Origin of the sequence: Mesorhizobium sp. B2-7-2, assembly GCF_006440775.1 — a bacterium.
Classification (GTDB): Bacteria; Pseudomonadota; Alphaproteobacteria; order Rhizobiales; family Rhizobiaceae; genus Mesorhizobium.
The window spans coordinates 170,114-224,620 of the sequence record NZ_VFTZ01000010.1 but is presented as its reverse complement, the minus strand read 5'-3'; the positions used below and the strand labels follow the sequence as shown (position 1 = coordinate 224,620).

Genomic DNA, 54,507 nt, shown 5'->3' with positions numbered 1-54,507 from the left:
TTGATCTCCATGCCGGCCAGATCCAGGGTTTCTTCGACATCCCGACCGACAATCTGTTCTCGGTGCCGGTGATGGCCCGCGATGTGAAGGCCAAGTACAAGCAGCTCGGCAATGTCGTCGTCGTGTCGCCCGACATTGGCGGCGTGGTGCGGGCGCGCGCGCTGGCCAAGCGCTTCGACGCGCAACTCGCCATCGTCGACAAGCGCCGCGAGCGTCCCGGCGAATCGGAAGTCATGAACATCATCGGCGCCGTCGCCGGCAAGGACTGCCTCCTGATCGACGACATCGTCGATTCCGGCGGCACGCTTTGCAACGCGGCCGACGCGCTGCTGGCCAATGGCGCGACCTCCGTCACCGCCTACATCACCCATGGCGTGCTCTCCGGCGGCGCCGTTGCCCGTATCGCCGGCTCGAAGCTGCAGGAACTGGTGATCACCGATTCCATTCAGCCGACGCAGGGCGTGCTCGACGCCCCGAACATCCGTGTCATTTCGATCGCCGACCTGTTGGGCGAAGCGATCTCGCGCACCGCGACCGAGGAATCGGTATCGAGCCTTTTCGATTAGGCGAAGGCGGCCCGAGCGGACGTCGACCGAAGGCTCCTGCGCTTATCAAGGCGATCAGCAGGCTCGCCAACCAGCTAGCTCTTTCCATCTGTGTCTCGTTGACGTTGACGCAGCCGCTTGACGTATGTCGAATCAACAAGCTTCTCTGGAGAAAGGCCCAAAGCGCAATTCGCCAGCGAAGCGTAGGTGCCATCGGTTAGCTTTAGGTTGTTCGGTATCGCGCCGTGGTTCTGACGACTATTCTCTTGGATCGCGGCGAAAAATGCTTTGAAGAAATCAGAGAGCGAAGGGCGAGAGGCTTTAGTTCCGGCTTCTGTCAGGGGATCGGTAGCTAGGGCGCTCGCATTCTCCGCATCAACTGCCAGCTCTCGTGCAAAATCCCCAAGAGTTGGCCAGTATTTCAGGTCGAATCGGCCGCTTAAATTAGCAAACTCTGCGCGCACCCAAGATTGAAAGAGGTGATTTTCCCTTGCCGCAGCCTCTATCACGCCACACACATCGTAATGCGTATCGGTATAAAATTGAGAGTGATTGTGAAGCGTGCTTCTCTCATCAAGGAGGTTGGCCAAATCTGTGGCCTTGATTGCAATTTCTCGGTTTATTGCCTCAAGTCGCCCCTTCTTTTTCCGTGTTGCAACTAGTTTTTCTGGGCTCCAAAAAGCAGCCGCACTCAAAAGCGCGCCAAAGAACGAATCTAGTGCATGAGATCGATTGTGCAGTTTATCATATAACTCATCGTAGGCATCGATCAGTTCCTCCCGCCGCGAAAGAAGACGCCCCGCAACCGCATTTTCACTGGGCAAAATTTGGCGCTCTGTATTATATTTCAATCCTGCGCGAAGGATTTCCTCACATATTTCGACCGGCTTTGTAGCACGCATCGCGTTCCTCATGATTGGCTGAATATCAATTGAGGATACCTTGCACCGATAGCCGTCGCGGCACCTCAGCGAAAAATTGTTTCTGTTTTTGAGGTACCCAATGCAGAACCGTCGAGCCTGTTTCGACTAGTTGTGGCCAATCGCCGCGGGCGCATAGCGCAGCAGCGTGACCCCTTGCGCGAGGCGCTCCGTACCGAGCGGCCTCAACGCCAGCGACAGGCCGGACCGGAAATAGGGCTTGCCGCCGCCTAGCACGACCGGATGCATGTAAAGCCGGTATTCGTCGATCAGGCCAGCACGCGCAAGGTGCCCGGCAAGGTCGGCGCCGGAGACCGAGATCTCGCCATCTGTATCCGCCTTGAGGGTCCTTGCCACCGCCTCCGCATCGGCCTTCACCAGGCGGGCATTCGGCCCGACCTCCTGAAGCGTGGTCGAAAACACGACCTTCGGCGTCTCCCGCCACGCGCGGGCAAAATCCCGCTCGACGTCCTCAGCCGCGATATCGCGTTCCGGGCTGTCCCAGAAACGCATGGTTTCATACATCCTGCGCCCGCACAGCGCGATCGACGTCCGCCTCATCTCGTCGTTGAAATGCCGATGCAAGTCTTCCTCGGGAACCGGCAGGTCGGTGTCTCCGCTCGGCCCGGCTATGTAGCCGTCCAGCGACGTCAGCATGGCATAGACGATCGTCGCCACCAGCGTTCCTCCGATTTTGTCTCCTTACAAAGGGAAACATAACCAATTGCAATTTGCAACCAGTATTCGGCAAACGGCACCAGACTGAGAACCGACGCATCAACTCAATGCTGACGACGCTGTTTCACGCGGCGATCGGACCGCCCGTGCGGCGCGGGTTTTCACCGGCATCGCGCGCCCCGCGCATATAGCCGCGCGGCGACGCGCCGAGCATGCGCTTGAACATGGTGATGAAGGCCGGCACGCTGTCATAGCCGAGATCGAGCGCCACCCTGGTGATCGGCTCGCCGTCGGCGAGCCTTGGCAACGCCGCGAAAAGGCAGGCCTGCTGGCGCCAGGTCGACAGCGACAGCCCGGTCTGGCGATGGAAGGCGCGGGTGAACGAGCGCCGGCTCATGCCCGCGGCATCCGACCATTCGTCGATCGTCGCATGCGGCGAAGGGGCCGCCACGAAGCGCCGGCAAAGCGCCGCGAGCTTCGGATCGGACGGGAAAGGCAAGCCGAGCGGCCGTTCCGGCAGGTTCGGGATCTCGTGCAGCAGCAGTCCCATGACGAGCGCCGCCCGCCCTTCGAGCTCGCCGCCCTGCGGCAGCTTCTCCGATTCGACGATCAGGCTGTGCATCAGCTCGGTGATGCCGACGACGCGCAAGCTGTCCGGCAGGCCGGCAATGGCGCCCGGCATCACATAGACCGAGCGCATCGAGACGTCGCCCAACATCTCGACGGAATGCTCGATGCCGGCCGGTATCCACATCGCATGGTCGGGCGGCACCATCCAGCGCCCGCGCCTGGTCGTCACCAGGACCACGCCGACCAGCGCGTGCAGCAGTTGGCTGCGGCTGTGGCGGTGCTGCGGCACGTGATAGCCGTCCGGATATTCGGTCGGCAGCGCGACCGCCGGCCCGACGGCCTGTTCCAGCCATTGCCAGCGGCTTTCATGCAGCCGGCCGAGCTCGGCGGCGTCGCCCTTGAATATCTCCTTGCCATGCGGCATCGATGTGGCCCACTTGCGAAACTATTGGACCAAACCACGAAAGAAGTCGCTTGGCAACGGGCCTATAAGGCCGGCTGCGGTTCGCCGCCTAGAGCATGATCCCGAAAAGTGGGAACCGGTTTTCGGACAAGATCATGCTCCAACAAGACTACGGAGCATTGCCTTGACTGATACGACCGCCACCTCCGTCGCCGCACCGGCGCCGGCAAGCAACATCTCGGCGCAAGCGACGGCCTTCACCGTCATTCTTGCGGTGAGCTTCTGCCACTGCGTCAACGACATCATGCAGTCGCTGCTTTCGGCGATCTATCCGCTGCTCAAGGACAATTACGGTCTCGATTTCTGGCAGATCGGCCTTTTGACCTTCACCTTCCAGGTGACGGCCTCGCTGCTGCAGCCGGTGATCGGCATGATCACCGACAAGAAGCCGATGCCCTACTCCTTGCCTTGGGGCATGGCCTCGTCGCTGGTCGGCCTGGTTGTCCTCGCCCATGCCGGCCATTACTGGCTGCTGCTGATCGGCGCCTCTCTGATCGGCATCGGCTCGGCGATCTTCCATCCGGAATCCTCGCGTATCGCCCGTTTCGCCTCGGGCGGCCGGTTCGGCCTGGCGCAATCGCTGTTCCAGGTGGGCGGCAATTTCGGCCAGGCAATGGGCCCGTTGCTCGCCGCCTTCATCGTCGTGCCGTTCGGCCAGACCAGCATTTCCTGGTTCGCCGTCGGCTCGCTGATCGGCATCGTCGTTTTGTGGCGGGTCGGCGGCTGGTACAGCCGGCTGCGCGCCTCGCTGGCCACCCGCAAGCAGGCTGCCCATGTCTCGCCCTTCGCGCGCAAGAAGGTCATGTGGGCGCTGGCCGTGCTGACGTTGCTGGTGCTGACCAAGAACGCCTATATCGCCTCGCTCTCCAGCTACTACACCTTCTACGCCATGCATAAATTCGGCGTTTCGGTGCAGATGAGCCAGGTGATGCTGTTCCTCTTCCTCGGCGCCTCGGCGCTGGGCATCCTGCTCGGTGGCCCCTTCGGCGACCGCTACGGCCAGAAGGCGATGATCTGGTTCTCGATCGTCGGCGTGCTGCCCTTCACGCTGGCGCTGCCCTACGCCAATCTGGAATGGACGATGGTGCTCACCGTGCTGATCGGCCTGATCCTGTCGTCGGCCTTCTCCAACATCGTCGTCTTCGCGCAGGAGCTGGTCCCGGGCCGCGTCGGCATGATCGCCGGCATCTTCTTCGGCTTCGCCTTCGGCATGGGCGGCATCGCCGCCGCTGTGCTCGGCGTCGTCGCCGACATGAAGGGCATCGACTTCGTCTACCAGATCTGCTCGTACCTGCCCTTGCTTGGCCTGCTGACTGTCTTCCTGCCCAACATGAAGCAAGCGAAGGCCTGAGCCGATCGGGTCAGCGGCCAACCTGCCGATCAACAAAAGATCGCCGCCGGGTTCGGAACCCTGAAGGTTCCGGAGCCGGCGGCGGCATCCCATGGCGCGACGCTTGCTTTGCCCAACAAGCAGCTTCTTCCCTCGTCGCCCTCGCGACGAGATCAGCTCCTTCGCCTCAAACCCAGGCGTTGCAAAAGGGCGTGAAGAAAGCGACCCCGGCCATCGGCCGGGTTCGCCGCCGGCTGGCGTTGCCGCCTCGGCAGCGCTGCGAACAGCTCGGGAAGCTTTCGGAGCGTCGAACTCCAAAGCAGCGTGTCGAGCTGTGCGATGTCCGCCGAATTCAGCGCTTCAGGTTCGCTTCTGAGCGCCTGGGCAAGCACATCCCGGAAGTCTTCCGGCCTGTCCGCCAGCCGGACATTCCGCCAATGCTTGAATTGCTCGTAGCCGCGCAACGCGAAGGTTGTCGCCACGACCGGCTTGCGGTTGTACAGCGCTTCCGCGGTCTTGATGTTCGTGCCGCCGCCTTCGACGATCGGAAGCATCACGACGTCGGCAAGCTCGATCAGCGCGCTAAGGGTCGCGCCGTCCTGCGTGCCAAGCAACTCGACCCGGGCATTGTCCGCGCCACGGTGCCGCAGGAATCCGGGACCGTTGCGGATCTGATCGGCAACGCCGCCGACCACCACAATCCGCTCCGAGGCTGAGAGGAAACCAAGGTCCGGACCCGTCATCTGGAGAAAACCGCGGGCGTTGGGCGGATTGGCCCGATCCGACGAACAGTGCCGTGCGCAGGCCGGCGAACCGCGATGCCCAGCGATCGAGGCCGACGGGCGTTTCCCGCGGCCATACGCCGTTGGCGGCGACCACCACGCTTGGATTGAGCGTGCGAAAATAGGCTGCATCCTGCTCGCTGACCGCGACCACCAGGTCCGCATTTGCGGCAAGATCGGACTCGATGTCCGCCGCGCGTCGAGCGCTCCAGAGGTCGGTTCCCGCGCCCGCTATCGCGGCCTCTTGCGCCAGCAATTGCTGTTCGACGTTGTGCGAGCTGTAGACGATTGAAAAACGCGCCTCGGGCGAGCACGTTTCAACATACTCTCGCAAAGCCGGCCAGAGCCAGCATTGCTCCACCGCGATGACATCCGGCCTGAAATCGTCGAGAAACCTCGCGATTTCAAGACGATGGGACCTGCTCCGCGCGACGAATTCGGCGGTGGCAACATCGGAACGCCATTTGCGCCTGGCCATCTGCTTGCGAAACCGGCGCGGCATCTCGATGAAAAGATCGCCGGCCTCCATTTCCCGCCTGGCGCCGCGGTTGGGAGTAACGAGGACATGGCGTGTTTCCCACCCACAATCCCGCAGGACCTTGTGGATGGCGTTCGCCCGCAGTTGGCCGCCCTGGACCGGCTGCCGGATCGGATACGTTCCCAGCGAAACATATCTCATCGGATCGGCGTGATGCTGCAACCGCCGGCATCAAGCAGCGATCCTACGACGGCGCTCATTTTCTTGCCCCCTTCTCCAGAGGCGACAGTACCATTTTTCGATGCCAAGTCTGGAGATGATATCGGCGGCCGGGTGCTGGCTTCTCGTCGAAAGGAACGTCATCCTTGCAGCACCCGCCCGAGGCGGGTGCTTTCGCGTTTTGGCAGGCAGCCTCAGGCCTTGAAGAAGGCCAGCAGGTCGGCGTTGATGACATCCGCATGGGTCGTTGCCATGCCGTGCGGGAAACCCTTGTAGACCTTGAGCTCGCCCTTCTTGAGCAGCTTGATCGAGATGAGCGCGGAGTCGGCGATCGGGACGATCTGGTCGTCGTCGCCATGCATGACCAGCACCGGCACGTCGATTTTCTTCAGGTCCTCGGTGAAGTCTGTCTCGGAGAAGGCCTTGATGCAGTCGTAATGCGCCTTGGCGCCGCCCATCATGCCCTGGCGCCACCAATTGTCGATGACACCTTCGGAAGCCTGGGCGCCGGGACGGTTGAAGCCGTAGAACGGGCCGGCCGGCACGTCGTGGAAGAACTGGGCCCGGTTGGCCGCCAGCGCCGCGCGGAAACCGTCGAACACCTCGATCGGCAGGCCGCCGGGATTGGCCGGCGTCTTCAACATGATCGGCGGCACCGCACCGATCAGCACGGCCTTGGCGACACGGCCTCCGCCGCCATATTGCGCGACATAGCGCGCGACCTCGCCGCCGCCTGTCGAATGACCGACGTGGATGGCATCCTTGAGGTTGAGATGCTCCGCGAGCGCAGCCACATCCGCGGCATAGGTGTCCATCTCGTTGCCGGTATCGGTCTGGCTAGACCTGCCATGGCCGCGCCGGTCATGGGCGATGACGCGGTAGTCCTGTGCCAGGAAGAACAGCATCTGGGCGTCCCAGTCGTCGCTGCTCAGCGGCCAGCCATGGTGGAAGACGACCGGCTGGCCAGTCCCCCAGTCCTTGTAGAAGATCTGCGTTCCGTCCTTCGTGGTGATCGTGCCGCTGCCCGAACCCGACTTGGTCTGCGAGGTCATCTCAATCTCCTTATATTAGCGCGATAAACAATATCGCGATAACTATCTCGTAATGGAGATCGGGAGCCTTGTCCACGAAAATATGTATCGCGATACCATTTCCCGTGGTACATAAAGGATGCTCAGTCGGCAAAGGAATGCGCCGTGCCTCTCCCGTTGGACAATCAGCTCTGCTTTACCCTCTACGCCACCAGCATGGCGATCAACCGCACCTACAAGCCAATGCTGGACGAGATGGGGATCACCTATCCGCAATATCTCGTGCTTAATGCGCTGGGAGAGACGGACGGCATGTCGGTGGGCAGCATCGCGCATCGGCTGGCCCTCGAATCGAGCACCATCACGCCGCTGGTGAAACGCATGGAACAGGCTGGCCTTGTCACCCGCCAGCGCAGCCAGAACGACGAGCGCCAGGTGCAGGTCGATCTCACCGCCGCCGGACGTACGCTGCTCGTCCGGTGCAATTGCCTGAACGAGACCCTGATCGAGCGCTCAGGCATGAAGCTGGCTGAACTCGATGCCCTGAACCGGCAAATCCAATCGCTGCGCAATGCTTTAAGCCGCGGCCCGACGGTGGACACCGCCTAAGGCTAATTGAGATTCAAGGTCGGGCCGGCATCACCTGAATATCACCTTAGTGTCGCGCCGCGCCGCCTTTCTCCCTGGGCAGTATCAGCACCCTGTCGGCAAGATAGATCGCCTCTTCAAGGTCATGGGTCACCATAACCATGGTGACATTCTCCTCGCTCCAGATGCGCGCCAGCTCCTCCTGCATGGAGATCTTGGTCATGGCGTCGAGCGCCCCGAGCGGCTCGTCGAGCAGCAGGATTTCTGGCTGCACCGTCAGTGCCCTGGCGATGCCGACGCGCTGCGCCATGCCGCCGGAGAGCTGCCTGGGATATGCATCGCTGAATTCGGCAAGGCCCATGCGGGCGGCGGCTGACGGCGAGGCTCGACTGCCGACAAGCGGATCGCAACGGGAACTGTCCTTGGATGGCGCCGGCACGTTCGGCCAATGCTGGGAAACCCTCAGGGAGCCACCGCCAACTCGATCAGGCCGGCGGCAAGTTCCGCGGCCTCGCTGTCGCCCAGGGGACTGAGCGCGCGCCAGATATGGAAACTGATGGCAGCTTGCACGGCGGCATCCACGCGCATTCGCCGCTCACTATCGGGCCGTGCCGCCTCCATCAGGACCCGGCGAACGGCATCAAGGTACTGGCCCAGACCTTTCTCTATGATTTGCTTGAGAGCTGGTCGCAATTCTGCGTCACGCATCACGTTGGCGGTCATCGGTTCCGTCTCGCGATACCAGCCGTAAAGATCCGACAGAACCCGACGGATTCGCCTGGACGGACTTTCGATCGAGAGCCAGGCAGCCGGATCCGGCACTGGATGAAGCTCCCGCCAGTGGGATGAGCATGCGGCAAGCAGCGACTGCTCGTCGGGAAAGTGGTCGTAGACTGTCACTCGCTGCACGCCGGCGCGGCTGGCGATTTCACTGATTTGCGTCGCTGCCGGCCCGACAGTGCGGTGGAGTTCGATGGTCGCATCCAAAATCGATTGCCGCGTCTCCGCTGCCCGCTTCGCACGCTTCTTCTGCTCATATTTTCGCGTGGTCACAAATTTCGCCTTACATCGCGTTAGATGAAACTTGACAGCTCCCATGTAGTCATACATTATCAGCTTACAATGTGTAAGCCGAAATGGAAACGCGTCATGGAAACCGCCCGCAACGTGCTAGGTCCCGACGAGGGCCAACTCGTATATCTCTTTGCTCTTAGCGCCCGCTACATGATCGACGGCAATACGACCAACCGGGCATTCAGCCTCATCGAACATCGATTGCCTGCACGTGCGCTCGGCGCTCCATTGCACACCCACCGCAACGAAGACGAATATTCCTACATCCTCCAAGGGAGCATCGGATTGCAGCTTGGTGAGCAGATCCTGGTGGCCGGACCGGGAGACCTGGTTATGAAGCCGCGTGGCGTGCCGCATGCGTTCTGGAACGCCGGTGACGACGAGGCGCGTCTGCTCGAGCTGATATCCCCGGCCGGATTTGAAGGTTATTTTCGCGAATTGGCGCCGCTGCTGGCTGCCCAGCCCGTGGACGAGGCCGCAATCGGTGAGATCGTCGCCCGCTATGAACTCGATATCGACTTCTCCAGCATTCCGGCACTGGCCGAGCGGCACGGCTTGCGTCTGGGATAAGCCATCGCCGCGACGCATACCATTCAGTCGACCGGCGGCAGCTGCGGCGCTTCCAGCCCCTGGAACGGGTCGCGCCAGGCATCGATCGCCTCGAGCCGGCCATACCAGCGGCGAATAGAGGGGTAGTCGCCGAGCGGCAATCGGGCGGCATCGTTGAAAGGCAGGAATGTCGCCATGCGGAAATCGGCATAGGAGACGGAATTGCCGACCAGCCAATCGCGTCCGGCAAGCTCGGGCTCGAGGATCGCGGCGGCTGTGTGGAACTGTCTCAATCCCTCCTCGACCAGCGCTTGATCGATCGGACCGAGCCCATAGCGCTGCTTGGTCCCACGCTCGAAATGCACCATGTCGCAAGCGAAAGCGAACCGTCCCTTGCCCCAGCTGATCCAGCGGATCATGTCCGGCTCGTCCTCCCCGCTGCGCCAGAAATCCGAATGCGTCTCGCGCGAAAGCCGGCAGGCGATGGCGTCGGCCTCCCAAAGGCTCCATCCCGGCCCGATCAGGATCGGCAAGGTCAGAGTGGGGTTGAGCGCACGATAGCGTTCGGCCTGCCCCGGCGCCATGGGCGATGCGAACTCGAACGCGATCTCCGCCTTCAGATGGCGCGCCGTCGCGACCGCGAGGCGAGGATTGGGATTGCGGCTGAACAGAAGTCTCATATCGGTCCCCATGGGCCTGGCCACATGCCGCAGGACGGCTGAGAACTGCGCGTTCCTACATTTGCCGCAAATCGGATTTCCGGTTTATCCTTTCGGCACCGGAAAACCGCCTGCAAGCCTTCCGGCCCAACCGCTTGCACCCTTGGCCGCCTTCCGCTATAGAGCCGCCACCCGCGTAGACACCCTTGGAGGCAACGCGGAGGAAGGCCGGCCAGGCCTGCATGATCCCCAAGACGCTTTTGGATCGCCAAACGCATCGACAGATCGTGCAAGGCCGCGACGGCTTTCGACGTTTACGGACGGGTTTGCCGGCCGCGAACGCTCCACAACACGCGAAAGGAAATGCCATGAGCCACGATACTTATGAGCTGAAAGCCGAAGCGCGCGAACAGGTCGGTAAGGGGTCCGCCCGTGCAGTTCGTCGCGACGGTAAAGTGCCTGCAGTTATCTACGGCGACAAGCAGCCTCCCCTGGCGATTGCGCTCAACTATAAGGACATCTTCTACAAGATCCATGGCGGCGGGTTCCTGACCACGATCGCCACGATCGATGTCGACGGCAAGAAGATCCAGGTCCTGCCGAAGGATTTCCAGCTCGACCCGGTCAAGGATTTTCCTGTCCATGTCGACTTCCTGCGCATCGGCAAGGACACCGAAGTCAATGTCGACGTGCCTGTCCACTTCATCAATGAGGACAAGTCGCCAGGCATCAAGCGCGGCGGCGTGCTCAACATCGTTCGTCACGAAGTCGAGTTCCACTGCCCGGCCAACGCGATCCCGGAGTTCATCACCGTCGATCTCACCGGCACCGACATCGGTGATTCGATCCACATCTCGGCGGTCAAGCTGCCGGCCGGCGTCAAGCCGGTCATCTCCGATCGCGATTTCACCATCGCGACCGTTGCCGGCTCGTCGGCGATGAAGCCGGAGACGGAAGCGACCACGGAAGCTGTGGAAGAGACGGCGGCCCCGGAGGCCGAAGAGAAGTAATTCTCCGAGCCGGATGATTTCATCCGGCTCTAAACCAAAGAAATAGAGCATGATGTTTTCCGAAAGCCGCGTCACACTTTTCGGCATCGTGCTCTAAGTCTGGAGGCGGCGATGCTTGTCTTTGCAGGCCTCGGCAATCCGGGCGCGAAATACGAAAACAACCGGCACAATGTCGGCTTCATGGCGGCGGACGCGATTGCCCGCCGCCATTCCTTTTCGCCCTGGTCGAGAAAATTCCAGGGCCTGGTCTCAGAAGGCACGCTCGGCGGCGAAAAAATCCTGCTGATCAAGCCGCAGACCTTCATGAACCTCTCCGGACAGTCGGTCGGCGAAGCGCTCCGCTTCTACAAGCTCGAACCATCCGCCCTCACCGTCTTCTACGACGAGATCGACCTTGCCGCCGGCAAGCTCCGGGTCAAGGTGGGCGGCGGCTCCGGCGGCCATAACGGCATCCGCTCGCTCGACCAGCATATCGGGAACGCCTATCGCCGGGTGCGCATCGGCGTCGGCCATCCCGGCGTCAAGGAGATGGTGCACGGCCATGTGCTTGGCGATTTCGCCAAGGCCGACCGCGAGTGGCTCGATGTCCTGCTGGACGCAATCGCCGACGCTGCCGGCTTGCTCGCCAAGGGCGACGACAGCTCGTTCATGAACCGCGTCACGCTCACCTTGCGCGACAAGCTTGTGCCGACTGGCGACGACGACCGCCCGCCGCCCAAGGCGCCGAAGCAGCAAAGCCATGTCCGCCAGGCGCGGCCGCAGCAGCCGGCGGCAAAGCTTCCGGAAAGCGGCCCGATGGCTGCCATGCTGAAGAAGCTCTTTGGCAAGGACTAAAGCATGTCTCCCGAAAGTGGGAACCGGTTTCGGGGTAAAGACATGCGCAAAATCAAAAGCCTAAAGCGCAGGGAGCGAATCTAAAAGATCGCGACGCGCTTTAGGCCCTGTCACGATAAAGGCGTGGGGCTTGACGTTCGTCACCCCTATCGCCCATAGCCCTCACCAAAATCGAATTTCCGACAGGATTGGACGAACATGGGTTTCAAATGTGGCATCGTTGGCTTGCCCAACGTCGGCAAGTCGACGCTGTTCAACGCGCTGACCAGGACGGCCGCCGCGCAGGCCGCCAACTATCCTTTCTGCACCATCGAGCCGAACACCGGCGAGGTGGCGGTGCCCGATCCGCGCCTGCAGAAGATCGCGGCGATCGGCAAGTCGAAGGAGATCATCCCGACCCGCATCTCCTTCGTCGATATCGCCGGCCTGGTGCGCGGCGCCTCCAAGGGCGAAGGGCTGGGCAACCAGTTCCTCGCCAACATCCGCGAGGTTGACGCCATCGTGCATGTGCTGCGCTGCTTCGAGGATGACGACATCACCCATGTCGAAGGCCGCATCGACCCTGTCGCCGACGCCGAGACGGTCGAGACCGAGCTGATGCTCGCCGACCTCGAAAGCCTCGAGCGCCGCATCGCCCAGATCCGCAAGCGCGCCGCCGGCAAGGACAAGGAAGCCATGGCCGTCCTGCCCATGATGGAGGCCGCGCTCGAGCTGCTGCAGGCCGGCAAGCCGACGCGCTTCCTGCTCAACGGCATCGCGGCGGAGGACCTGCGCATCCTGCAGGGGCTGAACCTGCTCACCTCGCATCCCGTTCTCTATGTCTGCAACGTCGCCGAGGCGGACGCCGCCACCGGCAATGGGCACACCAGGGCGGTGGAGAAGATGGCGGCCGCGCAGGGCGCCGGCACGGTGGTGATCTCGGCGGCGATCGAGGCGGAAGTCGCCCAGCTTTCCGACGAGGAGGAAATGGAGTTCCTTGCCTCGATCGGCCTTGACGAGCCGGGCCTCAACAAGGTGATCCGCGCCGGCTACGAGCTCCTGCATCTGATCACCTATTTCACCGTCGGGCCGAAGGAGACGCGCGCCTGGACGATCCACAAGGGCGACAAGGCGCCGCAGGCGGCCGGCGTCATCCACACCGATTTCGAGCGCGGCTTCATCCGCGCCCAGACGATCGCCTACAACGACTTCGTCACGCTGGGCGGCGAGGCGGCCGCCAAGGAAGCCGGCAAGGCGCGCGACGAAGGCAAGGAATACGTCGTCCAGGACGGCGACATCATGCTGTTCAAGTTCAACACCTGATCTCCAGGAGACCCGGCGATGATAAAAACCTTCGTCGTGGACAATGATCGCCTGCGCCTCACGGAGGACCTTGCGGCGGACGGCGACAGGGTCGTCTGGGCCGATCTTTTCAACCCGACCAAGGAGGAAGAGGCGCGCATCGAGAGCTGGCTGGGCATTGCCATCCCGACCCGCGAGGAGATGGAAGAGATCGAGATTTCGAGCCGGCTCTATATCGAGGACGGCGGCTACTTCATGACCGCCGTGCTGCCGGCGCAGACCGAGGCCGACGATCCCTTGATGTCGCCGGTGACCTTCGCGCTCGCCGGCAAGAGGCTGATCACCATCCGCTATCACGAGCCCAAGGCCTTCAAGACCTTCCCGCAGCGCGCCGAGAAGGTGGCGACCGGCTGCACCAGCGGCGACACCATCCTGATCGGCCTCCTCGAGGCGATCGTCGATCGCCTGGCCGACATCCTCGAGCGCGCCGGCCGCGAGGTCGAAACGATCTCGCGCGACATTTTCGAAGCGCGCTCGACCAAGGCCTCGAAGCGCAACCGCGATTTCCAGGAGCTCCTGAAAGGTATCGGCCGCAAGGAGGACATCGCTTCCTCGGTCCGCGACAGCCTGATCTCGTTGCAGCGCCTGGCCGGCTTTCTCGCCCATGTCGCTGACCAGACCAAGATGAGCAAGGATGTGCGCGCCCGCATCAAGACGCTGTCGCGCGACGTGCTCTCGCTTGCCGACCATGCCACCTTCCTGTCGCAGAAGATCTCCTTCCTGCTCGATGCCACGCTCGGCATGATCTCGATCGAGCAGAACGCCATCATCAAGATCTTCTCGGTCGCCGCCGTCATCTTTCTGCCGCCGACGCTGGTCGCCTCGATCTACGGCATGAACTTCGACATCATCCCCGAGCTCAAATGGGAGTTCGGCTACCCCTTCGCCATCGCCCTGATGGTGGTCTCGGCGATACTGCCCTTCTGGTATTTCCGCCGCCGCGGCTGGCTCTGACGGACTTGGCCGGCGGCGGCTGGCTTACCAGAAATCACTTGACCAAATCGACTTGGGCCGGCATCCGGGTTTTCCGATCCTCGGGATCGCGTTCGTCAACCGGATTGCCGACATGACCGGAAAAACCTGGGCTTACGAGGATTTCGCCGAAGGCGCCTCGCTCGACCTCGGCAGCAAGGACGTAAGCGCCGCCGAGATCATCGAATTCGCCTCGGAGTTCGATCCGCAGCCGATGCATCTCGACGAGGAAGCCGGCAAGGCGAGCATCCTCGGCGGGCTTTCGGCTTCGGGCTGGCATACCTGCGCGATGTTCATGCGAATGCTGTGCGATGCCTTCCTGCTCGATTCGACCTCGCAGGGCTCGCCCGGCATCGAGCATGTGAAATGGAAGAAGCCGGTGCTGGCCGGCGACAGGCTTACCGGCACGCTCACCATACTTTCCAAGCGCCAGTCGAAATCGAGGCCGCAGCTCGGCTTGGTCACCATGCGCAGCGAGCTCGTCAATCAGCGCGGCGAAAGCGTCTTCGAACTCGAAAACACCGGCATGTTCCTAGCGCGTGATACCACAAGGGACCTGTCATGACCCTGGACGAGTATTTCCTGATCGGCGAGACCGTCACGCTCGGCTCGCATAAATTCGAAGCCGACGAGATCAAGGCGTTCGCCAACAAATACGATCCGCAGGTCTTCCACGTCGATGAAGAGGCTGCGAGGAAGAGCGTGCTTGGCGGGCTCTGCGCCTCAGGCTGGCACACTGCCGCCACCTGGATGAAATACAACCTCGAGAAGCGCATGGAGACCGAAGGCGTGCGCTGGACCGGCCCCGGCCCGCAGCCCGAATTCGGCCCCTCGCCCGGCTTCCGAAATTTGAAGTGGCTGAAGCCGGTCTACGCCGGCGAGACCGTGACTTTCACGCGCACCGCGCAGACGCACCGCCCGCTCGCCGGACGCCCAGGCTGGAACCTGCTGACGCTGCGTTCGGAAGGTTTCGATTCGACCGGCGACAAGGTGATCGAGTTCGACAGCGCCGTTTTGGTGAAGGTGGGATAGCGCCTCTCCTTCTCCACCCTTGTGGGAGAAGGTGTCGCCGAAGGCGACGGATGAGGGGTGCTCCAGGGAAAGCCAGCGCCTCACTCCGCTGGAACACCCCTCATCCGTCTCGGCGCTGCGCGCCGATCCACCTTCTCCCACAAGGGGAGAAGGGGAAGATCAATTCCCCTCGAACCCGATCAGCGTCCTCACCGGCACGCCTAGCGCTTCGAGCTTCTGGCGGCCGCCGAGGTCCGGCAGGTCGATGACGAAGCATGCCGCGACGATGTCGGCGCCGATCTGCCTGAGCAGCTTCACCGCCGCTTCCGCCGTGCCGCCGGTGGCGATCAGGTCGTCGACCACGATCACCTTCTCGCCCGGCGAGACGCCGTCCTTGTGCATCTCCATCTCGTCCAGGCCGTATTCGAGGCTGTAGGCGACGCGCACCGTCTCGTAGGGCAGCTTGCCCTTCTTGCGGATCGGCACGAAGCCGGCCGAAAGCTGGTGCGCCACGGCGCCGCCGAGGATGAAGCCCCGCGCCTCGATGCCGGCGATCTTGTCGATCTTCAATCCGGCATAGGGATGGACCAGCTCGTCAATGGCGCGGCGGAAGGCGCGCGCGTCGCCAAGCAGCGTGGTGATGTCGCGAAACAGGATGCCGGGCCTGGGGTAATCCGGAATGGTGCGGATGGCCGCAAGCAGCGTGTCTTCGAGGGAGGATTTCATGGGCGGTTGATCCGTTGCCGCACAGTTTTGCCGGCAAGCGGCCGAAAAGAAAAGGGCGCCATTCGGCGCCCTGGCATTTTTCTGGAAGCAAGCCGCCTCAGTGCGCGACGTCGGCCCACACCCTGCGCTTGGTCATGTAGACCAATGCGCCGAAGACCAGCAGGAAGATCATGACGCGGAAGCCTGTCTTCTTGCGATCCTCGAGATGCGGCTCGGCCGCGAACATCAGGAAGGCCGAGACGTCGCGCGCATACTGGTCGATGGTCTGCGGCGAGCCGTCGTCATAAGTCACCTGGCCGTCCGAGAGCGGCTTGGGCATCTTCAGCGACACGCCGGACAGGAAGTACGGGTTGTAGTGCGTGCCTTCAGGGATCACCATGCCGGCCGGCGGTGTCTGGTCGTAGCCGGTGAGCAGCGAGTGGATGTAGTCCGGACCGCCCTGCGCATACTGGGTGAAGATGTCGAAGATGAAGCGCGGGAAGCCACGCTCGACGCCGCGCGCCTTGGCAAGCAGCGACATGTCGGGCGGCGCGGCGCCGCCATTGGCGGCAGCGGCGGCCTCTGTGTTCGGGAACGGCGCCGGGAAGTGATCCGACGGCTTGCCGGGGCGATCGAACATGTCGCCGGCATCGTTCGGGCCGTCATGGATGGTGTATTCGGCGGCCAAGGTCTTGATCTGCGCCTCCGAATAGCCGAGCCCTTCCAGCGTGCGGAAGGCCACCAGGTTCATCGAATGGCAGGCCGAGCAGACTTCCTTGTAGACCTTCAGGCCGCGCTGCAGCTGCGCCTTGTCATAGGTGCCGAACGGACCGGCGAAGCTCCAGCTCATTTCCTTCGGTTCGTTGATCGGGAAATGCGTCGGAGCGGCCGCGTTGTGTTCCTCTTCGGCGGCGATGGCAGCGGTGCCCGCGACCACCAGGCCAAGCAGCGCCAGCGAGGTGAGAATCTTCTTCATACCCAAAATCCCCTCAGATTCTCAGCCCGTGGTTTCCGGCGCGGCGGCAGCGCGTGCCGGATGTCCGCTGCCGCCCTTTTTCTTTTCAAGCACGGCCTCGGTGATCGAGTTCGGCAGCCTGCGCGGCGTCTCGATCAGGCCGAGCACCGGCATGATGACCAGGAAGAAGGCGAAGTAGAACAGCGTCGCCATCTGCGCCATGAACACATAGCTGCCTTCCGCCGGCTGCGAGCCCAGCCACCCGAGCAGGATGGCGTCGGCTACGAACAGCCAGAAGAACAGCTTGTACCATGGACGATAGACCGCCGAGCGCACCTTGGAGGTGTCGAGCCACGGCACCAGGAACAGCATGGCGATGGCGCCGAACATGCACAGCACGCCGCCGAGCTTGGAGTTGATCGGGCCGATGTTGAAGGTGATGGCGCGCAGGATCGCGTAGAACGGCAGGAAGTACCATTCCGGAACGATGTGGGCCGGCGTCTTCAGCGGGTTGGCGACCGTGTAGTTGTCCGGGTGGCCAAGGAAGTTCGGCAGGTAGAAGACGAAATAGGCGAAGACGAACAGGAACACGATCATGCCGAACGCGTCCTTGATGGTGGCGTATGGCGTGAAGGCGACGGTGTCGGTCTTCGACTTGACCTCGATACCGGTCGGGTTCGACTGGCCCACGACATGCAGCGCCCAGATGTGCAGCACGACGACGCCGGCGATCATGAACGGCAACAGGTAATGCAGCGCAAAGAAGCGGTTCAGCGTCGGATTGTCGACGGCGAAGCCGCCGAGCAGCAGTTCCTGGATCCAGTTCCCCACCAGCGGAATGGCGCTGAAGAAGCCGGTGATGACGGTAGCGCCCCAGAAGCTCATCTGGCCCCAAGGCAGCACGTAGCCCATGAAGCCGGTTGCCATCATCAGAAGGTAGATGATGCAGCCGAGGATCCACAGGAGCTCGCGCGGCGCCTTATACGAGCCGTAGAACAGGCCGCGAAAGATATGGATGTAGACGGCGACGAAGAAGAACGAGGCGCCGTTGGAATGGAGATAGCGCAAGAGCCATCCCGAATTCACGTCGCGCATGATCTTCTCGACCGAATCGAAGGCGAGATTGGTGTCGGAGGTGTAGTGCATCGCCAGCACGATGCCGGTCAGGATCTGCGCGGCCAGCATGATCGACAGGATACCGCCGAACGTCCACATGTAGTTGAGGTTGCGCGGCACCGGATAGGCGACGAAGCTGTCATGGACCAGCCGCGGCAGCGGCATGCGGGCGTCGAACCAGCGCTCGATACCGGTCTTGGGCGTATAGGTCGAGTGTCCCTCGCTCATCGAAATGTCCCCTGCCTCAACCGATAAGAATCTTGGTATCGGAAATGAACTTGAATACCGGGATCGCCATGTTCTCCGGCGCCGGGCCTTTGCGGATGCGGCCGGCGGTGTCGTATTGCGAACCGTGGCACGGGCAGAACCAGCCGCCGAAATCGCCTTCCTGGCCGAGCGGGATGCAGCCGAGATGCGTGCAGACCTGCACCATCACCATCCAGGCTTCCTTGCCGGGCGTGGTGCGGTTGGCGTCGGTCGCCGGCGCGTCGGACGGCAGGTTGGCGTTGCGCGCGATCGGATCCTTGAGATCGGCGAGATTGACGGCCGCGCCGTCCTTCATTTCCTTTTCGGTGCGATTGCGCACCACCACGGGCTTGCCGCGCCACTTGACGACCAGCGAGCTGCCGGGCTGCAGCGACGAGACATCGACCTCCACCGAGGCCAGCGCCAGCGTCGAGGCGTCGGGGCGCATCTGGTCGATGAACGGCCACGCGACGGCCCCAGCGCCGACAACGGCGGCCATGCCGGTGGCTACGTAGAGAAAATCGCGACGGTTGGGATCGTGGATGTCGGTTGCGCTCACGGGTGCCTGATCCTTTCGCCTCTTCCTAACCGGAGGCCGAGCCTTGTCCCCGCTCAATCGCACCTGCCCGACAGCGCATGGCGAACAGGCTAGCGAATTCCTCCGGCATTTGGAGTTCGGTTTATGCGTGCGGCCCGTTTTTGTCCAGCGGGGTGAGACCACAAGGGCAGATTGTCGCGGGTGTCCATCACGGGGAGAAATTTGACCGGACAAGCCGGATGTAGCAATATATCTACATCTGCCGGACGGAGGTGCTGAAATGAGCGTTCCGACAAAGACGACGACCACCATGTCGAGCCGTGAATTCAACCAGGATACGGCGCGCGCCAAAAGAGCAGCCAGGAACGGGCCGGTCGTCATCACTGACCGCGGCAAGCCCTCGCATGTGCTGATGTCGATGGAAGAATATCGCCGCCTGGAAAGGAAGCCGAGAAGTCTTGCGGACGCGATCGCGGACGACCGCCCCGAAGCGGATTTCGACTGGGAACCGCCTCGCCTGGAAGGGCCGTTTTTCAAGGTTCCAGACCTCGACTGATGTTCCTTCTCGATACCAATATCGTTTCGAATCTGCGTCGTCGCGACAAAGCCGATCGCAACGTTCTGGCCTGGTCGGAGACCCACGACGTCGCCAGCTTTTTCATGTCGGTCATTTCGATCCTTGAGCTCGAAATCGGCACATTGCTCTTGTCGAGGAAGGATACTCGCCAAGCCGCCATGTACCGCGATTGGCTGGACCGGACTCTGATTCCACAGTTTGACGATCGGATATTGAGCATAGACACGGCCGTTGTCGTGCGTTGCGCGAACCTCCACGTTCCCGATCCGAAGCCGGAACGGGATGCCCTTATCGCCGCTACCGCGCTCGTCAAGAACTTGACGGTCGTGACCCGCAATACCAAGGATTTTGAAGGCACGGGCGTGAAGTTGTTCAATCCCTGGATACCGGCGAAGGAGTAGGGCCATGGCGCATGTCATTGAACGCTACAGCTGGGCCGACGCCCCCGACCTCTGGATGGGCGAGCTGCAATGCGGCCAGTTCGGCGCCAATTCCTGCCTGATCTTCAACTATCAGCCGACGGCCGGCGGCGGCCCACGCCTGCACAAGCATCCCTATGCGGAAATCTTCGTCATCCGCTCCGGCACCGGCCTGTTCACGATCGGCGACCAGGAGATCAGGGCCACGGCCGGCCAGATCCTGATCGTGCCGCCCGACACGCCGCACAAGTTCACCAATCTCGGACCCGGCCCGCTCGAAAGCACCGACATACACGAGAACGGCCATTTCATCACCGAATGGCTGGAATAGCTGGCTAGCCGGCGCCGAGCCTGACCAGCACCGCGCGCGGGATGTCGTATTCGCGGATCACGGCGTCATGCTTGCGCAAACCGCAAAGCTCGCGCTGGATGAAATAGGCGTGGACGGCCGCCGCCGCTTCCTTGAGCAGCCTGTTGCGATGCTCGCCCTCGCCGCTCTCGCGCAATCTGGCAAGGCTTTCCTCGACACGCCGGCCGGCGCGGCCGAGGGCTGCCGCCTTCTCGGCGAGGATTTCGTGGCCGAGCAGATCGAGCGCGCTTTCCTGCGCGCCTGACCGTCCGAAATTCATGGGCATGCGTACAGACATGATGCCGTTCTACTGCGCCGGCCGCGTCTCTTCCAGCGCGCTTTCCTCGTTGAAGAGGAAGCCGCCGGACTGGCGTTTCCAGAGCCGCGCATAGAGCCCGTCCAGCGCCACCAGCTCGTCATGCGTGCCCTGTTCGACGATGCGGCCGCCGTCCAGCACCACGAGCCGGTCGAGCGCCGCGATCGTCGACAGCCGGTGCGCGATGGCGATCACCGTCTTTTCCTCCATCAGTCTGGTCAGGTTCTCCTGGATCGCCGCCTCTATGTCGGAATCGAGCGCGGAGGTCGCCTCGTCGAGGATCAGGATCGGCGCATCCTTGAGGAAGACGCGCGCGATGGCGACGCGCTGCCGCTGGCCGCCGGACAGCTTCACGCCGCGCTCGCCGACAAAGGCCTCGTAGCCGGAGCGCTCGCGGTTGTCGCGCAAACCCAGGATGAAGTCATGCGCCTCGGCTTTCCTGGCCGCGGCGATCACCTGCGCATCGGTCGCGTCCGGCATGCCGAGCTTGATGTTGTCGCGCAGCGAGCGGTGGAAAAGTGCGGTATCCTGGCTGACCACGCCGATATTGCCGCGCAGCGAGTTCTGCGTCACATGCGCGATGTCCTGGCCGTCGATCAGGATGTGGCCGCCCTCCAGGTCATAGAGGCGCAGGATCAGGTTGGCCAAGGTCGTCTTGCCGGCGCCCGACGGGCCGACCAGCCCGACCTTCTCGCCCGGATGCACGACGAGGTCGATGCCGTCGAGCACGCCGGCCCCCTTGCCATAATGGAAGGTGACGTTCCTGACGTCGATGCGGCCGCCGGCGACGACCAACTCCTTGGCATCCGGCGCGTCGGTCAGGCCGAGCGGCTGCGAGATCAGCGCCTTGGAATTCTCCAGCACGCCGAGATTCCTCAGGATGCCGTTGAGCTGCATCATCAGCCTTCCAAGCAGCATGTTGAGCCTGAGCACCAGCGACAGCGTGAAGGCAACGGCGCCGACCGTGATCGAACCTTCGACCCACAGATAGATGGCGAATGCGGCGATCGCCGTGATCATGATGCCGGAGAGCATGGTCAGCGCCATGCGCACGCCGGTCAGCCGGCGCGTGAACGGCCGCAGCGCGTCGAGATAGATGCCGAAGCCGCTGCGGATATAGCGATCGTCGCCGTCGGCCGAAAACAGCTTCAACGTCTGCACGTTCGAGTAGGAATCGACGATGCGGCCGGTGATCATCGAACCGGCCTCGGCCGTCGCCTCGGCATGCTTGCGGATAGCCGGCAGATAGAGTTTCGCCAGCCAGCCGAACGCGGCGATCCAGATCACCACCAGCACCGCGAGCCGCAGATCCAGACCGGCGACCAACGCCAGCGTCGTCACAGTATAGACGATCATGAACCACACGACCTCGATGAAGCTTTCCATCAGGTCGCCGGTCGCCTGCCCCGCCTGCCAGACTTTTGTCGCGATGCGGCCGGCGAAATCGTTCTGGAAGAAGGCGTAGGACTGGCGCGAGACGTGCCGGTGCGCCTGCCAGCGCACCAGATTGTAGAATCCGGGCGTGATCGTCTGCTCGTCGACCAGCGCCGACAGGCCGACCACCAGAGTGCGGATGACCAGAACCACGCCGCCCATGAACAGGAGCTCCGGACCGGCGGCCGCCCACAGCGCGTGCCAGCTGCGCTCGCCGGGCAGCTGGTCGAGGATATCGACCAGCCTCCCGACGAAATAGAACAGGCCTGCCTCGACCAGCGGCGCGATACCGCCGATGATGAGCATGGCGAAGAAGGCGAGCTTTGCCTGCCCGACATAGTGCCAGAGGAAGCCGCCGACGCTGGCGGGCGGTCGCAGATTCGCGGGCTCGCGGAACGGATAGACCCAGCGCTCGAACCAGCGATAGACGCCCTTCATCATTCCGCGGCTTCACCTTTCGTCGCCAGATCGTCGGCGGCCTGCTTTTCCTCGAGCAGGAAACCGCCCGACTGGCGCCGCCAGAGCTGGGCGTAGAGCCCACCCTTGGCAATCAAGGTCTCATGCGAGCCGTCCTCGACGATGCGCCCCTTGTCCATCACCACCAGCCTGTCCATCGCCGCGATGGTCGACAGGCGGTGGGCGATGGCGATGACGGTCTTGCCCTGCATGAGCTTGTAGAGGTTCTCCTGAATGGCGGCTTCCACTTCCGAATCGAGCGCGGACGTAGCCTCGTCGAGAATGAGGATCGGAGCGTCCTTCAGCATAACGCGGGCAATTGCGATGCGTTGCCGCTGGCCGCCGGACAGCTTCACGCCGCGTTCGCCGACAAGCGCCTCATAGCCGCTCTGCCCATACGGATCGGTCAGTGCCGCGATCACATCGTCGATCTGAGCGGCTTTGGCGGCGCTGAACATGGCCTCGTCGCTGGCCGACTGACGCCCATATTTGAGGTTCTCGCGAACGGACCGATGCAAGAGCGACGTGTCCTGATTGACGAAGCCGATCGCCGCGCGAACGCTCTCTTGCGAGACGTTGCGGATGTCCTGTCCGTCGATCAGCACCTTGCCGTCCTGGACGTCGAACAGCCGCAGCACGAGATTGACCAGCGTCGACTTGCCGGCCCCGGAGCGACCGATCAGGCCGACCCGCTCGCCCGGCGCGATCTTCAGCGACAGATTGTCGATGACGCCGCCTTTGCCGTCCTTGCGCCAGTAGTTGAAATTCACCTGGTCGAACTCGATGCCGCCGGCGATCATGACGAGAGCCGGTGCGTCAGGCTGGTCCTGCATGGTGATGGGACGCGCGATCGTCGTCATCGAGTTGCTGGCGACGCCGATCTGCCGGAAGACGTTGGCGCCGACATCGAGAATCCTGCCGGAGATGTTGGCGATCTGCAGCGCGAACGGGATCGCCGTCGCCACGGCCGCGGTGGTCATCGTCCCGGCGTTCCAGCCGGCCAGCGCCAGCCAGCTTATGGCGATGAGCAGCGCCGCGTTGAGGACGAACAGGGCCGACCACATCAGCGTGAAAACGCGCATCAGCTGGTAAAACGTGCCGGCATGCTCGACCACCGCCTGCGAGACATATTTGTCTTCGTGCTCGCCGGTCGAGAACGTCTTGAGCGTCAGGATGTTGGTGTAGCTGTCGACCATGCGGCCGCTCACCTGCGACCACCGCTCCGACAGTTGGGACGAGCGCTGGGTGATCTTCGGCATCGCGGACCAGAAGATGAGGCAGTAGAACACCAGCCACACCGCCACCACAGCCAGCAGCAGCGTGTCGAGCCGCGCCAGCACGACGATGGCGACCGCGACGAAGACCAGCGCGTACCAGACGGCATCGACCGTTAGGTTGACGCTCATCTCCACCGAATCGCCGCTCTGCATGACCTTGGTTCCGATGCGGCCGGCGAAGTCGTTCTGGAAGAAAGACCAGTCCTGGCGCACGACATGCCAATGGCTCTGCCAGCGGATGAGGTCGATGAGGTTCGGCGCGATGGCGTGGTTGCGGATGAGGCCATCGACGACCATCGACAATGGACGCAGCAGCACGATGATCGCCATCATGACGAGCACTGGCGTATGCGCGGCGAAGAAGTCGCCTGGCTTGGTGCTGGAGAGCAGGCCGACGATCAGGCCGACGAAAATCGGCAGCATCGCGTCCACTATCGCCGCGACGGCAACGATGATCATGCGCAGCCGATAGGCGGCGCGAAACTGTCTTATGAAATACCAGTAGAACCGCCAAAGCCCCATTGGCGGCTGCCTGTCGTCGGCCAGCGCCACCGGCGAATACCGGCTTTCGAACCAGGTGAAGATGCGGTCGAACATTTTTCTCTCATCGCGCCGGAAATCAGTCGACAACCGATCTGGTCGCCAGCAGGCCTCTGGCCAGGTCGTGGTTACGCCCGGGATCGATTCCCCGCAATCGCCGTAACCTTGATGCCGGAGCGGCTTGACGGCTCACAAAACCGCCGGGCCGCTCCAAGTCTTTGTTTTGCGCAATCCCGGACGGAAGGCTACGCGAAGCCGCCGAGCCCGACCGCTACGCACTTTTCCTGGAATTGCTGCAATCGCGATCGCGTTACTCCGCTGCCATCTCGGATCGAAGCGACTTGGCATCGGGCTCAGCCGGCGCGTCATCGAGCAGGAAGCCGCCCGACTGCCGTTGCCAGAGCTGGGCGTAGAGCCCACCCCTGGCGACGAGCTCCTCATGCGAGCCTTCCTCGATGATGTGCCCCTTGTCCATCACGACGAGCCGGTCCATCGCCGCGATCGTCGACAGGCGGTGCGCGATGGCGATGACGGTCTTGCCCTGCATCAGCTTGTAGAGGTTCTCCTGGATGGCCGCCTCGGCTTCCGAATCGAGCGCCGACGTCGCCTCGTCGAGGATGAGGATCGGCGCGTCCTTCAGCATGACCCGGGCAATCGCGATGCGCTGCCGCTGGCCGCCGGACAGTTTGACGCCGCGGTCGCCGACATGGGCATCGAATCCCTTGCGGCCGTTGTGGTCCGAAAGCCCGCCGATGAAATCGAGCGCCTCCGCCCGCCGCGCCGCCTCGGTGAGCATCTCTTCGGTCGCGTCGGGCCGGCCATAGAGGATGTTCTCCTTCACCGAGCGATGCAGCAGCGAAGTATCCTGCGTCACCATGCCGATCTGCGCGCGCAGCGAATCCTGCGTTACCGCGGCGATCTCCTGGCCGTCGACGAGGATCCTGCCGCTCTCCAGGTCGTAGAAGCGCAACAAAAGGTTGACCAGCGTCGACTTGCCGGCGCCGGAGCGGCCGACAATGCCGACTTTCTCGCCGGGCTTTACCGTCAGCGTCAAGTTCTCGATGACGCCCTTCTGCTTGCCGTAGTGGAAGCGGATGTCGTCAAAGCGGATTTCACCCTGGCTGACGGCGATGTCCTTCGCGCCGGGCCGGTCTTCGACGAGACGCGGCAGTGAGATCGACTGGATGCCGTCCTGCACCGTGCCGATATTCTCGAACAGCCCGGACATCTCCCACATGATCCATTGCGACATGCCCCACATCCGCAGCACCAGGCCGATGACCACGGCGACCGCGCCGATCGTCACCGCCTGACCGAGCCAAAGCCACAGTGAGATCGCCGTCACCGAGAACAGCAACAGCGAATTCAGAATGTAGAGCAGGCCATAGAGCACCGTCACCAGCCGCATCGAGCGGTAGACGGTGCCGAGGAAGCTCGCCATGCCTTCCCTGGCGAAGGTCGCCTCGCGCCGCGCATGCGAAAACAGCTTCACCGTCTGGATGTTGGTGTAGCTGTCGACGACGCGGCCGGTCATGGTCGAACGCGCATTGGCCTGCTCCTCGCCGACCTTGCCGAGCCGCGGAATGAAAAAGCGCAGCAGACCGATATAGCCGGCCAGCCATACGGCGAGCGGCGCCGCCAGCCGCCAGTCGGCCGAACCGACGATGAACAGCATGCCAAGGAAGTAGACGACGACGTAGTTCAGCACGTCGATCAGCTTGATCACGCATTCGCGCACGGCGAGCGCGGTCTGCATCAGCTTGGTGGCGATGCGGCCGGCGAACTCGTCCTGATAGAAGGCCATCGACTGCTTGAGCAAATAGCGGTGCACCTGCCAGCGGATGCGCATGGGATAGTTGCCCATCAGCGTCTGCTGGTTGAGGAGCGAATGCAGCCAGACCGTTCCAGGCAGCGCGAACAGCACGACGAAAGCCATGCCGGCGAGCTTCCAGCTCTCGGTCTGCAGGAAGGTTTCGCGGTTTTGAGCCGACAGCCAGTCGACGATGCGGCCGAGGAACCCGAACATCCAGACTTCGGTAAAGGCGATCGCCGTCACCAGCACCGCGTCGAGGATGATGTAGGGCCAGGCGCCTCGCGTGTAATGCACGCAGAAGGCGACCAGCATCTTCGGCGGCTCGACCGGCTCCGCGGCGGGAAACGGATCGAGCCTGTTTTCAAACCAGCGGAACATTCCAGGCACTCGACTTATCTATGCGCTCACGCGGCGCGGGATTGATGGGCAAGGCTTTGCGGCCGCGCGGCATTGCGGGCCGGCGATACGGAATCATCCGCGTCGCCGGCCCTATCCCGCGCAATATAGGGTTTCGCCGGCATTTCGCCGACAGGCTCGTTTGACGTCCCTGACGGCCCGGAACTTCCGGACGAAAGGGCGGAACCTGCCCGGCTCCTGTCGCCCGGCCGGATCAAACGGATGATCCGGCGCACCAGCGTGGGCCGGCTGTGATCGGGCACCGCGCGCGAGAAATCGACGTCCGGCAGCATGCCGCGATGCGGCCTGCGCCGTTCCTCGGCATGCACCGCCGACGAATAGGTCTCGCCGATCAGCAGCGCCCAGGTCGCCGCCTTGCGTTCATGCAGGCTTCTTGACCCCGGTATCCTGTAGGGATCGAACATTGGTCCGTCCTCCATATGCAAATGCGTTAAAAAGGGTGATGCGTCCTCGACCATCGGCATTCGGCCGAAGGCGCGGATCGAATCGGCCGGGACACGACAAGCGTCGGTCCTGACACGACAAGCATCGGTCCCGACACGCTCAGCTGGGGCACGGCGCCCCTTTGGCAGTTTGAAAAACATCGCAAGATTCCTTCGAAGGCCGAAAACAGGGGTCGGCGGGAATCGGTGCGATGAGGACTTAAAGTGTCAGAAGAATCGTCGTACCGAAACCGCCGGTGGGCATACGGGTGCCCCGGAGAGGAGCTGGAAGTGCATGGTCATCATGTGGTTCCCCTCCTTCGGTTCGGGTTGACGATGGTCAGCATATACTCGACTTCGCAGAAAATGGCCACCCGCCAGTCCAGAAATCGCCGAAAGCCGCAGGCGCCTGTGGCCGATCTGCCACTTATTAGCAGGATACGGAAATGAACGATCGTCTCCGCATCGCGCTCTACCAGCCGGATATCGCCGGCAACACCGGGACAATCCTGCGCTTCGCCGCCTGCCTCGGTATCGGCGTCGATGTCATCGAGCCGGCTGGTTTCTCGCTCTCCGACCGGGCGCTGAAACGCGCCGGCATGGACTATCTCGAAATGGCGGCGCTTTCCCGCCATGCCGACTGGCACGCCTTCGAGGAGTGGCGAAAGACCGGCGCGCGCCGCCTCGTGCTGCTCACCACCAAAGCCACGGCCGCCTACACCGACTTTGCTTTCGCTGCCGGCGACATCCTTCTGTTCGGCCGCGAATCCGCCGGCGTGCCGGATCAGGTCCACCACGCGGCGGACGCGCGACTGACCATTCCGATGCGGCCCGGCGCGCGCAGCATCAATGTCGCGTTGTCCGTCGCCATGGTCGCGGGCGAAGCGCTGCGACAGCTCGGCTAGAACCCCGAACCCCTCTTCGTTGCCGCGCGCAGGCTCCACTCGCGGCGTCATTCTCACCCAGGCGCACATCGCCTTCTCCTGCAATTGCCCTATCGACGTTTCTTGGCTACAAGCTCAACTTAACTTGAGGTCAAGCGGAAAAGTTCGAGATGGCTCCGGTAAAGGAATTGACGGTCGGCCAGGTGGCCGTTCGCAGCGGCGTTGCGGTATCGGCGCTGCATTTCTACGAAGCGCGCGGCCTGATCCGCAGCCACCGCACCTCGGGCAACCAGCGGCGTTACAGCCGCGACGTGCTTCGGCGCGTGGCGATCATCCGCGTCGCCCAGGAGGTCGGCATCTCGCTCGCCGACATCGCCCGGGCGTTCCAATCGCTGCCGGAAGAGCGCACACCGAACCGCGAGGACTGGAACCTGCTTTCGACAGCCTGGCGCGACGAGCTCGACCAGAAGATCGCCCAGCTCAAGAAATTGCGCGACGGCCTGACCGATTGCATCGGCTGCGGCTGCATGTCGATCGACAAATGCCCGCTGAGGAACAGGGACGACCGTCTGGCCAGGGAAGGTACCGGCGCGAGGCGGCTAATTGCACCCTGAATAGGAGCAACGCGCTTATCGCGAACAGAGAGAGGAAGCAGCTATGCTAGGACACCTGATCCAAGCAGAGGAGGAGACCAAGGTCATCACTATCTACCGGATCGATTCTGGCGGCGTGCCAACCCTCTATACCTCCGTGAGCTTCGATGAGGCGCGGAAAATGGGGCTGGAAAAATTCGGCAAACTACTTGGCGAGAACCTAATTCTAGATTCTCCAAAATTGCGCGACCTATTTTTGCCGTGAAATTCCTCAATCCGCCGCCGGCAGCCGCCGCATGGTGAACTCAATCACGTCGCCCGGGCGTTCGAACCAGCTTTCGATCTCGGTCCAGTAGGCCTGTTTCGGAAAACGCTCGAACCACTCCTTGGCCTTGAGGCGCGCATCCGGGCGCGGCAGCACGAAGGTTTCGCGCAGGAAACCGTCGCGCGGCTGGTTTTCGCGCTCAGCCCGTGAGCGCTCCAGCCTCTTGCGTAAGCCATCCAGCGGCGGTCTTGCCGGGGTGCGCACGAAGGAACTCCCTTGCACCTTGGTCAGACAGGACTTGACCCTTCCTCTCAAGAGATTAGGGATCGCGCCCTGAAAAGACGAGTCATTTGTCAGGCAAGCGCGCCTGCGACTGGAGACCGAATTGGAAAGACCTGACCTTCCCGTGGGCCTGCCGGTCGACATCGAGCAGAAGAAGATGAAGGCACGTCTGTGGTTCGAGGCCTTGCGCGAGCGCATCTGCGCCACTTTCGAGCAGATCGAGCAGGAACTCACCGGCCCGCAAGCGTCATGGTCGCCCGGCCATTTCGAGAAGACCCCCTGGGAGCGCGACGAGGGCCGCGGCGGCGGCGGCACCATGTCGATGATGCGCGGCCGCGTCTTCGAGAAGGTCGGCGTCCACACCTCGACCGTCCATGGCGAATTCTCGCCCGAGTTCAGGAAGCAGATTCCCGGCGCCGAGGAAGACCCGCGCTTCTGGGCGAGCGGCATCTCGCTGATAGCACATCCCTGGAACCCCAACGTGCCGGCCGTGCACATGAATACCCGCATGGTCGTCACCACGCGCCAGTGGTTCGGTGGCGGCGCCGATCTGACGCCGGTGCTCGACCGCCGCCGCACCCAGGACGATCCCGACACGATCGCCTTCCATCGCGCCATGCAGTTCGCCTGCGAGAAGAACGCCGCCGTCGCCGACTATCCCAAATTCAAATCCTGGTGCGACGAGTATTTCTTCCTGCCGCACCGCAACGAGCCGCGCGGCATCGGCGGCATCTTCTTCGACTGGCTGCATTCTGACGAGGACAGGGGCGGCTGGGACGCCGATCTCAATTTCGTCCAGGACGTCGGCCGCTCCTTCCTCGTCGTCTATGCCCATCTGGTGCGGGGCAATTTCAACCAGAACTGGACTGACGGCGAGCGCGACGAACAGCTCATCCGGCGCGGCCGCTACGTCGAATTCAACTTGCTTCACGATCGCGGCACCATCTTCGGCCTCAAGACCGGCGGCAATGTCGCCTCGATCCTGTCCAGCCTGCCGCCCGAGGTAAAATGGCCGTAGCTATCTGGATGTTTGGATTTCCTATTAATATTTATTTACTTTGGTATTGAAGTCCAATATGCCATCTAAATTCAATCCAGATTTATAGTCAACTATTGGTGGCTTTGTTAGATCATACTTTTTATAGATTTTGTTTTCGAGAACAAAATTGTCCAGAGCAGGCACTTGCCCTTTGTCCCAGACTGCGAGTGAGTCAAATTTTCCGTTTTCGGAAGAGGTAAATCCCGTTATCTTTCCTATATCTGCATAACCTTCTTTGAAATCGTGCTTCGCCGCCTCCGATAGATATTCAATATGAGCTTCAGCTTCCTTTGTATCGGAAAATATCAAACTGCCATCGTTACGAATATCAAGAACTTTACCATCGGACGATTTTATCGTCCTTGCGATTGAATAAAGCTTGGCTTCAGCAATCTTTTTACCCGCTTCATCTAGCTGCGAATACACCGAGGCTCCCGATGGGTTTGAAGAACCAGGCAACCCACGGCAGGGCTCGGGAGGAACGGCTTTTGGGTCGACGTTCCAAAAAGGCGGACCAAAAAAACGCACACCAACCCACATAAGATATGCCTTTTCAGGAGATACTCCGGCGGCGATCATGCCGCGACGGAATACCTCATGCGTATCGTAGTAATTTCTGATCTTCGAGCAGCAATAATAGTCGTGTATGATAGATGCATCCAGATAGGTTCCCGTGAATGGGTCTCCCACGATGGTCCACAGCTCCCATGGTATGCTGGCACCGTCGACCAATTCTCCCCTTGGGACACGCCACTTGAGGTTGTTTGGATCGGTAAAAACAAAATCTTGATCCAATAGGAAATTCATCACCTTTTCCCCCCCAACCTCGACTTGCACAAACCTTCCTACGGGATCACCCTCGAATTTGCCGTTGTATTCATCGGCGTAAGCCTCGCTTAAAAGCATCGTAGTTACAAAAAGAATGGAAAGCCGACGCATGTATCCCTCCCCAAGAAGCCCAATTTTACAGTTGAAACGTACTCCTCTGCTGGTGGGCACGTCCACCGGATTATGGTACTAACGAACACTTCACCGCACATAACAATCGGGTGAACAGGAGACAGGCCGCATTGTCGTCCCATTCGCCGAATCTTGGCGCGCAATGTGGCGGGCCGCGTTTCTTTTTCGTCTAATATCATTTTGAAAAAATTGAGCTATTTAAGGTCGTCGGGTCGGGAAGCGCCGGCGGCCGAAATGGAGATCACTTGTCTCCCGTCGGCCGCGACCCGACGCGACTTGACGGCCCTGAACGAGACGGGTGCCTCCCAAACGGTGCCCGCATTTCCAGGAGAGCCTGCCATGCGCAAGCTTATCGTGACGGCGGCGACCGCTGCCTTTCTCGCCTCCGGTGGCGCCGCGTTCGCCGCGGTCAAGCACACCACCGGTACGGTCAAGAGCTTTGACGGAACGGCCATGAGCCTTGTTCTGGACGACGGATCGACCTTCACCTTGTCCAAGGCCTTCAAGGATCCCGGCATCCAGGCCGGCGAGAAGGTTCGCGTCTCCTGGGACATGAGCGGCAAGAACAAGATTGCCGAGGCCGTCAAGATCATGAAGTGACGGCCTGCCAAGGCAGATCGAGTTCTCAGGCGGCAAGGAAGGCGGGGCAGCACTGCTCCGCCTTCCTTTTTGAAGAGAAAAGCAGTTGCCCGCGGGCTTCGATGCAACCGAAACCGGTCGCATGTGTTATGGTTTTCCAGCAGAACGAGGAAAGGAAAGTCCCATGAAGGAATTCCAATGCGGGTCGCTTGTCCCCGGCTGTGACTGGCATACGCGCGCCGAAGAAGAAGCCGAGGTGATGCGCCGTGCCGTCGAGCACATGCGCGAGACGCATGGCGAAACCGTCATCCGCGAGACGATGATCGAGGCGATACGCTCCCGCATCCAGAAGGTTCGCGACGCAGCCTGAGGGACTCCTCACCTTCGAACAGTCGACCGGCAGCGAAATCAGGATTGCTCAGGGCCTGAGCATGTTCCATCGCGAGTTGCGAACCAATTTGCCTGAGTCGATCCGGAAGGTCCGGACCGGCCTGGCATTTCAAACAGATACTTATATTCGAGTCGTCTCATTTAAGTTTGCGGTAACGGAATTCGTGCCACCGTCGGACAAATGATCCGGCTGCAGGGGCTGGCCGAGAAACTCGCCGCCACCCAAGGCGCTGACCGGATCCGTGGGGCGAGGTGTTTCGCGCATGCGCGAACGATCCGGCAAGAGGGGCACATCACGCGAGGCGGCGCTGCTGCTATGCGCATGTCTCGGCGCGACCCCCGCGACCGCCCAGGAAATGATGACCACCTCGCTGATCGGCATGCATCAGGGGTCGCCGCTGAGCGACCGTGCCAGAGGGCTCGGCGCCGGCGGTTATGAGCTGCAAAATGGAAGCTGGGTCTCGTTCAACCAATGGTACCACACGAACTGGGTGGACATGCATGTCGACCTGCTCACCCAGGTTACCGAAAACACCGGCATCCTTTGGGGGTTCGGGACCGGCGAACAAGGCAACAAATACAGTATCGGGCCCAGCCTGAAGCTCGGTTTCCTCACCCAGGCGCATCCGAATCCGAACAGCACCCTGTCCCTGTCCGTAACGTCGGTCATCGGCGGAAACCTCACCGAGAAATCTTGCTTGGCCGACTACGGGGATCTGGGCTCCTACAGCGTCAATTGCCGGCTCGCGGCCGGTGAGATGGCGCCGCAGGAAACCCTGAAATACCTGGTTAGCGCCAAGCCCGAGAGCATGCATCTGTGGCTGAATTATCGTCTCACTTTCTGATCGCCGGGAGGCCGCGAATGAAAAATCCATCTCGACCCGAAACGCGCGATCGCCCGTCCTGGTTCTTGTTTGGCTGGAGTTGGAACATGTCTGCTGGTCACCTGAAATTCGGCCTCGTTGCCGCCATCGCCATCCTTTCGGCGCCCGTTGCCTCGGCGCAGGAGGGCCTCGGCGCGGACGAGACGGCGGCGCTCTGCCATGGCGGCGGCTCCATCTGCGTGAGCGCAAGGATACCGGCCGTAAGGGCGACGACCCAAACGGTACAGAACTGGATGAGCCGCGACGTCGGCGCCGCATGGGCCGCCGGCTACAAGGGCGCGGGCGTCACCATCACGATGGTCGACGACTTCAGCAGCACCTCGCGCTTTTCCGGCAATTTCGGGATCGGCGTGCAGACCCAGCGACACGGCGAATGGACGCGCGAGGAGGCAAGCATGATTGCTCCCGCCGCGACCATCCGCTCCAAGGATTTCTCGACGGGCACGGCCGTTTCGCTGGCGAGCGGCCGTAACGTGCTGAACCTGAGCTACGGCATGTACACAACCGCGGGCTACAGCGCGAACCAGATCTGGTGGGCTCCAGAGGAGTCCTCGATCATCTCCTACGCCACCAAGGGTTCGGCCATCGTCTCGAAGGCGGCCGGCAACGACGCGGTCGCTGTCGGCGGGGTCACTGGTGGCCAGCAGGATTATCTCGACCTTGCTTTGATCGGCAAACCGACCGCGATCTTCGTCGGCGCGCTGTCGACGAACGGAACCACAGCCAACAAGGCCCAGCTCGCCTGGTATTCCGACTATGCCGGCTCCAACCAGGCTGTGCAGAGCCACTTCCTGGTGGTCGGCGTCGAGGGCGACAAGACCGGGCTCTACGGAACGTCTTTTGCCGCGCCGATCATCTCCGGATATGCTGCGATCATCGGCAGCAAGTTCACCAAGGCGACGCCGGTGCAGATCACGAACGACCTGCTCAACACGGCCCGCACCGACACCTTGGTGAACTACGACCCGTCCGTCTACGGCAAGGGCGAGGCAAGCCTTTCCCGCGCTCTCGCTCCTGTGGCCATACATTGACAGGCACCGGCCGTTCCGGCCCGCCTAGGTCTCCAGAGCCTGCGCGGCGCGTTCCAGCAGCGCGCCGCGTTCCAGGGTGAAGCCCGACTCGACCCATTCCTTCTCGAGGTTCTTCAGCGTGGCGCCGAGCTTCGGTCCCGGCGACGCGCCAAGCACGGTCAGGTCGGCGCCTTTGATCGGAAACACCGGCTTTTCCCATCTCAGCGTGAAATTGAGCAGGCGTGAAAACCCGCCGGCTTCCATCATTGCCTGATTGTCCTCGACTGCGCGCGTCCGCGCGGCGGCAAGCGCCAGCCGAATGCGGTCGATATAGCCGTTGCGATCGCCGTAATAGAGTTTCTTGGCCAGCTCGGTCTCCGTCGCCTTGGCATCCGGCGCAATAGTCAGCGCCCAATGCCGCAGGCGGCCGGCCTCGTCGTTCGACAATCGCAGCCACTCGCCAAGCGTCTTCATGCGCACGGCATCGGGCGGGACGATCGCTTCCAACCTCAGCACAGGATCGGCGGCCCAGCCAAGATCCTTTCCAGCCCTGACCAGGCCATGGATCGCGTCGATGCCCCATTTCTCGCTTTCCGGCAGCACGGCGGTGAGCACGCCTGCCTGGCGCATCCACAAGAGCGCGCGCGAGGGATCGGGGGCCGACAACAGCTTCTTCAGCTCGGACCAGACGCGTTCGGCCGAAAGCCGGGCAAGCCCGTCCTTCAGCCTGGCACAGGCCTTCAGCCCTTCAGCGTCAGGCCGTCCGTCGCCATACCAGGCAAAGAAACGGAAAAAGCGCAGGATGCGCAGATAATCCTCGCGGATGCGCGCCTCCGCGTCGCCGATGAAACGCAGCCGCCGCGCCTCTATATCGGCGACACCGCCGACGAGATCGACGACCGTGCCGTCGGCTTCGGCGTAGAGCGCGTTGATGGTGAAATCGCGCCGTTCGGCGTCCGCTTTCCAGTCGCGCCCGAAGATCACCTTTGCCCGCCGGCCGTCGGTCTCGATATCGGCCCTGAGCGTCGTCACCTCATAAGGCTTGCCGCCGGCGATCACCGTGATCGTGCCATGCTCGATGCCTGTCGGCACCGTCTTGAAACCGGCCGCCTCGGCGCGCCGGATCGTTTCCTCGGGCACGGTGGTCGCGGCGATGTCGATGTCGGCGACCGGCTGGCCGATCAGCGAATTGCGCACCGCGCCGCCGGCGACACGCGCTTCCTCGCCGCCCTGCTTGAGCGCGGCAAGAAGCCTCTGCAGATGCCTGTCGGCCAGCCAATCGGCCCTGCCCGAGAGTGACGCCTCAGCGGTCAACCATAAAGCCTTTCATAGAGCGTGCGGATTATGCCGGCGGTGACGCCCCAGATACGCTGGCCGCCATAGGGCATCTCGTAGAAGAACCATTCGAGCTCGTTCCACATGCGGCTGTCGCGCGCGTGGTTGGCCGGATCCATCAGGAAACTCAGGGGCACCTCGAAAGCCGCGTCGACCTCATCGGCATTGAGCGTCAGCGAAAAACCCTGGCCCACGATGGCAAGCACCGGCACGATGCGGTAGCCGCTGCCGGCGACGTAGTCGGGCATGCGGCCGATGATCTCGACGAAATCCCGTTCGAGGCCGATCTCCTCGAAGGTCTCGCGCAAAGCGGTTGCCTCGGGGCTTGCATCGGTCGCATCGATGGTGCCGCCTGGAAAGGCCACCTGGCCCGAATGGCTGCGCAGCCTCTCGGCGCGCTTGGTGAGCAGCACCATGGCGCCCTCGGCGCGGTCGACCACGGGAATCAGCACCGCCGCGTCGCGCAGCGGCTTGACGTGTTTGAGCCTGGGATGGCCGGGATTGAAGCGATGGTCGCCGAATTCATCGCCGGGGACGATCGCTGCTTGCGCCGCGACGCGCGTCCGAAAATCCGCGACCGAAAACGCCGCCGGCGTCACCTGGTCCATCACGCGCTCAGCCGCTTCAGATTCTCGACCGGCATGATCGGATAGACCTCGCCGCCCGAGCGGATGGCGAACATCGCCTTGCCGCCGATGTCGATCTCCTCGCCATGTTCGACCAGTTCATACATCACCGGACGCGCCACCAGCGCTTCCAGTCGTCCGCGCACCAGCACATAGGGTTTCAGTCCGCCGGTTTCGTCCTCGTCGACGAAGCGCAGCGCATGGCCGGGGCCGGCGGCGACGACATCGCCGACATTGGTGCGGAAGGTGACGACCTGATCTTTCCCGCTCCCGGACACGTTCATTTCGACGGCGATGAAGGGCGCGTCGACGACGCGGATCCCGACCCGCTCGACCGGCGTCACCAGATAGGTCTTGCCGTCGGCATCCTTGCGCAACACGCTGGAAAAGAGCTGCACCAACGGCATGCGGCCGATCGGCGTGCCGAGATAGAACCAGGTCCCGTCGGCCTTGATCTCCATGTCGAGGTCGCCGCAGAACTCCGGATTCCAGCGCTCGACCGGCGCCGGCCCCTTGCCGGCCCGGGCCGCGCGGGAGATCAGCGCCTCCAGGCCGCGCGCCTCTGTGGCGCCGATCAGGCTCTGTTTGCTCAAGCTGTGCTCGCCAGCGCTCTGTTCGTCCGGCGTTTGTTCACGATGTTCGCTGCGTTCGGCCATGGTCACGAAATAGTCACTGTTGTCCCGATTGTCAGCCTTGTCCGCCCGAGTCTGTGATTTAAGTTCAATTACAGGCGCCAGGTGAGGCCGAATCGCGGCATTCTGCGGCATCGAGAGTGCAGGCCGGCATTTCCAACCACAAGGATCGAACGGCATGAGCGTGATGATCAAGGAAAGCCCGATCAGCGAAAAAGCGATGATCGAGGAAGCCGAAAAGGCGCTGGCCGATATCTCCAGGATCCGCGACGCGGTCGGCAGGGTGATCTTCGGCCAGGAGGCGGTCGTCGAGCGCACGCTGGTGGCGCTGCTGGCCGGCGGTCATGCGCTGCTGGTCGGCGTGCCGGGCCTCGCCAAGACCAAGCTGGTCGAGACACTGGGCATCGTGCTCGGCCTCGATTCGCGCCGCGTCCAGTTCACGCCCGACCTGATGCCGTCGGACATCCTCGGTTCCGAGGTGATGGAGCAGGACGAGTTCGGCAAGCGCTCCTTCCGCTTCATTTCCGGGCCGATCTTCACGCAATTGCTGATGGCCGACGAGATCAACCGCGCTTCGCCGCGCACGCAATCGGCGCTGCTGCAGGCGATGCAGGAATATCACGTCACCATCGCCGGCGCCCGCCACGACCTGCCCGCGCCCTTCCACGTGCTGGCGACGCAGAACCCGCTGGAACAGGAAGGTACCTATCCGCTCCCCGAGGCTCAGCTCGACCGCTTCCTGATGCAGGTCGACATCCTTTATCCCGAGATCGAGGCGGAACGCCGCATCCTGCTGGAAACTACCGGCGTCGACGAAGCCAAGGCCGACAATGTGCTGCAGTCGGCACGGCTGAGGGAAATCCAGACGCTGATCCGCCGCATGCCGGTGCCGGAAAGCGTCGTCGAGGCGATCCTCAAGCTGGTGCGCTCGGCCCGGCCCGGCCAGGGCAATGCCGAGACCGACAAGCATGTCGCCTGGGGGCCCGGCCCCCGCGCCAGCCAGGCGCTGACCCTGTGCGCCCGCGCACGCGCCCTATATGATGGCAGGTTGGCGCCTTCGGTCGACGACGTTCGCGCCTTGGCCGAACCGGTGCTGCAGCATCGCATGGCGCTGACTTTCGCCGCCCGCGCCGAAGGCACTTCCGTGCGCGACGTGGTGGCGAAGCTGGCAAAAGGCGTCTGATGGGTCGAATAGGCGAGGTCCAGGCACCGGTTGCGACGCGCGACGCGCTCGCCCGCGGCCGGTTGCGGGCTTCATTGGTGCCGGACCTGCTGGTCGAGGCGCGCCGTATCGTCAACACGGTGATCGCCGGCTGGCATGGCCGCCGCAAGCGCGGCATCGGCGAGAATTTCTGGCAGTTCCGGCCCTATGTGGAAGGCGATTCCTCGCGCATCGACTGGCGTCGCTCTGCCAGGGACGACCACACCTATGTGCGCGACCGCGAATGGGAAGCCGCGCACACCGTCTGGCTCTGGGCCGACCCCTCGCCTTCCATGCTCTACAAATCCGCCGCGGCAAGCGTTTCCAAGCAATCGCGCGCGCTGGTGCTGGCGCTCGCCCTGGCCGAGCTCTTGTCGCGCAGCGGCGAGCGCATCGCCTGGCCGGGCCTGACGGACCCGTTCACCGCCCGCAACGGCGCCGAGCGCATCGCCGCCCAGCTCAGCCATGCCGCCGCGCTTCCGGCCAAGCCCGATCTGTCGGCCATCCGCCGCTTCTGCGACATCGTGCTGGTCAGCGATTTCCTCGATCCGGTCGAGGAAACCATGGCATGGCTCGACATGCTCGCCCGCCACGGCGTGCGCGCGCATCTGATCGAGGTGGCCGACCCGGCCGAAGAAACCTTCCCCTATGCCGGCCGCACCGAGTTCACCGACCCCGAGACCGGCGACAAGCTGACCGCCGGCCGCGCCGAGATGCTGGCCGAAGAATACCGCCTGCTTTACCGGGCCCGCCGCGAGGAACTGGCCGCCTGGTGCAAGCGTCTCGGCTGGAGCTACACCGTCAACCACACCGACCGCCTCGCCTCCGAGGCGCTGGTACGCATCCACCTGGCGATGACCGCTGACGGCACCAATTTCGGAAGGGCGGTCGCATGAGCTGGCTGCCGCTTTCTTTCGGGGCGCCCATGGTGCTGTGGGGCCTTCTGGCCCTGCCGGTGATCTGGTGGCTGCTGCGCCTCACCCCGCCCCGGCCGCAGACGGAGGTTTTCCCGCCGCTGAGAATCCTCGCCCGGGTCCTGAGGCGCGAAGAAACCCCGCAGCAAAGCCCGTGGTGGCTGACGCTGCTTCGCTTGCTGATGGCGGCGCTCATCGTGATGGCGCTGGCCGAGCCGGTCTTCAACCCGCGCGAAAAACTGCCGGCGGAGGGCGCCGCCCTGGCGCTTGTCGTCGACAATGGCTGGGCGAGCGCCGCCGACTGGAACAAGCGCGTCGCCACCGCCGAGCGGCTGATCGCCGATGCCGGCTCGAACGGCGTGCCGGTCGTCATCGCCTTCACCGCCGAGAAGCCCAATGCCGAGATCGGCCCTTTCGACGCTTCGGCCGCGCTCGATCACCTGCGCGCCGCCAAGCCGCGGCCGATTCCTACCGACAGGCCCGCCGTCTACGCCCGCGTCGCCGCCGCGTTGGAGCGACTGCCGGGCGCCAGCGTTGCCGTGCTCGCCGATGGGCTTGCCGCCAAAGGCGACGAGGCCGCTTTCAGGACGCTGCTCGAAAAGAATGCGACACGGCTGGTCTGGGCTACGTCCGACCGGCCTTCTGTGACCGGCCTGATCGGCGCCGACAACCAGGTCGATGGTTTCGCTTTGAGCGCCATTCGCGCGCCGGGCAATCCGGCGCCGGCGCAGGTCACCGCTGGCGCCTTCGACGACAAGGGCCGCCGCATCGCCGATGCGACGCTGACCTTCGCGCCGGGCGAAGCCGCCGCCACGGGAACAATGGCGGTCCCCTTCGAGCTGCGCAATGATTTCGCTTCGATCGCGCTGGACGGCGAGCATCAGGCCGGCGCCGTGCGCGTGCTGGACGAGAGCTCGAAACGCCGCCGCGTCGGCCTTCTGTCGCAGGCCGAGGCCGACCAGGCGCAGCCGCTTCTGTCGCCGCTCTATTACATCCGCCGCGCCCTGCAGCCCTTCGCCGACCTTGTCGAGCCGTCGAGCGCCGATCTCGCCGACGCCATTCCGCAGCTTCTCGACCAGAAGCCGGCGATGATCATCATGGCCGACGTCGGCACCATCCCGGCGCAGGTCAAGCAGCGGCTGGTCGACTGGGTCGACAAGGGCGGCACGCTGGTCCGCTTTGCCGGTCCCCGCCTTGCCGCGGCCGGCAATGACGACGACCTTTTGCCGGTCAGGCTGCGCAGCGGCGAGCGCGCGCTGGGCGGCGCGCTGTCGTGGACGACGCCGCAGGCGGTGACCGAATTCCCGAAGAACGGTCCTTTCGCCGATCTTTCCCCGCCCTCCGAGGTGACGGTCAGCCGGCAGGTTCTGGCCGAGCCGACGCCCGACATCGTCGAGCGTACTTGGGCCACGCTTGCCGACGGCACGCCATTGGTGACGGGCATGAAGAAGGACAAGGGCACGCTGGTGCTCTTCCATGTCACGCCCGAGGCGACCTGGTCGAACCTGCCGATCTCCGGCAGCTTCGTCGAGATGCTGCGGCGTGTCGTGCAATTGTCGCGCAACCAAGGCGCCGCGATCGCCAATGCCGAGGCCACCGCCGCGTCGCTCGCCCCCTATCGCATGATCGGCGCCGACGGCACGCTGACGCCGCCCTCGCCGGATGCGCGGCCGCTGGTGCCCGGCGCCGGTCCGCTGCCGGTGACGCTGGAAAACCCGCCGGGCCTTTACGGCTCGGAGACCGGCGTGTTCGCTCATAATCTTCTCGATGCTTCGAGCACATTCGCGCCGCTGGCGCGCCCGCAGGTTTCGCTGCCGGTGACTGCTATCCCCTACGCCTTCGACGAATCGGAGAATCTCAAGGGGCCATTGGTCGCCATCGCGCTCCTGTTGATGGTGCTCGACACCTTGGCCGTGTTCTGGATGGGCGGCCTGCTGACGCGCCGGCCGCGCCGCGCAGGCACGGCGGCGACCGCCGCGGCGGTCCTAGTCGTGCTGGGCGGCCTCTTCGGCCATGCCGATCTTGCCCGCGCCGACGATTCCAAGCCCGGCGACACCCAGGCGATCGAGGATATTTCGAAAACCCGCATCGCCTATGTGATCACCGGCGAGCCCGGCGTCGATTCGATCAGCCGCGCCGGCCTCGAGGGCCTCACCCGTTTCCTGATCGAGAAGACCGCGCTTGAGCCCGGCCCGCCGGCCGGCGTCGACATCGCCAAGGACGAGCTGTCCTTCTTCCCGCTGATCTATTGGCCGATCGATGCGACGGCACCTATGCCCAGCCAGGCGGCGATCGCCCGCATCGACGCCTATATGCAGCAGGGCGGCACGGTTCTGTTCGATACGCGCGACCAGTTTTCGAACGGCATCGGCGCCGGCTCGGCAAGCCCGGCGACCGAGCGGCTGCGCGACATCCTGGGTAATCTCAACGTGCCGCCGCTGGAGCCGGTGCCGTCGGACCACGTGCTGACCAAATCCTTCTTCATCCTTCCGGAATTCCCCGGCCGCTTCAACGGCAGCCCGCTCTGGGTCGAGGCCTCGCTCGACGCCAGCAACACCGAGAACCGCCCGGTGCGCACCGGCGACGGCGTCTCGCCGATCATGATCACCGCCAATGATTTCGCCGGCGCCTGGGCCATCGACGAGAACGGCGATCCGATGCTGCCGACCGTGCCGCCGGATCCGATGCAGCGCATCTACGCGCTGCGCGCCGGCGTCAACATCATGATGTATATGCTGACCGGCAACTACAAGTCCGATCAGGTGCATGTGCCCGTGCTGCTCGAACGTCTGGGGCAGTAGCGCATGAACTGGTCGCTCTCCTTCGAACCGCTTCTCTCCTGGCCGCTCTTCGGCCTGCTCTTCGTCCCGCTGCTTTTGCTGGCGCTTGTCGGCCTGTGGTTCCGCCAGCGCGGCTCGGCATTGCGCTTCATCGCGCTGCTCGCGCTTGCCGCTTCATTGCTCAATCCCGTTTTCCTCGCCGAGGAGCGCGAGGCGCTGAAGAGCGTCGTCGCCCTCGTCGTCGACCGCAGCCAGAGCCAGGATATCGGCGACCGCACCGAGCAGACCGACGAAGCGCTGGCCGGCCTGCAGCAGCGTCTTGCCCGCTTCAAGCAGTTCGATGTCCGCGTCGTCGAGGCCGGCAAGTCCGAAGCCGCCGACGAGCGCACCGAGACCAGGCTGTTCAGCGCGCTGGAGGGCGCCTTCCGCGACGTGCCGCCGTCGCGCATCGGCGGCGCGATCATGATCACCGATGGCGAGGTGCATGATGCGCCGGCCGGCGCGCCGGAGTTCAACGCGCCGCTGCATGCGCTGATCACCGGCAACGAGCATGAGAAGGACCGCCGCATCCGCTTCGAGAACGCGCCGCGCTTCGGTCTCGTCGGCAAGCCGCTCGACATGACCTACCGCGTCATTTCGACGGAAGGTGATGGTGCTCCGGTGGACGTGCGCGTCTCGGTCAATGGCGAGCAGGTCTCGGTCGAGCACGCGACCGTCGGCCAGCCGATGAAGCTCTCGGTCACCATACCCAATGCCGGCCGCAACATCGTCCAGCTCGGCATCGACCGGGAGCCCGGCGAACTGACCGACGCCAACAACCGGGCGATTGCCCTGGTCGACGGCATTCGCGAAAACCTGCGCGTGCTCCTGGTTTCCGGCGAGCCGCATGCCGGCGAGCGCACATGGCGCAACCTTTTGAAGTCGGACGCATCGGTCGATCTCGTCCACTTCACCATTCTGCGCCCGCCGGAAAAACAGGACGGCACGCCGATCAATGAGCTATCACTGATCGCTTTCCCGACGCGCGAGCTGTTCGTCGAGAAGATCAAGGATTTCGATCTGATCATCTTCGACCGCTACCAGCACCGCGACGTGCTGCCGATCCTCTATTACGACTACATCTCCGAATATGTCGAAAAGGGCGGCGCGCTGCTGATTGCCGCCGGCCCCGAATATGCCGGCGAGAACTCCATTGCCCGCACGCCGCTCAATGCCGCGCTGCCGGCTATGCCGACCGGCGAGGTGGTGGACAAGGCCTTCTATCCGCGCCTGACCGATCTCGGCCAGCGCCATCCGGTGACGCGCGGGCTCGACGGCTCGGCAAGCGAGCCGCCGCATTGGAGCCGCTGGTTCCGCACCATCGGCGTCAAGAACCCGGAAGGCGAAGTGGTGATGAAAGGCGCCGACGATCGGCCCCTGCTCCTGCTCGATCGCAAGGGCGAAGGCCGTGTCGGCATGCTCCTGTCCGATCAGGGCTGGCTGTGGGCGCGCGGCTTCGAGGGCGGCGGGCCGCATGTCCAGCTTTATCGCCGCATCGCCCACTGGCTGATGAAGGAGCCGGAACTGGAAGAGGAACGGCTAACCGCCGACGGCCGCGGCATGATGCTTGAAATCCGCCGCCAGACGATGAGCGACGACCCCGGTCCCGCCCAGGTCATCACGCCGTCCGGCAAGGCGGTGACGGTGAAGCTCGAGAAGGCCGAACCCGGCATTTTCACCGGCAGCCTGCAGACCAGCGAGATCGGCCTTTACCAGATCGGCAATGGCGACCTTACCGCGCTTGCCCATGTCGGCCCGATCAACGCGCCGGAATTTTCCGACGTGATCTCGACCGAGGACCGGCTGAAGGCGCCCGCCGAGGCGACCGGCGGCAGCGTGCGGCGGCTGGCACCGTCGTCGACGCTCGGCAATCTCGCCGGCGGCTTGACATTGCCGTCGATCGTGCCGGTCCGCTCTTCCGCGGCCGCGTCGGGCGACGACTGGGTAGGCCTGCGCACCACCGACGACAGCACACTCAAGGCTGTGTCGCGCGTGCCGCTGTTCGGCGGCTTCCTCGGCCTCGGCCTGCTGCTGCTCGCCATCGGCTCGATGTGGTATCGCGAAGGGCGGTGAATTCTTACCTCTCCCCTTGTGGGAGAGGTCGGATTGCCCCGATTTGTCCTTCACAAATCGGCTGGCAATCCGGGTGAGGGGTAGGCTTGGCGCCAAGCTGGAGCACCCCTCATCCGTCTCGGCGCTGCGCGCCGATCCACCTTCTCCCACAAGGGGAGAAGGGAAGCGCTCCGCCCCTACTCTTCCGGTTCGGTGGTGAACAGCAGCGGATAGCCCTTGGCCTTGCCGGCGTCGGTCGCTCGCGTTGCCTTGGTCTCGGCGATATCGCGCGTAAACACCGCGACGACGCACACGCCGCGCGTATGCGCGGTGATCATGACGCGATGCGCCTGATCCTCACTGAGCTTGAATTCGCCCTTGAGCACCGTCACCACGAACTCGCGCGGCGTGAAATCGTCATTGACAAGGATGACTTTGTAGAGCTTCGGCCGCTCGGTTTTCGGCTGTGTCTTAGTGCGGGGTTTGAGGACGGTTTCGGGCATCGGATCCACCAGCGAGAACTGGGCTCTCTCGCTCTCATTCTGTCACGCAGCAAATATACGTCCAATTCCACGCGCGGGTAATGCCGGCCTGGACCATCAGTCCTATGTGGGGAATCACTGCCGAAGGGTCAACGGCCCTGGCGCCCGACCTGGCGGCGCAACGCGGTGCCCGATCTGCCGGAGCCTGCACTGCCATCCATGTCGGAGCCGCGTTCGACGAAGGCGAAGAACATCCAGCCGACAAGGCCGATCGCGGTCGCGCCGGTCAGCAGGATCAGGACCCAGGACTGCGCCGGCGTGATGTAGTCGAAGCTTGAAGAGATCAGCGGAGCGAACAGCTCGGGCTCGGTCCTGCCGCTGGCGGGATCCGGCACGGGGCTTGCGGTAAAGATGATCAACGATCGTGCCGCCGCGGTGGCGATCAGGCCGCCGAGGGTCAGCGAACGCATCAGGGACGAAAACCGCTTCTTCATGCGGATTGTCCTACAGCACCGGCATTGCAATCAGGTTAAGGATAGACTGGACGCGGTGGAAACCTGCCGGTTTCGGGCTCCCGCCGAAGCCGCCCCTGCCGAAATCGACTGGAGCGGCTTCATCTAGTGGCGCCGAGCGCTGGATCAGGGCTTCTTGGCAGCCGGCTTCGCAGCAGCGGGCTTCGCAGCCGACGCCTTCTTCTTGACCGGGCACTTGTGCGTCTTGGTCACTTTGCAGGCCTTCTTGGCAGCGGCTTTCTTCATCGGCTTCGCAGCCATGCTATCCGCCGGAGCAGGCGTGGTGGTCGCGGTCGAAGCAGCCGGAGCAGCGGTCGTCGTAGCGGCCGCGTTGCCGAGCGCCGGCATCGCGAAGGCGAGAGCAACACCGAGGCCGAGGGCGGAGAGGATGGACTTCTTCATGGCTTCATTTCCTTTTCTTGCGGGTCTGGATGAGTGTCACTGAACGGGATCGATCGGTGCCACTCCAAGCAGCTTCAAAGCATTTGCGAGCATCCGGATCCCCTGTGCCTGTTTCTTGTTGGCGCAGAACCGGTTTCCCTTTCTTTGCAGTGCCTTCGCCGCGGTGACCTGCGTTGCCGCGGCATGCGTTTCGAGAGCTTCGTCAACCTGACGGCTCAGATTGGTGCAGCGCTCGGTCCGGGTGAGCGGGGCGGCGACCTTTGCAGTGGAGGCGCCGTCTGCGGCTGTGATGAGCGATATGCTGAGCAAAGCACCCATCACGCTGATCCAGAACCTCTGCATTGGTCTTGTCCGTTACTCCGGAAACTTGCGTCGCAGCCGATGATCTGACCGCCACGGCATCGGTTATGCCCTTGAAATTTTTCACCAGTTTTTCTCGATTGTAGAATTTTGTTTCTGGATTGTTTCTGGGAACCCAGCCGGCACGGCAATCGCGGCCACTGGCCAAGATGTGGCCCGAATTCTATCGTGTGGGTTGCCTCGAACGGATATCCAGCAAGAGCCGGCAAAAAGAATGATAGGTTTCGAGTGAAATCCGATGCGCACATACTGATCGTCGACGACGACAAGGGCATACGCGACCTGCTGCAGGAGTTCTTCCAGAAGCGAGGGCTGCACACGACGGTGGCCGGCGACGGTACCGAGATGGAAGCGGTCCTGCGCCGCACGCCGGTCGACCTGATCGTTCTCGACGTGATGTTGCCCGGCAAAAGCGGACTTGAGCTTTGCCGCGAGATCCGCGCCAACTATACTACGCCGATCATCATGCTGACCGCGGTCACCGAAACGACCGACCGCGTGGTGGGCCTGGAAATGGGCGCCGACGACTACGTGCCCAAGCCCTTCGATCCGCGCGAGCTGTTGGCCCGCATCCGCGCCGTGCTGAGACGCAACGGCAGCGCCGAGCCGCGTCGGCCCGCCGCCAGGCAGGTCTACCGCTTTGCCGGCTGGACCATGGATTGCGCGCGCCGCCGCCTGACGGCGCCCGACGACGTCCGGGTTGAGCTGACGATGGCGGAGTTCAACCTGCTGCAGACCTTCGTCAGGAGCGCGCAGCGCGTGCTTACCCGTGAGCAGCTGATCGAGCTGTCCGGCGGCGACACCGGCTATAGCTTCGACCGCAGCGTCGACATTCTGGTGAGCCGCCTCCGCCGCAAGATGGAAGACGATCCGAAAACGCCGAAACTGATCCTGACCGTGCGCAGCGGCGGCTATCAGTTCCTGCCCGAGACGACATCCGAATGAGACGCTTCCTGCCGCAGACCCTGCCAGTCTGGGTGCTGCTCATCGTCATTGCCGGTCTCATGCTCAGCCAGGTGACGACGCTTTACATCGTCGCGCGCGATCGGGCCGCCGCCAATAGCGTCGTCGATCTCTACCGGTTGAACGACCGCGCCTATTCACTGGTGCAGCTGATGCATGACGCCACGCCCGAAGAACGCAAGGCGACCGCCTCCGGCCTGTTCAACTCGACCTATGCGCTGACGGTTTCGGACACGCCCGCCGTCACCTCTTCGATCGCCGGCGACGACCAACTTGCCGAGTTGGAGGACATCCTGGTCGGCCGCCTGTCGAAGTTCGGCATCACCGATGCGCGCGTGCGCCGCGATCCGGCCACCCAGGAGGCCGATGTCCCGGACGGGCAGGCGGTGAACAAGGATGTCGGCCAGGTCGAGCGCGACCTGCTGGTCCTGGCCGCGGATTTCGCGCAAAGCGACAAGCTGACCGCCTCGCTGCGCTTTTCCGACGGACAGTGGCTGAATTTCACCGAACCGATCACGCCGGCGGGACCGATTCTGAGCCTCGACAGCCTGCCGCTTTACTCATTGATCGCCGGTTTGATTGTCATCATGTCGATCTGGTCGCTGCGCCGGCTGACCGCGCCCTACCGGATGATGGAAACGGCGGTGACGCGCATCGGCAACGACCTGAAAAGCCCGCCGATCGCCGAGAGCGGCAGCCGCGAGATCCGTGCAGCCGCGAAGGCGATAAACGCCATGCAGATGCGGCTGCGCGATTATGTCGAGGATCGCGAGCACCTCGCGGCGGCGTTGGCGCATGATCTGCGCACGCCGCTGACCCGGATGCGCCTGCGCCTCGAACTGTTGCGCAGGTCGCCCGCGCGCGAGGCGCTGGCGCACGACCTCGCCGACATCGAAAGCATCGCGAGCTCGGTCATCGACTTCGCCAAATTCGAGGTGACCGAGGAAAAGGCCGAGCGGATCGATTTCTGGTCGCTGGTGGAATCGGTCGCGGACTCCTTCGACGGCGCGTCCTTCGACGAAGACGTGGTCCCGTCGCGCGGCCTGATCTGCGTCGCGCGGCCGGTGGCGCTGCGCCGCTGCATCACCAATCTCATCCAGAACGCGGTGACCTACGGCAAAAAGGCGCATCTCGGCGTGCGGCGATCGGGCGACACGATCACGCTTTCAATCCGCGACGAGGGTCCCGGCATTCCGCAGGCGAAGCTGGACGCGGTGTTCGGCTCCTTCGTGCGGCTGGAGGAATCGCGCAACCGCACGACCGGCGGCCTCGGCCTCGGCCTCACCATCGCCCGCAACATCGCGCGCGGCGCCGGCGGCGAGGTCGATCTCTCCAACTACCCCGGTGGCGGGCTGCTGACGGAGCTGCGGCTGCCGGTGGCAGCTTGAGTCAGGAGTGGGCTTTGTCCGCCACCGGCGCCACTGGATCAGCCGAACCATCCTTGTGATAGTGCGGCCCGCCTGGTCACGAGGGAAATCCACCCATGTTCTACGCCGTCCTTGCGTATCACGTCGAAGACACCGTGCAGTCCTGGTCGCCCGATGAGGATGCGGCATTGATGAAAGACCTGCTCGAGGTCAACGACAGGCTGACGCGCGAGGGCAAGCTCGGGCCTGCGGCCAGGCTCGGCGCGACGGCCAAGGCCGTGACGCTGCGCGGTCCGGGCGACGGCATGGTGATCGATGGTCCCTTTGCCGAGACCAAGGAGCAGTTGCTCGGCCTCTATGTCCTCGACTGCGCGACCCAGGACGAGGCGATAGCGGTGGCGCGCGACCTCAAGCGCGTCAACCCCACCGCCGTCTACGAGATCCGGCCGATCATGCTCTATCTACCGGGCGCCACTCTGACGGTAAGCTGAGACAGCTTCCCGAGCGTGCTTCAGACCGGTATCGCGGCCTCGAGTTCCTGTCCCAGCCTGAGCATCTCCGCGACCAGCAGGTCGAGATCGCCGCGGCGCGTGCGGTGATTGGCGATCGCCACCCTCAGGCAATGCCGGCCCTGCACCGTTGTATCGGACAAGGCCGCGATTCCCTCCTCCTGGAGTCTCAGCATGATCTCGGTGTTGAACGCCTTGAGGCTTTCCTCCGACGCGCCATCCAGGCGATGGCGGAAGCAGACGATGTTGATGGTGGTCGGCGCCATCAGTTCGAGCGCCGGCTCCGCCTCGATCAGCCGGGTGAGGTGGCGGGCCTGGGCGATGTTCTGGTCGATCAGGCGGCCGAACTTCTCGACGCCATGCTCCTTCAGCGCCATCCAGATCTTGAGCGCACGGAAGCCGCGCGACGTTTGAAGCCCATAATCGTGCAGCCACTCTCCGGAGGCCAGGCCCCGCGGCGTCGATTCCAGATATTCCGGCGTCACGGCAAAAGTATTGCGGTGCTGGGATGCGTCCCGCACCAGCGCGCAGCCGGCTTCGAACGGCGCGTGCAGCCATTTATGCGGATCGAGCGCGATCGAATCCACCTGTTCGATGCCGGCGACGAGCGATCGGTTCTCAGGCGCGATCGCGATCAGCGCGCCGATGCAGCCGTCGAGATGGAACCAGAGGTCCTCTTCGGCCGCCACGCTCGCCAGCGCCTGCAGGTCGTCGACCGCGCCGGTGTTGACGGTGCCGGCGGTGCCGATCACGCAGGCCGGCCTGAAGCCCGCCTCGCGGTCCTCCGCGATTGCCGCCTTGAGCGCGGCGATATCGATGCGCGACCCGGCATCGGTCTGGATTCGCCGCAGCGCCTGATTGCCGAGGCCGAGCGCCTCCACAGCCTTGCGATGACAGGAATGGACCTGGTCCGAGGCGTAGTAGCGCAACGGCTTCGGCATGGCGCCGACACCCCGCTCGCGCACGTCGACGCCTGCCTTGACGTTGCGCGCCACGGTCAGGCCGATAATGTTGGCCATCGAGCCGCCGCTGACCAGCGTGCCGCTGGCCGAGGCTGGGAAACCGACCATCTCCTTCATCCAGTTGACGACCTGGCTGTCGATCAGTGCGGCGGCATGGTTGCCGCCGCCGAGATTGGAGCCATGGATCGCCGCCAGGAAATCGCCGAGCGCGCCGGTGAAGTTGCTGGATCCCATATACCAGGACCAGAAACGCGGGTGGATGTTGCCCATCGGGTAAGGCATCACGTTGCGGGCGACGTCGTCATAGACGTCAGCCGCCGGCGCCGGCGAGCGCGGCAAAGGTGCGCCGAAGAATGCTCGCACCTCGGCCGGCATCTGGCGCCAGACTGGCCGGTCGCGGACATCCTCGAGATAGGCGATGGCATCGTCGAGGATTCGGTGCGAGAGCGCTCCCACATCGGCCCAATCCGGCGGATCGAGCGTTTCCTCCGCGTTGGTCGCTTCCTGAAGTGTATCCATCTCGCCTCTCCCGCCGGCGCGGGTCGACCCGCGCGTAAAAGAACGGCGCCGCCATGCGGGGGCGGCGTCGCGGTCGGTGCTGTCAGGCTTCAAACTGGCAGCTTGGCGTCGAGCGCGACAGCGCCGTTTCCTCGGCGTCCATGTCCACCTCGATGCCGTCGAAAAGCGGCGTCGACATGTAGCGCTCCCCCGTGTCGGGCAGTATGCACAGGATCACCGAGCCGGCCGGGGCCTTGCCCGCGATCTGCCGCGCCACGGCAAAAGTGGCGCCGCCGGAGATGCCGGTGAAGATGCCTTCCTGCCGCGCCAGCGCCTTCGTCCATTTGATGCCTTCGGGACCAGGGATCGGCACCACCTCGTCATAGTAGCGTTGGTCGATCGCCTCCTGCAGCACGTTGGGGATGAAGTCCGGCGTCCAGCCCTGGATCGGATGCGGCTCGAAGGCCGGGTGGCTGGCGGACGGCGCGCCGCCGGCGCCGCGCTCCTGGCGCGTGCCGCTGCCGATCAGCTGGGCGTTCGCCGGCTCGGCGAGCACGATCTTCACCTCCGGCCGCTCGCGGCGCAGCACGCGGCCGACGCCGGCCACCGTGCCGCCCGTGCCGTAGCCGGTGACCAACACATCGAGCCTGGAAGCGGCGAAATCATTGATGATCTCGCGCGCTGTCGTCGCCTCGTGGATGGCGGCGTTGGCCTCGGTCTCGAACTGCCGCGCCAGGAACCAGCCATTGGTTTCGGCAAGCTCGACCGCCTTCTTGTACATGCCGAATCCCTTCTGGGCGCGCGGCGTCAGCACCACCTTGGCGCCGAGCATGCGCATCAGCTTGCGGCGCTCGATCGAGAAGCTGTCGGCCATCGTCACCACCAGCGGATAGCCTTTCTGCGCGCAGACCATGGCAAGGCCGATGCCGGTGTTGCCGCTCGTCGCCTCGACCACGGTCTGGCCGGGCTTGAGCTTACCGCTGCGCTCGCCTTCCTCGATGATGTTGAGCGCCAGCCGGTCCTTCACCGAGGCCGCCGGATTGAAGAACTCGGCCTTCACATAGATCGTGGCATGCGCGGGGCCGAGATTGTTGATGCGGATGACCGGCGTGTCGCCGACCGTGTCGAGAATGCTGTCGAACAGACGGCCGCGCCCGGACGTGGTCCTGATTTTCAATTGATGCAACATGGCTCTCTCCTCACGTGCCGGTTACAAACCGGCGGCTTGGGCGGCGCGGTTTCGACACCTTGCCGCGTTAGTTGCGTGTGACTTGCCGGCAAATTCGGCAAAGGCCGCATCCGGCTCGAAATTCGCCGACGGATGCGCCCTGTCGTGTTTGGTGATAGAACATGGACCAACTGTTCGGCGTGGGAGCGAGCGTGGAAACGGACATGGAATCCGTTCGGTCGGCTCTGAAAAGCATGGCAGCCAGCCTTTCGATCAGGCTGCTCGGCCCGTTTGCGATCATGCGCGACGATGTTCCTGTGGCCTTGCCTTCGTCACGCAAGCTGCGCGCCCTGCTTGCCTATCTGGCGCTGGCGCCCCACCCCGTCAGCCGCAGCCGTCTTTGCGAACTTCTCTGGGACGTGCCCAACGATCCGCGCGGCGAGTTGCGCTGGTGCCTGAGCAAGCTGCGTGCCGCGCTCGACGAACCGGGCTTGCGCCGGATCGAGACGGAAGGCGACACCGTGGCGCTTCGCCTCGGCGATGTGAGCGTCGATGTCGTCGAGGCAGCTGCCGCGGTGGCGAAAGGGATCGAGACACTTGGCCTCGACCGCCTGCGGACGCTTGCGCAACTGTTCGCCGGCGATTTTCTCGATGGCCTCGAGCTCGATCGCAGCCCGCATTTCAGCAGCTGGCTGACGGCGCAGCGCCGCCGTTTCAGCGCATGCCATGTCGCGGTTCTGGAGCATATTATCGGGCTTCTCCCACGCGGAGCCGATGAGGCCGGCGCCCATATCGACAAATGGCTGGAGCTTGCGCCCTTCGACGGCCGCGCACATGTGGCGCTGCTGGAAAATCTGGCCCGGCGCGGGCAGATCTGCGCCGGCGACGAGCATCTTGCCACGGCAGCGGAGTTGTTTCGCTCGGAAGAGCTGGATTTCACGCCATTGCGCGAGGCTTGGCAGGAGATAAGAGCCCGAAACGCCGGCGCAACGCCATGCGACCGATCCGGCCCGGCTTTCCCGGTTTCGGAATCGCTGGTGGCCGCGAACGAATCCGAGCCCGTTGCGACCCGCCGGGCTTCGCTCGCGGTGATGCCGTTTGCCGAGAGCGCCGGCGCCGGCGGCTTCCGTGGCGGGCTTGCCGACGGCCTCACGCATGACATCATCACGCGGCTTGCCAAGCTGCGCGATTTCTTCGTCATCGCCCGCGGCTCTGTCTTCGCGCTCGCCGAGAAGAACATCGCGCCGGAAGACGCCGGGCGCAGGCTGAATGTCGACTATGTCGCGACTGGTTCGGTGCGGGCTCTGCCGGGCCGGTTCATCGTCTCGGTCGAGCTTGTCGAGGTCCGCACGGCAAGGATCGTTTGGGCGGAAACCTTCGAGCACAAACCCGACGACATCTTCATCGTCATCGAGGATATCGGCAACAGCATCGTCTCATCGATCGCCGCCGAGATCGCGACGGTGGAGCGCAACCGCGCATTGCTGAAAGCGCCAAACTCGCTCAATGCCTGGGAGGCCTATCATCGCGGCCTCTGGCACATGTATCGCTTCACCCGCCAGGAAAACGAGCTGGCGCAGCATTTCTTCGGCGAGGCATTGAAGCTCGATCCCACTTTCGCGCGCGCCTATGCCGGCATGTCCTTCACCCACTGGCAGAATGCTTTCCAGCGCTGGGGCGACCGCGACCGCGAGACCGCGCTTGCCTTCGAAAGCGCCGGCCAGAGCCTTTTGGTCGACGACCGCAACCCCGCCGCCCATTGGGCGATGGGCCGTGCGCTATGGCTGCGCGGCGAGCAGGACGGATCGCTGCTGGAGCTCGCGAGCGCCGTCGACCTCAGCCCCAATTTCGCGCTCGGCCACTACGCGCTGTCCTTCGTCCATTCGCAATCGGGCGACCCGCAATCGGCGATCGGTTCGTCGGACCATTCGCGCCATCTGAGCCCCTTCGATCCGCTGCTGTTCGGCATGATGGGCGCGCGCGCCATGGCGCATGCAAGGCTCGGCGAATTCGAAGCGGCGGCCGAATGGGCGCTGAAGGCCGCGGCACGCCCTAACGCCCATCTCATCATCCTGGCGATTGCCGCCCACTGCCTGGCGCTGGCCGGCCGGCAGGAGGAGGCGCGAACCTTCGCCGCCGCGATCCGCAACACCTTGCCGAACTATCGCGCCGACGATTTCATCGCGACATTCCGTTTCGACCGGGATGGAGAAGCCCTGTTCCGGAACGGCGCCAAGCTCATCGGGCTGAATTGAATCCGGCTAAAGCATGCCTCCCGAAAGTGGGAACCGGTTTCGGGACAAAGGCATGCGTAGAATCAAGACCTAAAGCGCAGGGAGCGAATCTGAAAGATCGCGATGCGCTTTAGTGGCACTGCACAGGGATTTTGACCGGTCGGCTCTGTTTGCGTTGGCAGGTGGCATGCCTTGGAGATTGGCCGAAACGCCCATCGCGATCGTCATTCCAGGGCGGAGCAGGAGCGAAGCTCCGTCGCGAAGACCCTGGAATCCATGCCGCTACCTTCGCCAAGGCGTGCAACGGAGCAGAATTCTGCACCGTGCCGGCGCTTCGAAGTCACAGAATGGATTCTATGGTCTGCGCGCGTCGCTTCGCTCCTTGCTCCGCCATAGAATGACGAGGTTGGGGCGGCTTCATCCGATCCCCGGCGTTTGCGCTGGGGAACTAGTGAGATAACGGGCCGCTGGCCTTCCGCCAGGCGTCGATGCCGCCCTGGATATGGCGGGCGCTGGAAATCCCGACGTCCTGCGCCGCTTGCACCGCCATCGCCGAACGCTCGCCGAAGGCGCAGTAAAACAGGATCTGCTTAGCCGTCGACTTCGCCAGCTCGTGCAGCATGCCGCCGGCCATGATGTTTTCCTGCAGCCGCGCATAGGGCAGATGGATCGCGCCGGGGATGATACCGTGCCGCTCGCGCTCGGTTTGCTCGCGCAGGTCGACCAGCGCCACGTCGGGCCGCCCGACCAGCGCCAGCGCCTGCTCCGCACTCACCGCCCAGCCGCGGCTGGCGATGTCGTCCTGATGCAGCCCGACCCGCATGTTGGCGGGCACGGCCACATCCATCATTTTCGGGTTGGACAGATTGAGATTGTTCATGATGTTCACATACTCGTCGACCGACTTCACCTGCAGGCGCGGATTGAAGGCCTTTTCCTCGCCGATCGTCGACACGGTCTCGCCCTTGTAGTCATGCGCCGGGAAGATCAGCGTCTCGTCGGGCAGCTTGAGCAGCCGGCCGAAGATCGATTCATATTGCTGGCGCGGATCGCCGTTCTGGAAATCGGTGCGGCCGGTGCCGCGGATGAGCAGCGTGTCGCCGGTGAACACACGATCCGGCAGGATGAAGCTGTAGGAATCGTCGGTGTGGCCCGGCGTGTAGATGACGTCGAGCGCCAGGCCTTCGATGCCGAGCTTGTCGCCGTCGGCAAGCCGCATCGACACCACGTCGGCCTTGGTCTGCTCACCCATCACGGTCACGCAATGCGTCTTGTCGCGCAACGCGCCGAGGCCGGTGATGTGGTCGGCATGAAGATGCGTGTCGACCGCCTTGACCAGCCTCAGGTCCAGCTCATTGACCAGCTGCAGATAGCGCTCGACCTTCTCCAGCACCGGATCGATGATCAGCGCCTCGCCGCCGCGCCGGCTGGCAAGCAGATAGGAATAGGTGCCCGAAACGGAATCGAAGAGCTGACGAAAGATCATCCTGCGACGTGCCCCACTGCAACGCTGGCCTTCACGAATGCAATGATCCGCGAGGCCGCGTGGCAGTATAGGATTGTGGCGCTTTTTGACCAAGCGCCTATCGTCAGCCAATGACCGCGATTTTCCACGCCAACAGGGCAGCTATCGCCGCAGCGGTGAGAAGCGTCGCCCAGCCGTGCCGCCCGATGGCATGCACGACAAGAACGGCGAGGCCGGCGCAAACGGCGGCGAGCGCGCCTTCGATATAGAAGATTTCATCGCCGCGCAGCTGTGCGCCGGCCGCTCCACCGATCCTGAAGAATTCCAGGATCGACCGGACCGCGATGACGAGCAACAGGCCAAGCGCTATTTGCGCGGCTCGCGGTTCGGACAGCCAGTTCCAGATTCGCCTCACAGGACCCTGCCTGTCATCCATGTTAGAACAGGGCCAACGAGCCCATCCGTCGTAAAAAGGTACTCAAGTCG

General features: G+C 63.5%; 59 protein-coding genes and 1 pseudogene (1 of these 60 running past the window's edge). 29 read left to right on the top strand and 31 right to left on the bottom strand.

What is annotated here, in order from left to right; all coding sequences use genetic code 11:
* Window positions 1–566, top strand: partial view of a ribose-phosphate pyrophosphokinase gene (locus FJ425_RS16475; RefSeq protein WP_095766529.1) — the 3' portion only. It extends 370 nt beyond the left edge of the window; 566 of the gene's 936 nt are visible here — the last part of the coding sequence; its start codon lies beyond the left edge, outside the window; its stop codon occupies window positions 564–566.
* Window positions 567–640: 74 nt separating this feature from the next.
* On the opposite strand, the gene FJ425_RS16470 is transcribed toward FJ425_RS16475, so the two are convergent.
* From FJ425_RS16470 to FJ425_RS16460, 3 genes are all read right to left on the bottom strand, one after another.
* On the bottom strand, window positions 641–1,447 hold the full coding sequence (locus tag FJ425_RS16470; protein ID WP_140635469.1) for a hypothetical protein: 807 nt from the start codon (window positions 1,445–1,447) through the stop codon (window positions 641–643).
* Window positions 1,448–1,573: 126 nt separating this feature from the next.
* A complete protein-coding gene (locus FJ425_RS16465; protein WP_140635467.1) occupies window positions 1,574–2,143 on the bottom strand; it encodes a dihydrofolate reductase family protein in 570 nt (189 codons plus the stop codon).
* 124 nt (window positions 2,144–2,267) lie between these two features.
* Window positions 2,268–3,137, bottom strand: a complete 870-nt coding sequence (locus FJ425_RS16460) for a helix-turn-helix transcriptional regulator (RefSeq protein ID WP_140635465.1) — start codon at window positions 3,135–3,137, stop codon at window positions 2,268–2,270.
* 163 nt (window positions 3,138–3,300) lie between these two features.
* Between FJ425_RS16460 and FJ425_RS16455 the strand changes: the two genes are divergently transcribed.
* Window positions 3,301–4,527, top strand: a complete 1,227-nt coding sequence (locus FJ425_RS16455; protein WP_181165030.1) for an MFS transporter — start codon at window positions 3,301–3,303, stop codon at window positions 4,525–4,527.
* 152 nt (window positions 4,528–4,679) lie between these two features.
* On the opposite strand, the gene FJ425_RS16450 is transcribed toward FJ425_RS16455, so the two are convergent.
* From FJ425_RS16450 to FJ425_RS16440, 3 genes are all read right to left on the bottom strand, one after another.
* Window positions 4,680–5,201: a glycosyltransferase gene (locus tag FJ425_RS16450; protein ID WP_181175943.1), complete on the bottom strand. Its 522-nt coding sequence runs from the start codon at window positions 5,199–5,201 to the stop codon at window positions 4,680–4,682.
* Complete coding sequence (locus FJ425_RS16445) at window positions 5,089–5,988, bottom strand: glycosyltransferase (protein WP_181175941.1); 900 nt, start codon at window positions 5,986–5,988, stop codon at window positions 5,089–5,091. The genes FJ425_RS16450 and FJ425_RS16445 overlap by 113 nt, the downstream gene beginning before the upstream one ends.
* 191 nt (window positions 5,989–6,179) lie before the next feature.
* Complete coding sequence (locus FJ425_RS16440; RefSeq protein ID WP_140635461.1) at window positions 6,180–7,037, bottom strand: alpha/beta hydrolase; 858 nt, start codon at window positions 7,035–7,037, stop codon at window positions 6,180–6,182.
* Between the two features lie 144 nt (window positions 7,038–7,181).
* Between FJ425_RS16440 and FJ425_RS16435 the strand changes: the two genes are divergently transcribed.
* On the top strand, window positions 7,182–7,625 hold the full coding sequence (locus tag FJ425_RS16435) for a MarR family transcriptional regulator (protein ID WP_140635460.1): 444 nt from the start codon (window positions 7,182–7,184) through the stop codon (window positions 7,623–7,625).
* Between the two features lie 61 nt (window positions 7,626–7,686).
* Here FJ425_RS16435 and FJ425_RS16430 read toward each other — a convergent pair.
* A pseudogene (locus FJ425_RS16430) lies at window positions 7,687–7,965 on the bottom strand (ATP-binding cassette domain-containing protein); the annotation flags it as partial.
* 101 nt (window positions 7,966–8,066) lie between these two features.
* On the bottom strand, window positions 8,067–8,657 hold the full coding sequence (locus tag FJ425_RS16425; protein ID WP_181175939.1) for a TetR/AcrR family transcriptional regulator: 591 nt from the start codon (window positions 8,655–8,657) through the stop codon (window positions 8,067–8,069).
* A gap of 96 nt (window positions 8,658–8,753) precedes the next feature.
* Between FJ425_RS16425 and FJ425_RS16420 the strand changes: the two genes are divergently transcribed.
* A complete protein-coding gene (locus FJ425_RS16420; protein ID WP_210239107.1) occupies window positions 8,754–9,248 on the top strand; it encodes a cupin domain-containing protein in 495 nt (164 codons plus the stop codon).
* Window positions 9,249–9,271: 23 nt separating this feature from the next.
* Here FJ425_RS16420 and FJ425_RS16415 read toward each other — a convergent pair whose 3' ends face one another.
* Window positions 9,272–9,907 carry a glutathione S-transferase family protein gene (locus FJ425_RS16415; protein ID WP_140635456.1) on the bottom strand — a complete coding sequence of 212 codons (636 nt, stop codon included), beginning with the start codon at window positions 9,905–9,907 and terminating at the stop codon, window positions 9,272–9,274.
* 347 nt (window positions 9,908–10,254) lie between these two features.
* Between FJ425_RS16415 and FJ425_RS16410 the strand changes: the two genes are divergently transcribed.
* The 6 genes from FJ425_RS16410 to FJ425_RS16385 all read left to right on the top strand — a co-directional run bounded on the left by FJ425_RS16410 (window position 10,255) and on the right by FJ425_RS16385 (window position 15,075).
* Entirely contained in the window at window positions 10,255–10,896 is a 642-nt protein-coding gene (locus FJ425_RS16410) for a 50S ribosomal protein L25/general stress protein Ctc (protein WP_140724843.1), read from the top strand.
* A 111-nt stretch (window positions 10,897–11,007) separates the two neighbouring features.
* Window positions 11,008–11,730, top strand: a complete 723-nt coding sequence (pth, locus tag FJ425_RS16405; protein ID WP_140543247.1) for an aminoacyl-tRNA hydrolase — start codon at window positions 11,008–11,010, stop codon at window positions 11,728–11,730.
* A gap of 198 nt (window positions 11,731–11,928) precedes the next feature.
* Entirely contained in the window at window positions 11,929–13,032 is a 1,104-nt protein-coding gene (gene ychF, locus FJ425_RS16400; RefSeq protein WP_140724840.1) for a redox-regulated ATPase YchF, read from the top strand.
* Window positions 13,033–13,050: 18 nt separating this feature from the next.
* Window positions 13,051–14,025: a magnesium/cobalt transporter CorA gene (corA, locus tag FJ425_RS16395; RefSeq protein ID WP_140543249.1), complete on the top strand. Its 975-nt coding sequence runs from the start codon at window positions 13,051–13,053 to the stop codon at window positions 14,023–14,025.
* A 112-nt stretch (window positions 14,026–14,137) separates the two neighbouring features.
* Window positions 14,138–14,608, top strand: coding sequence for a MaoC family dehydratase (locus FJ425_RS16390; RefSeq protein ID WP_140635452.1), 471 nt, complete (start codon window positions 14,138–14,140; stop codon window positions 14,606–14,608).
* The gene (locus tag FJ425_RS16385; protein ID WP_140635451.1) at window positions 14,605–15,075 is read left to right on the top strand and encodes a MaoC family dehydratase; all 471 of its coding nucleotides are present in this window, start codon (window positions 14,605–14,607) and stop codon (window positions 15,073–15,075) included. The genes FJ425_RS16390 and FJ425_RS16385 overlap by 4 nt, the downstream gene beginning before the upstream one ends.
* A 159-nt stretch (window positions 15,076–15,234) precedes the next feature.
* On the opposite strand, the gene FJ425_RS16380 is transcribed toward FJ425_RS16385, so the two are convergent.
* The 4 genes from FJ425_RS16380 to petA all read right to left on the bottom strand — a co-directional run bounded on the left by FJ425_RS16380 (window position 15,235) and on the right by petA (window position 18,635).
* Window positions 15,235–15,780 (bottom strand): adenine phosphoribosyltransferase, encoded by a 546-nt coding sequence (locus FJ425_RS16380; RefSeq protein ID WP_140635449.1) that lies wholly within the window; start codon window positions 15,778–15,780, stop codon window positions 15,235–15,237.
* Between the two features lie 97 nt (window positions 15,781–15,877).
* On the bottom strand, window positions 15,878–16,735 hold the full coding sequence (locus tag FJ425_RS16375; RefSeq protein ID WP_140635447.1) for a cytochrome c1: 858 nt from the start codon (window positions 16,733–16,735) through the stop codon (window positions 15,878–15,880).
* A gap of 21 nt (window positions 16,736–16,756) precedes the next feature.
* Window positions 16,757–18,058 (bottom strand): cytochrome b N-terminal domain-containing protein, encoded by a 1,302-nt coding sequence (locus FJ425_RS16370; protein WP_140543252.1) that lies wholly within the window; start codon window positions 18,056–18,058, stop codon window positions 16,757–16,759.
* Between the two features lie 16 nt (window positions 18,059–18,074).
* Window positions 18,075–18,635 (bottom strand): ubiquinol-cytochrome c reductase iron-sulfur subunit, encoded by a 561-nt coding sequence (gene petA, locus FJ425_RS16365; RefSeq protein WP_095766509.1) that lies wholly within the window; start codon window positions 18,633–18,635, stop codon window positions 18,075–18,077.
* Between the two features lie 259 nt (window positions 18,636–18,894).
* Between petA and FJ425_RS16360 the strand changes: the two genes are divergently transcribed.
* From FJ425_RS16360 to FJ425_RS16350, 3 genes are read left to right on the top strand one after another with little or no spacing between them, the layout of a single operon-like run.
* Complete coding sequence (locus FJ425_RS16360) at window positions 18,895–19,170, top strand: type II toxin-antitoxin system Phd/YefM family antitoxin (RefSeq protein WP_140635443.1); 276 nt, start codon at window positions 18,895–18,897, stop codon at window positions 19,168–19,170.
* Entirely contained in the window at window positions 19,170–19,592 is a 423-nt protein-coding gene (locus FJ425_RS16355) for a type II toxin-antitoxin system VapC family toxin (protein ID WP_140635441.1), read from the top strand. The genes FJ425_RS16360 and FJ425_RS16355 overlap by 1 nt, the downstream gene beginning before the upstream one ends.
* Before the next feature lie 4 nt (window positions 19,593–19,596).
* On the top strand, window positions 19,597–19,941 hold the full coding sequence (locus FJ425_RS16350) for a cupin domain-containing protein (protein WP_140635439.1): 345 nt from the start codon (window positions 19,597–19,599) through the stop codon (window positions 19,939–19,941).
* A gap of 4 nt (window positions 19,942–19,945) precedes the next feature.
* Here FJ425_RS16350 and FJ425_RS16345 read toward each other — a convergent pair whose 3' ends face one another.
* The 5 genes from FJ425_RS16345 to FJ425_RS16325 all read right to left on the bottom strand — a co-directional run bounded on the left by FJ425_RS16345 (window position 19,946) and on the right by FJ425_RS16325 (window position 26,616).
* On the bottom strand, window positions 19,946–20,257 hold the full coding sequence (locus FJ425_RS16345) for a DUF6665 family protein (protein WP_140635437.1): 312 nt from the start codon (window positions 20,255–20,257) through the stop codon (window positions 19,946–19,948).
* A 9-nt stretch (window positions 20,258–20,266) separates the two neighbouring features.
* Complete coding sequence (locus FJ425_RS16340) at window positions 20,267–22,150, bottom strand: ABC transporter ATP-binding protein (protein ID WP_140635435.1); 1,884 nt, start codon at window positions 22,148–22,150, stop codon at window positions 20,267–20,269.
* Window positions 22,147–24,039, bottom strand: a complete 1,893-nt coding sequence (locus FJ425_RS16335; protein WP_140635433.1) for an ABC transporter ATP-binding protein — start codon at window positions 24,037–24,039, stop codon at window positions 22,147–22,149. Before FJ425_RS16335 ends, FJ425_RS16340 begins: the two co-directional genes overlap by 4 nt.
* Before the next feature lie 253 nt (window positions 24,040–24,292).
* Window positions 24,293–26,173, bottom strand: a complete 1,881-nt coding sequence (locus tag FJ425_RS16330) for an ABC transporter ATP-binding protein (protein ID WP_140635431.1) — start codon at window positions 26,171–26,173, stop codon at window positions 24,293–24,295.
* Between the two features lie 26 nt (window positions 26,174–26,199).
* Window positions 26,200–26,616 (bottom strand): hypothetical protein, encoded by a 417-nt coding sequence (locus tag FJ425_RS16325; RefSeq protein ID WP_246673578.1) that lies wholly within the window; start codon window positions 26,614–26,616, stop codon window positions 26,200–26,202.
* Between the two features lie 464 nt (window positions 26,617–27,080).
* On the opposite strand from FJ425_RS16325, the gene FJ425_RS16320 reads away from it, so the two are divergent.
* The 3 genes from FJ425_RS16320 (at window position 27,081) to FJ425_RS16310 (ending at window position 28,376) form a co-directional block, all read left to right on the top strand.
* On the top strand, window positions 27,081–27,539 hold the full coding sequence (locus FJ425_RS16320; RefSeq protein WP_140635428.1) for a tRNA (cytidine(34)-2'-O)-methyltransferase: 459 nt from the start codon (window positions 27,081–27,083) through the stop codon (window positions 27,537–27,539).
* A gap of 149 nt (window positions 27,540–27,688) precedes the next feature.
* Complete coding sequence (gene soxR, locus FJ425_RS16315; protein WP_140635426.1) at window positions 27,689–28,132, top strand: redox-sensitive transcriptional activator SoxR; 444 nt, start codon at window positions 27,689–27,691, stop codon at window positions 28,130–28,132.
* A gap of 43 nt (window positions 28,133–28,175) precedes the next feature.
* Window positions 28,176–28,376 (top strand): hypothetical protein, encoded by a 201-nt coding sequence (locus FJ425_RS16310; RefSeq protein WP_140635424.1) that lies wholly within the window; start codon window positions 28,176–28,178, stop codon window positions 28,374–28,376.
* A gap of 6 nt (window positions 28,377–28,382) precedes the next feature.
* Here FJ425_RS16310 and FJ425_RS16305 read toward each other — a convergent pair whose 3' ends face one another.
* A complete protein-coding gene (locus FJ425_RS16305) occupies window positions 28,383–28,640 on the bottom strand; it encodes a hypothetical protein (RefSeq protein WP_095766723.1) in 258 nt (85 codons plus the stop codon).
* Between the two features lie 121 nt (window positions 28,641–28,761).
* Between FJ425_RS16305 and hemF the strand changes: the two genes are divergently transcribed.
* Window positions 28,762–29,676, top strand: coding sequence for an oxygen-dependent coproporphyrinogen oxidase (gene hemF, locus FJ425_RS16300; protein WP_140635422.1), 915 nt, complete (start codon window positions 28,762–28,764; stop codon window positions 29,674–29,676).
* Window positions 29,677–29,700: 24 nt separating this feature from the next.
* Here the strand turns inward: hemF and FJ425_RS16295 are convergent, their stop codons facing one another.
* A complete protein-coding gene (locus tag FJ425_RS16295; RefSeq protein WP_140635421.1) occupies window positions 29,701–30,636 on the bottom strand; it encodes a DUF1353 domain-containing protein in 936 nt (311 codons plus the stop codon).
* A 360-nt stretch (window positions 30,637–30,996) separates the two neighbouring features.
* Between FJ425_RS16295 and FJ425_RS16290 the strand changes: the two genes are divergently transcribed.
* The 4 genes from FJ425_RS16290 (at window position 30,997) to FJ425_RS16275 (ending at window position 33,541) form a co-directional block, all read left to right on the top strand.
* The gene (locus FJ425_RS16290) at window positions 30,997–31,257 is read left to right on the top strand and encodes a DUF1344 domain-containing protein (protein ID WP_140546196.1); all 261 of its coding nucleotides are present in this window, start codon (window positions 30,997–30,999) and stop codon (window positions 31,255–31,257) included.
* Between the two features lie 163 nt (window positions 31,258–31,420).
* Window positions 31,421–31,606 (top strand): DUF1059 domain-containing protein, encoded by a 186-nt coding sequence (locus FJ425_RS16285; protein WP_095766497.1) that lies wholly within the window; start codon window positions 31,421–31,423, stop codon window positions 31,604–31,606.
* A 283-nt stretch (window positions 31,607–31,889) separates the two neighbouring features.
* Window positions 31,890–32,471, top strand: coding sequence for a hypothetical protein (locus FJ425_RS16280; RefSeq protein ID WP_140635419.1), 582 nt, complete (start codon window positions 31,890–31,892; stop codon window positions 32,469–32,471).
* Between the two features lie 86 nt (window positions 32,472–32,557).
* Window positions 32,558–33,541 carry a S8/S53 family peptidase gene (locus tag FJ425_RS16275; RefSeq protein ID WP_140724837.1) on the top strand — a complete coding sequence of 328 codons (984 nt, stop codon included), beginning with the start codon at window positions 32,558–32,560 and terminating at the stop codon, window positions 33,539–33,541.
* A 24-nt stretch (window positions 33,542–33,565) separates the two neighbouring features.
* On the opposite strand, the gene FJ425_RS16270 is transcribed toward FJ425_RS16275, so the two are convergent.
* The 3 genes from FJ425_RS16270 to FJ425_RS16260 are packed head-to-tail and all read right to left on the bottom strand — an operon-like array spanning window position 33,566 to window position 36,248.
* Complete coding sequence (locus tag FJ425_RS16270) at window positions 33,566–34,834, bottom strand: CCA tRNA nucleotidyltransferase (protein ID WP_140635415.1); 1,269 nt, start codon at window positions 34,832–34,834, stop codon at window positions 33,566–33,568.
* Window positions 34,831–35,463: a CoA pyrophosphatase gene (locus tag FJ425_RS16265; protein WP_140635413.1), complete on the bottom strand. Its 633-nt coding sequence runs from the start codon at window positions 35,461–35,463 to the stop codon at window positions 34,831–34,833. The genes FJ425_RS16270 and FJ425_RS16265 overlap by 4 nt, the downstream gene beginning before the upstream one ends.
* On the bottom strand, window positions 35,463–36,248 hold the full coding sequence (locus FJ425_RS16260; RefSeq protein WP_246673577.1) for a DUF1285 domain-containing protein: 786 nt from the start codon (window positions 36,246–36,248) through the stop codon (window positions 35,463–35,465). The genes FJ425_RS16265 and FJ425_RS16260 overlap by 1 nt, the downstream gene beginning before the upstream one ends.
* Before the next feature lie 43 nt (window positions 36,249–36,291).
* Between FJ425_RS16260 and FJ425_RS16255 the strand changes: the two genes are divergently transcribed.
* From FJ425_RS16255 to FJ425_RS16240, 4 genes are read left to right on the top strand one after another with little or no spacing between them, the layout of a single operon-like run.
* Window positions 36,292–37,296, top strand: coding sequence for a MoxR family ATPase (locus FJ425_RS16255; RefSeq protein ID WP_140635411.1), 1,005 nt, complete (start codon window positions 36,292–36,294; stop codon window positions 37,294–37,296).
* Entirely contained in the window at window positions 37,296–38,210 is a 915-nt protein-coding gene (locus FJ425_RS16250) for a DUF58 domain-containing protein (protein WP_140635410.1), read from the top strand. The genes FJ425_RS16255 and FJ425_RS16250 overlap by 1 nt, the downstream gene beginning before the upstream one ends.
* On the top strand, window positions 38,207–41,029 hold the full coding sequence (locus FJ425_RS16245) for a DUF4159 domain-containing protein (protein ID WP_140635408.1): 2,823 nt from the start codon (window positions 38,207–38,209) through the stop codon (window positions 41,027–41,029). Before FJ425_RS16250 ends, FJ425_RS16245 begins: the two co-directional genes overlap by 4 nt.
* Window positions 41,030–41,032: 3 nt before the next feature.
* Window positions 41,033–43,120, top strand: coding sequence for a hypothetical protein (locus FJ425_RS16240; protein ID WP_140635406.1), 2,088 nt, complete (start codon window positions 41,033–41,035; stop codon window positions 43,118–43,120).
* Between the two features lie 176 nt (window positions 43,121–43,296).
* Here the strand turns inward: FJ425_RS16240 and clpS are convergent, their stop codons facing one another.
* The 4 genes from clpS to FJ425_RS16220 all read right to left on the bottom strand — a co-directional run bounded on the left by clpS (window position 43,297) and on the right by FJ425_RS16220 (window position 44,837).
* On the bottom strand, window positions 43,297–43,602 hold the full coding sequence (gene clpS / locus FJ425_RS16235; RefSeq protein ID WP_140546186.1) for an ATP-dependent Clp protease adapter ClpS: 306 nt from the start codon (window positions 43,600–43,602) through the stop codon (window positions 43,297–43,299).
* Between the two features lie 128 nt (window positions 43,603–43,730).
* A complete protein-coding gene (locus tag FJ425_RS16230) occupies window positions 43,731–44,075 on the bottom strand; it encodes a hypothetical protein (protein ID WP_140635404.1) in 345 nt (114 codons plus the stop codon).
* Window positions 44,076–44,219: 144 nt separating this feature from the next.
* The gene (locus FJ425_RS16225) at window positions 44,220–44,495 is read right to left on the bottom strand and encodes a hypothetical protein (protein ID WP_140635402.1); all 276 of its coding nucleotides are present in this window, start codon (window positions 44,493–44,495) and stop codon (window positions 44,220–44,222) included.
* Window positions 44,496–44,531: 36 nt separating this feature from the next.
* Window positions 44,532–44,837, bottom strand: coding sequence for a hypothetical protein (locus FJ425_RS16220; protein WP_140546183.1), 306 nt, complete (start codon window positions 44,835–44,837; stop codon window positions 44,532–44,534).
* A gap of 246 nt (window positions 44,838–45,083) precedes the next feature.
* Here FJ425_RS16220 and FJ425_RS16215 point away from each other — a divergent pair, with 246 nt between their 5' ends.
* The 3 genes from FJ425_RS16215 to FJ425_RS16205 all read left to right on the top strand — a co-directional run bounded on the left by FJ425_RS16215 (window position 45,084) and on the right by FJ425_RS16205 (window position 47,676).
* Window positions 45,084–45,800: a response regulator transcription factor gene (locus tag FJ425_RS16215; protein WP_140546182.1), complete on the top strand. Its 717-nt coding sequence runs from the start codon at window positions 45,084–45,086 to the stop codon at window positions 45,798–45,800.
* Entirely contained in the window at window positions 45,797–47,206 is a 1,410-nt protein-coding gene (locus FJ425_RS16210) for an ATP-binding protein (RefSeq protein WP_140635400.1), read from the top strand. Before FJ425_RS16215 ends, FJ425_RS16210 begins: the two co-directional genes overlap by 4 nt.
* 95 nt (window positions 47,207–47,301) lie before the next feature.
* Window positions 47,302–47,676, top strand: coding sequence for a YciI family protein (locus FJ425_RS16205; protein ID WP_140635398.1), 375 nt, complete (start codon window positions 47,302–47,304; stop codon window positions 47,674–47,676).
* Between the two features lie 20 nt (window positions 47,677–47,696).
* On the opposite strand, the gene FJ425_RS16200 is transcribed toward FJ425_RS16205, so the two are convergent.
* Complete coding sequence (locus tag FJ425_RS16200; protein ID WP_140635396.1) at window positions 47,697–49,175, bottom strand: pyridoxal-dependent decarboxylase; 1,479 nt, start codon at window positions 49,173–49,175, stop codon at window positions 47,697–47,699.
* An 82-nt stretch (window positions 49,176–49,257) separates the two neighbouring features.
* The gene (locus FJ425_RS16195) at window positions 49,258–50,343 is read right to left on the bottom strand and encodes a pyridoxal-phosphate dependent enzyme (RefSeq protein ID WP_140635394.1); all 1,086 of its coding nucleotides are present in this window, start codon (window positions 50,341–50,343) and stop codon (window positions 49,258–49,260) included.
* 203 nt (window positions 50,344–50,546) lie between these two features.
* Between FJ425_RS16195 and FJ425_RS16190 the strand changes: the two genes are divergently transcribed.
* Entirely contained in the window at window positions 50,547–52,577 is a 2,031-nt protein-coding gene (locus FJ425_RS16190) for a transcriptional regulator (protein ID WP_181175937.1), read from the top strand.
* Between the two features lie 427 nt (window positions 52,578–53,004).
* On the opposite strand, the gene FJ425_RS16185 is transcribed toward FJ425_RS16190, so the two are convergent.
* Window positions 53,005–54,042: an MBL fold metallo-hydrolase gene (locus FJ425_RS16185; RefSeq protein WP_140635392.1), complete on the bottom strand. Its 1,038-nt coding sequence runs from the start codon at window positions 54,040–54,042 to the stop codon at window positions 53,005–53,007.
* A gap of 103 nt (window positions 54,043–54,145) precedes the next feature.
* On the bottom strand, window positions 54,146–54,376 hold the full coding sequence (locus FJ425_RS16180) for a hypothetical protein (protein ID WP_140635390.1): 231 nt from the start codon (window positions 54,374–54,376) through the stop codon (window positions 54,146–54,148).
* Between the last annotated feature and the right edge of the window lie 131 nt (window positions 54,377–54,507).

What these genes read in the sequence shown, in the direction of transcription:
- corA (WP_140543249.1), top strand. Translation starts at nt 13,051, where the DNA reads ATGATAAAAACCTTCGTCGTGGACAATGATCGCCTGCGCCTCACGGAG.
- FJ425_RS16255 (WP_140635411.1), top strand. Translation starts at nt 36,292, where the DNA reads ATGAGCGTGATGATCAAGGAAAGCCCGATCAGCGAAAAAGCGATGATC.
- FJ425_RS16355 (WP_140635441.1), top strand. Translation starts at nt 19,170, where the DNA reads ATGTTCCTTCTCGATACCAATATCGTTTCGAATCTGCGTCGTCGCGAC.
- FJ425_RS16185 (WP_140635392.1), bottom strand. Translation starts at nt 54,042, where the DNA reads ATGATCTTTCGTCAGCTCTTCGATTCCGTTTCGGGCACCTATTCCTAT.
- FJ425_RS16370 (WP_140543252.1), bottom strand. Translation starts at nt 18,058, where the DNA reads ATGAGCGAGGGACACTCGACCTATACGCCCAAGACCGGTATCGAGCGC.
- FJ425_RS16295 (WP_140635421.1), bottom strand. Translation starts at nt 30,636, where the DNA reads ATGCGTCGGCTTTCCATTCTTTTTGTAACTACGATGCTTTTAAGCGAG.
- FJ425_RS16245 (WP_140635408.1), top strand. Translation starts at nt 38,207, where the DNA reads ATGAGCTGGCTGCCGCTTTCTTTCGGGGCGCCCATGGTGCTGTGGGGC.
- soxR (WP_140635426.1), top strand. Translation starts at nt 27,689, where the DNA reads ATGGCTCCGGTAAAGGAATTGACGGTCGGCCAGGTGGCCGTTCGCAGC.
- FJ425_RS16260 (WP_246673577.1), bottom strand. Translation starts at nt 36,248, where the DNA reads ATGCCGCAGAATGCCGCGATTCGGCCTCACCTGGCGCCTGTAATTGAA.
- FJ425_RS16470 (WP_140635469.1), bottom strand. Translation starts at nt 1,447, where the DNA reads ATGCGTGCTACAAAGCCGGTCGAAATATGTGAGGAAATCCTTCGCGCA.
- FJ425_RS16275 (WP_140724837.1), top strand. Translation starts at nt 32,558, where the DNA reads ATGTCTGCTGGTCACCTGAAATTCGGCCTCGTTGCCGCCATCGCCATC.
- FJ425_RS16310 (WP_140635424.1), top strand. Translation starts at nt 28,176, where the DNA reads ATGCTAGGACACCTGATCCAAGCAGAGGAGGAGACCAAGGTCATCACT.
- FJ425_RS16250 (WP_140635410.1), top strand. Translation starts at nt 37,296, where the DNA reads ATGGGTCGAATAGGCGAGGTCCAGGCACCGGTTGCGACGCGCGACGCG.
- FJ425_RS16195 (WP_140635394.1), bottom strand. Translation starts at nt 50,343, where the DNA reads ATGTTGCATCAATTGAAAATCAGGACCACGTCCGGGCGCGGCCGTCTG.
- FJ425_RS16240 (WP_140635406.1), top strand. Translation starts at nt 41,033, where the DNA reads ATGAACTGGTCGCTCTCCTTCGAACCGCTTCTCTCCTGGCCGCTCTTC.
- FJ425_RS16210 (WP_140635400.1), top strand. Translation starts at nt 45,797, where the DNA reads ATGAGACGCTTCCTGCCGCAGACCCTGCCAGTCTGGGTGCTGCTCATC.
- FJ425_RS16360 (WP_140635443.1), top strand. Translation starts at nt 18,895, where the DNA reads ATGAGCGTTCCGACAAAGACGACGACCACCATGTCGAGCCGTGAATTC.
- FJ425_RS16390 (WP_140635452.1), top strand. Translation starts at nt 14,138, where the DNA reads ATGACCGGAAAAACCTGGGCTTACGAGGATTTCGCCGAAGGCGCCTCG.
- ychF (WP_140724840.1), top strand. Translation starts at nt 11,929, where the DNA reads ATGGGTTTCAAATGTGGCATCGTTGGCTTGCCCAACGTCGGCAAGTCG.
- FJ425_RS16345 (WP_140635437.1), bottom strand. Translation starts at nt 20,257, where the DNA reads ATGTCTGTACGCATGCCCATGAATTTCGGACGGTCAGGCGCGCAGGAA.
- FJ425_RS16205 (WP_140635398.1), top strand. Translation starts at nt 47,302, where the DNA reads ATGTTCTACGCCGTCCTTGCGTATCACGTCGAAGACACCGTGCAGTCC.
- FJ425_RS16380 (WP_140635449.1), bottom strand. Translation starts at nt 15,780, where the DNA reads ATGAAATCCTCCCTCGAAGACACGCTGCTTGCGGCCATCCGCACCATT.
- FJ425_RS16230 (WP_140635404.1), bottom strand. Translation starts at nt 44,075, where the DNA reads ATGAAGAAGCGGTTTTCGTCCCTGATGCGTTCGCTGACCCTCGGCGGC.
- FJ425_RS16340 (WP_140635435.1), bottom strand. Translation starts at nt 22,150, where the DNA reads ATGATGAAGGGCGTCTATCGCTGGTTCGAGCGCTGGGTCTATCCGTTC.
- FJ425_RS16320 (WP_140635428.1), top strand. Translation starts at nt 27,081, where the DNA reads ATGAACGATCGTCTCCGCATCGCGCTCTACCAGCCGGATATCGCCGGC.
- FJ425_RS16415 (WP_140635456.1), bottom strand. Translation starts at nt 9,907, where the DNA reads ATGAGACTTCTGTTCAGCCGCAATCCCAATCCTCGCCTCGCGGTCGCG.
- FJ425_RS16190 (WP_181175937.1), top strand. Translation starts at nt 50,547, where the DNA reads ATGGAATCCGTTCGGTCGGCTCTGAAAAGCATGGCAGCCAGCCTTTCG.
- FJ425_RS16350 (WP_140635439.1), top strand. Translation starts at nt 19,597, where the DNA reads ATGGCGCATGTCATTGAACGCTACAGCTGGGCCGACGCCCCCGACCTC.
- FJ425_RS16335 (WP_140635433.1), bottom strand. Translation starts at nt 24,039, where the DNA reads ATGTTCGACCGCATCTTCACCTGGTTCGAAAGCCGGTATTCGCCGGTG.
- FJ425_RS16385 (WP_140635451.1), top strand. Translation starts at nt 14,605, where the DNA reads ATGACCCTGGACGAGTATTTCCTGATCGGCGAGACCGTCACGCTCGGC.
- FJ425_RS16265 (WP_140635413.1), bottom strand. Translation starts at nt 35,463, where the DNA reads ATGGACCAGGTGACGCCGGCGGCGTTTTCGGTCGCGGATTTTCGGACG.
- FJ425_RS16225 (WP_140635402.1), bottom strand. Translation starts at nt 44,495, where the DNA reads ATGAAGAAGTCCATCCTCTCCGCCCTCGGCCTCGGTGTTGCTCTCGCC.
- FJ425_RS16460 (WP_140635465.1), bottom strand. Translation starts at nt 3,137, where the DNA reads ATGCCGCATGGCAAGGAGATATTCAAGGGCGACGCCGCCGAGCTCGGC.
- clpS (WP_140546186.1), bottom strand. Translation starts at nt 43,602, where the DNA reads ATGCCCGAAACCGTCCTCAAACCCCGCACTAAGACACAGCCGAAAACC.
- FJ425_RS16280 (WP_140635419.1), top strand. Translation starts at nt 31,890, where the DNA reads ATGCGCGAACGATCCGGCAAGAGGGGCACATCACGCGAGGCGGCGCTG.
- FJ425_RS16410 (WP_140724843.1), top strand. Translation starts at nt 10,255, where the DNA reads ATGAGCCACGATACTTATGAGCTGAAAGCCGAAGCGCGCGAACAGGTC.
- FJ425_RS16375 (WP_140635447.1), bottom strand. Translation starts at nt 16,735, where the DNA reads ATGAAGAAGATTCTCACCTCGCTGGCGCTGCTTGGCCTGGTGGTCGCG.
- FJ425_RS16325 (WP_246673578.1), bottom strand. Translation starts at nt 26,616, where the DNA reads ATGTTCGATCCCTACAGGATACCGGGGTCAAGAAGCCTGCATGAACGC.
- FJ425_RS16290 (WP_140546196.1), top strand. Translation starts at nt 30,997, where the DNA reads ATGCGCAAGCTTATCGTGACGGCGGCGACCGCTGCCTTTCTCGCCTCC.
- FJ425_RS16200 (WP_140635396.1), bottom strand. Translation starts at nt 49,175, where the DNA reads ATGGATACACTTCAGGAAGCGACCAACGCGGAGGAAACGCTCGATCCG.
- pth (WP_140543247.1), top strand. Translation starts at nt 11,008, where the DNA reads ATGCTTGTCTTTGCAGGCCTCGGCAATCCGGGCGCGAAATACGAAAAC.
- FJ425_RS16420 (WP_210239107.1), top strand. Translation starts at nt 8,754, where the DNA reads ATGGAAACCGCCCGCAACGTGCTAGGTCCCGACGAGGGCCAACTCGTA.
- FJ425_RS16220 (WP_140546183.1), bottom strand. Translation starts at nt 44,837, where the DNA reads ATGCAGAGGTTCTGGATCAGCGTGATGGGTGCTTTGCTCAGCATATCG.
- FJ425_RS16440 (WP_140635461.1), bottom strand. Translation starts at nt 7,037, where the DNA reads ATGACCTCGCAGACCAAGTCGGGTTCGGGCAGCGGCACGATCACCACG.
- FJ425_RS16285 (WP_095766497.1), top strand. Translation starts at nt 31,421, where the DNA reads ATGAAGGAATTCCAATGCGGGTCGCTTGTCCCCGGCTGTGACTGGCAT.
- FJ425_RS16330 (WP_140635431.1), bottom strand. Translation starts at nt 26,173, where the DNA reads ATGTTCCGCTGGTTTGAAAACAGGCTCGATCCGTTTCCCGCCGCGGAG.